The 57,671-nt window shown below is 43.0% G+C and carries 43 protein-coding genes (1 of these 43 running past the window's edge); 20 read left to right on the top strand and 23 right to left on the bottom strand.

What is annotated here, in order from left to right:
- From EDD70_RS13805 to EDD70_RS13780, 6 genes are all read left to right on the top strand, one after another.
- Positions 1–756, top strand: partial view of an NPCBM/NEW2 domain-containing protein gene (locus tag EDD70_RS13805; protein WP_092756677.1) — the end only. The gene continues 6,681 nt to the left of window position 1, outside the view; only the last 756 of its 7,437 coding nucleotides appear in the window; its start codon lies beyond the left edge, outside the window; its stop codon occupies positions 754–756.
- Positions 757–1,494: 738 nt separating this feature from the next.
- Positions 1,495–2,598 carry a hypothetical protein gene (locus tag EDD70_RS13800; RefSeq protein ID WP_092756541.1) on the top strand — a complete coding sequence of 368 codons (1,104 nt, stop codon included), beginning with the start codon at positions 1,495–1,497 and terminating at the stop codon, positions 2,596–2,598.
- A 430-nt stretch (positions 2,599–3,028) separates the two neighbouring features.
- Entirely contained in the window at positions 3,029–3,490 is a 462-nt protein-coding gene (locus EDD70_RS13795) for a hypothetical protein (protein ID WP_123811061.1), read from the top strand.
- Positions 3,491–3,698: 208 nt separating this feature from the next.
- A complete protein-coding gene (locus EDD70_RS13790) occupies positions 3,699–5,882 on the top strand; it encodes a hypothetical protein (protein ID WP_092756545.1) in 2,184 nt (727 codons plus the stop codon).
- Positions 5,882–6,505 (top strand): ATP-binding cassette domain-containing protein, encoded by a 624-nt coding sequence (locus EDD70_RS13785; RefSeq protein WP_092756547.1) that lies wholly within the window; start codon positions 5,882–5,884, stop codon positions 6,503–6,505. The genes EDD70_RS13790 and EDD70_RS13785 overlap by 1 nt, the downstream gene beginning before the upstream one ends.
- A gap of 454 nt (positions 6,506–6,959) precedes the next feature.
- Complete coding sequence (locus tag EDD70_RS13780) at positions 6,960–8,408, top strand: ATP-binding protein (RefSeq protein WP_092756549.1); 1,449 nt, start codon at positions 6,960–6,962, stop codon at positions 8,406–8,408.
- Positions 8,409–8,495: 87 nt separating this feature from the next.
- On the opposite strand, the gene EDD70_RS13775 is transcribed toward EDD70_RS13780, so the two are convergent.
- The 3 genes from EDD70_RS13775 to EDD70_RS13765 all read right to left on the bottom strand — a co-directional run bounded on the left by EDD70_RS13775 (position 8,496) and on the right by EDD70_RS13765 (position 11,288).
- Entirely contained in the window at positions 8,496–9,431 is a 936-nt protein-coding gene (locus EDD70_RS13775) for a TDT family transporter (protein WP_092756551.1), read from the bottom strand.
- A gap of 13 nt (positions 9,432–9,444) precedes the next feature.
- Positions 9,445–9,921, bottom strand: a complete 477-nt coding sequence (locus EDD70_RS13770) for a C-GCAxxG-C-C family protein (protein ID WP_092756553.1) — start codon at positions 9,919–9,921, stop codon at positions 9,445–9,447.
- A 239-nt stretch (positions 9,922–10,160) separates the two neighbouring features.
- Entirely contained in the window at positions 10,161–11,288 is a 1,128-nt protein-coding gene (locus tag EDD70_RS13765; protein ID WP_092756555.1) for an ROK family transcriptional regulator, read from the bottom strand.
- 384 nt (positions 11,289–11,672) lie between these two features.
- On the opposite strand from EDD70_RS13765, the gene EDD70_RS13760 reads away from it, so the two are divergent.
- The 5 genes from EDD70_RS13760 (at position 11,673) to EDD70_RS13740 (ending at position 19,325) form a co-directional block, all read left to right on the top strand.
- Positions 11,673–12,977 (top strand): hypothetical protein, encoded by a 1,305-nt coding sequence (locus EDD70_RS13760; protein WP_092756557.1) that lies wholly within the window; start codon positions 11,673–11,675, stop codon positions 12,975–12,977.
- A 154-nt stretch (positions 12,978–13,131) separates the two neighbouring features.
- Entirely contained in the window at positions 13,132–15,207 is a 2,076-nt protein-coding gene (locus EDD70_RS13755; protein WP_092756559.1) for a hydantoinase/oxoprolinase family protein, read from the top strand.
- 83 nt (positions 15,208–15,290) lie between these two features.
- Positions 15,291–16,673 carry an FAD-dependent oxidoreductase gene (locus EDD70_RS13750; RefSeq protein ID WP_092756561.1) on the top strand — a complete coding sequence of 461 codons (1,383 nt, stop codon included), beginning with the start codon at positions 15,291–15,293 and terminating at the stop codon, positions 16,671–16,673.
- Positions 16,674–16,712: 39 nt separating this feature from the next.
- The gene (locus tag EDD70_RS13745) at positions 16,713–17,786 is read left to right on the top strand and encodes an alcohol dehydrogenase catalytic domain-containing protein (RefSeq protein WP_092756563.1); all 1,074 of its coding nucleotides are present in this window, start codon (positions 16,713–16,715) and stop codon (positions 17,784–17,786) included.
- Between the two features lie 15 nt (positions 17,787–17,801).
- Entirely contained in the window at positions 17,802–19,325 is a 1,524-nt protein-coding gene (locus EDD70_RS13740; protein ID WP_092756565.1) for an FGGY-family carbohydrate kinase, read from the top strand.
- 88 nt (positions 19,326–19,413) lie between these two features.
- Here the strand turns inward: EDD70_RS13740 and EDD70_RS13735 are convergent, their stop codons facing one another.
- The 6 genes from EDD70_RS13735 to EDD70_RS13710 all read right to left on the bottom strand — a co-directional run bounded on the left by EDD70_RS13735 (position 19,414) and on the right by EDD70_RS13710 (position 25,430).
- Complete coding sequence (locus EDD70_RS13735; RefSeq protein WP_092756567.1) at positions 19,414–20,193, bottom strand: GntR family transcriptional regulator; 780 nt, start codon at positions 20,191–20,193, stop codon at positions 19,414–19,416.
- 98 nt (positions 20,194–20,291) lie between these two features.
- A complete protein-coding gene (locus tag EDD70_RS13730; protein WP_092756569.1) occupies positions 20,292–21,113 on the bottom strand; it encodes a PfkB family carbohydrate kinase in 822 nt (273 codons plus the stop codon).
- Between the two features lie 27 nt (positions 21,114–21,140).
- Entirely contained in the window at positions 21,141–21,995 is an 855-nt protein-coding gene (locus EDD70_RS13725; protein ID WP_092756571.1) for a carbohydrate ABC transporter permease, read from the bottom strand.
- Entirely contained in the window at positions 21,992–22,912 is a 921-nt protein-coding gene (locus EDD70_RS13720) for a carbohydrate ABC transporter permease (RefSeq protein WP_242943195.1), read from the bottom strand. Before EDD70_RS13720 ends, EDD70_RS13725 begins: the two co-directional genes overlap by 4 nt.
- Positions 22,913–23,006: 94 nt before the next feature.
- Positions 23,007–24,338 carry an ABC transporter substrate-binding protein gene (locus EDD70_RS13715; RefSeq protein WP_162840948.1) on the bottom strand — a complete coding sequence of 444 codons (1,332 nt, stop codon included), beginning with the start codon at positions 24,336–24,338 and terminating at the stop codon, positions 23,007–23,009.
- 117 nt (positions 24,339–24,455) lie between these two features.
- Positions 24,456–25,430, bottom strand: a complete 975-nt coding sequence (locus EDD70_RS13710; RefSeq protein ID WP_092756573.1) for an SIS domain-containing protein — start codon at positions 25,428–25,430, stop codon at positions 24,456–24,458.
- A gap of 606 nt (positions 25,431–26,036) precedes the next feature.
- Between EDD70_RS13710 and EDD70_RS13705 the strand changes: the two genes are divergently transcribed.
- The 7 genes from EDD70_RS13705 (at position 26,037) to EDD70_RS13675 (ending at position 33,757) form a co-directional block, all read left to right on the top strand.
- The gene (locus EDD70_RS13705; protein WP_162840949.1) at positions 26,037–26,942 is read left to right on the top strand and encodes a PfkB family carbohydrate kinase; all 906 of its coding nucleotides are present in this window, start codon (positions 26,037–26,039) and stop codon (positions 26,940–26,942) included.
- Between the two features lie 62 nt (positions 26,943–27,004).
- Positions 27,005–28,495 carry a sugar ABC transporter ATP-binding protein gene (locus EDD70_RS13700; RefSeq protein ID WP_092756577.1) on the top strand — a complete coding sequence of 497 codons (1,491 nt, stop codon included), beginning with the start codon at positions 27,005–27,007 and terminating at the stop codon, positions 28,493–28,495.
- Positions 28,492–29,481 (top strand): ABC transporter permease, encoded by a 990-nt coding sequence (locus tag EDD70_RS13695; protein WP_092756579.1) that lies wholly within the window; start codon positions 28,492–28,494, stop codon positions 29,479–29,481. Before EDD70_RS13700 ends, EDD70_RS13695 begins: the two co-directional genes overlap by 4 nt.
- A 58-nt stretch (positions 29,482–29,539) precedes the next feature.
- The gene (locus EDD70_RS13690; RefSeq protein ID WP_162840950.1) at positions 29,540–30,529 is read left to right on the top strand and encodes a sugar ABC transporter substrate-binding protein; all 990 of its coding nucleotides are present in this window, start codon (positions 29,540–29,542) and stop codon (positions 30,527–30,529) included.
- Between the two features lie 72 nt (positions 30,530–30,601).
- Positions 30,602–31,450: a TIM barrel protein gene (locus EDD70_RS13685; RefSeq protein ID WP_092756583.1), complete on the top strand. Its 849-nt coding sequence runs from the start codon at positions 30,602–30,604 to the stop codon at positions 31,448–31,450.
- Between the two features lie 298 nt (positions 31,451–31,748).
- Positions 31,749–32,513, top strand: coding sequence for a DeoR/GlpR family DNA-binding transcription regulator (locus EDD70_RS13680; RefSeq protein WP_092756585.1), 765 nt, complete (start codon positions 31,749–31,751; stop codon positions 32,511–32,513).
- A 233-nt stretch (positions 32,514–32,746) separates the two neighbouring features.
- Positions 32,747–33,757, top strand: a complete 1,011-nt coding sequence (locus tag EDD70_RS13675; RefSeq protein WP_092756587.1) for an SIS domain-containing protein — start codon at positions 32,747–32,749, stop codon at positions 33,755–33,757.
- Between the two features lie 91 nt (positions 33,758–33,848).
- On the opposite strand, the gene EDD70_RS13670 is transcribed toward EDD70_RS13675, so the two are convergent.
- The 5 genes from EDD70_RS13670 to EDD70_RS13650 form a co-directional block, all read right to left on the bottom strand.
- Positions 33,849–34,946 (bottom strand): acyltransferase domain-containing protein, encoded by a 1,098-nt coding sequence (locus tag EDD70_RS13670; protein WP_092756589.1) that lies wholly within the window; start codon positions 34,944–34,946, stop codon positions 33,849–33,851.
- Positions 34,947–35,103: 157 nt separating this feature from the next.
- The gene (locus EDD70_RS13665) at positions 35,104–35,586 is read right to left on the bottom strand and encodes a GNAT family N-acetyltransferase (RefSeq protein ID WP_092756591.1); all 483 of its coding nucleotides are present in this window, start codon (positions 35,584–35,586) and stop codon (positions 35,104–35,106) included.
- Positions 35,579–36,508: a BadF/BadG/BcrA/BcrD ATPase family protein gene (locus EDD70_RS13660; RefSeq protein WP_092756593.1), complete on the bottom strand. Its 930-nt coding sequence runs from the start codon at positions 36,506–36,508 to the stop codon at positions 35,579–35,581. The genes EDD70_RS13665 and EDD70_RS13660 overlap by 8 nt, the downstream gene beginning before the upstream one ends.
- Positions 36,509–36,521: 13 nt before the next feature.
- Positions 36,522–38,066 carry a beta-N-acetylhexosaminidase gene (gene nagZ / locus EDD70_RS13655; protein WP_092756595.1) on the bottom strand — a complete coding sequence of 515 codons (1,545 nt, stop codon included), beginning with the start codon at positions 38,064–38,066 and terminating at the stop codon, positions 36,522–36,524.
- A gap of 14 nt (positions 38,067–38,080) precedes the next feature.
- Entirely contained in the window at positions 38,081–39,223 is a 1,143-nt protein-coding gene (locus tag EDD70_RS13650) for a DUF1343 domain-containing protein (RefSeq protein WP_092756597.1), read from the bottom strand.
- A 196-nt stretch (positions 39,224–39,419) separates the two neighbouring features.
- On the opposite strand from EDD70_RS13650, the gene EDD70_RS13645 reads away from it, so the two are divergent.
- Complete coding sequence (locus tag EDD70_RS13645) at positions 39,420–40,292, top strand: MurR/RpiR family transcriptional regulator (RefSeq protein WP_092756599.1); 873 nt, start codon at positions 39,420–39,422, stop codon at positions 40,290–40,292.
- A 19-nt stretch (positions 40,293–40,311) separates the two neighbouring features.
- Here the strand turns inward: EDD70_RS13645 and EDD70_RS13640 are convergent, their stop codons facing one another.
- The 5 genes from EDD70_RS13640 to EDD70_RS13620 form a co-directional block, all read right to left on the bottom strand.
- Positions 40,312–41,064 (bottom strand): alpha/beta hydrolase, encoded by a 753-nt coding sequence (locus tag EDD70_RS13640; RefSeq protein WP_092756601.1) that lies wholly within the window; start codon positions 41,062–41,064, stop codon positions 40,312–40,314.
- The gene (gene murQ, locus EDD70_RS13635) at positions 41,064–41,981 is read right to left on the bottom strand and encodes an N-acetylmuramic acid 6-phosphate etherase (protein WP_092756603.1); all 918 of its coding nucleotides are present in this window, start codon (positions 41,979–41,981) and stop codon (positions 41,064–41,066) included. The genes EDD70_RS13640 and murQ overlap by 1 nt, the downstream gene beginning before the upstream one ends.
- Before the next feature lie 65 nt (positions 41,982–42,046).
- The gene (locus EDD70_RS13630) at positions 42,047–42,919 is read right to left on the bottom strand and encodes a carbohydrate ABC transporter permease (RefSeq protein ID WP_092756605.1); all 873 of its coding nucleotides are present in this window, start codon (positions 42,917–42,919) and stop codon (positions 42,047–42,049) included.
- A 12-nt stretch (positions 42,920–42,931) separates the two neighbouring features.
- A complete protein-coding gene (locus tag EDD70_RS13625) occupies positions 42,932–43,921 on the bottom strand; it encodes an ABC transporter permease (RefSeq protein ID WP_092756607.1) in 990 nt (329 codons plus the stop codon).
- Between the two features lie 112 nt (positions 43,922–44,033).
- The gene (locus tag EDD70_RS13620; protein WP_092756609.1) at positions 44,034–45,626 is read right to left on the bottom strand and encodes an extracellular solute-binding protein; all 1,593 of its coding nucleotides are present in this window, start codon (positions 45,624–45,626) and stop codon (positions 44,034–44,036) included.
- Between the two features lie 431 nt (positions 45,627–46,057).
- Here EDD70_RS13620 and EDD70_RS13615 point away from each other — a divergent pair, with 431 nt between their 5' ends.
- Complete coding sequence (locus EDD70_RS13615; RefSeq protein ID WP_092756611.1) at positions 46,058–46,393, top strand: hypothetical protein; 336 nt, start codon at positions 46,058–46,060, stop codon at positions 46,391–46,393.
- Positions 46,394–46,958: 565 nt separating this feature from the next.
- Here the strand turns inward: EDD70_RS13615 and EDD70_RS13610 are convergent.
- The 4 genes from EDD70_RS13610 to EDD70_RS13590 form a co-directional block, all read right to left on the bottom strand.
- Positions 46,959–47,288, bottom strand: a complete 330-nt coding sequence (locus EDD70_RS13610; RefSeq protein ID WP_092756613.1) for a hypothetical protein — start codon at positions 47,286–47,288, stop codon at positions 46,959–46,961.
- A 660-nt stretch (positions 47,289–47,948) separates the two neighbouring features.
- Complete coding sequence (locus EDD70_RS13600) at positions 47,949–48,152, bottom strand: hypothetical protein (RefSeq protein ID WP_092756615.1); 204 nt, start codon at positions 48,150–48,152, stop codon at positions 47,949–47,951.
- Between the two features lie 282 nt (positions 48,153–48,434).
- Positions 48,435–54,410, bottom strand: a complete 5,976-nt coding sequence (locus EDD70_RS13595) for a beta-galactosidase small subunit-related protein (protein WP_092756617.1) — start codon at positions 54,408–54,410, stop codon at positions 48,435–48,437.
- Complete coding sequence (locus EDD70_RS13590) at positions 54,356–56,971, bottom strand: glycoside hydrolase family 2 TIM barrel-domain containing protein (RefSeq protein WP_092756619.1); 2,616 nt, start codon at positions 56,969–56,971, stop codon at positions 54,356–54,358. Before EDD70_RS13590 ends, EDD70_RS13595 begins: the two co-directional genes overlap by 55 nt.
- Positions 56,972–57,671 lie beyond the last annotated feature (700 nt).

Raw genomic sequence — 57,671 nt, 5'->3', positions numbered from 1 at the left:
AAATCGGTCACCCTCAACGGCGATTGGTACAGCTGGACGTTTGACGGCAAGAACGTAGAGAACAACATGCCGGGTGTTATCTGGTTCGATACCAGAATCAGCACCGATTCACCAAATGAAGATGCAATTGCCAAGCTGACAGGCGAGGCAGACACCACCAACCTCTACTTCAGCTACGAGGGCAACCTCCCAGGCGAAACGGTTATTCGTGTACAGCTGGAGAAATACGCAGGCAAACCCGTGTATGTTTACTACCACAACCCTGAAAAGGGCAGATTGGAACTCATCCAAGCAGACGTAAAAGCAGATAATGACGGTTGGATTGAATTCAGCATTACCCATTGCTCGGATTACGTGGTAAGCGCAAGCGCAATCAAAGGTGCGGTAAAGGTAACCAAGCCCGCACCTGCACCAAAAGCTGAACCCGCGGATGAGCCGCAAAAAGAGCAAACCACGGCGGTAAACCCCGAAACGGGCGGAAAAGATAACACCTTAGCAGCAGTAGCAGTTGAAACCGCAGAAAAAACAGAACAGCCTGCTGTAACCGAACAAGCCAAGGTCGCAGTTGCTGAAAATGTGGAAGCAACAGCACCGAAAGCTGAAAAAATAATTGCCCAAGCGGATAATCTTGAGGAGATGAACAGCAGTATTCCTGCAGTTAAAAAAGATTTTTCGTACCCCATCGTTATTGGTGGATGTGTTCTTTTGATAGCAATAGCATTTCAACTTATCAAACGTAAATCCATCCATAAATAAGTCTGTATCTAGCTAAACACAAAACACGCAGTACAAAAGTACTGCGTGTTTGCTTTGTAAAATAATAATGGTTTTACCGTACAGCGTGCATAAAAAAGCAACCGCTTTTCTTTCAAAATTGCGGTTGCTTTATCCATTTTATAAAATTTACTACAAAAATCATGATAAGGCTTGCTTTTTTACAATAATCGCCATATAATGGGTTTAGAGGCACATTAAGTGCAAAGCAGGCACAGGATGGTGGAACATCCTGTACCCTGTATACGGAGCAGTAACCTCCATACACAACGGCATATAAGCCGCACGTTTGCATATCTATTATACGTCGAACAAACCCGTTTTGTAAAGCGTATTTGCAAATTTGCACTTGATTACTGGTGTTGTATGGGTAAACTCCATACAGCACTTTTTTGTTGCCTCGCGGATAAGCGATGGGGGGGCTACAACTCCCAACCAAACCACACTCCAAGTAGTTCCGTCACCCCTCCATCCTGCTTACTCCGTCGAGGAACGATTAAACCCCGCTGTACGTTGTTGTACGGCGGGGTTTTTGTTTTATCATAAAACGCATCGAAACGGTAAATCATCGTACATACTATAGCAGGCGTTTATCATTACTGAATCTTAAGCTTCACCTGTCCAGTAAAAATAAATACGAAAGTATCGGCAAAATAAACATAAAATCCGTTCACAAATTATATAATAAGATTAAATAATTTTTGTAAAAGGAGATATTGCATGGCAAATTGTAACGACGCTGCCCGAGAAGGATTAAGAAAGATAGTAGAGATTTTTTATGTAGGCCCCGCATGCGCACCTTTAAAAGTATTGCTCAACGATTCGGCGCTAAGGCATGTTGAAAGGCAAGAGCTGATGACGGCACTGATGAGCAATGATTTTTACCAGCATGCAGTGGGCAATGATTATGGAACCTACGATATGTTTTATGACTTTCATGATGGAACAATACCAATGAAAATAACCTTTAACATAGAGTACCTGCAAGAAGAGGGGCTACATAAGCAAACATTTGTTTTCCATGCCGACAGAGGATATGACCTGCTTGAACTAAATAATGATATCGTCGAAAATTATAAAGATATCATTACTAGAATTAATTTTATTCGAGATTTGGAGTTGGATGACTACATAGAGTGTCCCGTAAATCGGTTTGCAGCCATAGATTGCAGTGATGAGCAAGGCAGTGCTGCGGTTGATGGCGGGAGTTTAACTTCATTTGCCGCCGATTTGGATACTCAAGGTCAAGAAGATGTGCTGAACTCTACTCTGCTGGCACAGTTGGCAGCAAATAAAAAATTTGACCGTGAAAAGCAGACAAAAGAATGGTACGATTTTTATAAAACCGTGTTAGAAAAAGTGGGATGGGTTGTAGAGAGTTTTGAATTTACAAAATATAACTCTTCGTCAGCGTCGTTTGAAACAAGCAAAGTGGTTTTGGATATTTTGGCATCTATATGCTCCGGGCAAGAAATGCTGGTTGTAGCCTCTGCTGTAAAAGCTTTAAATGATTTATCCAACGATGATAAGAGAGTAAAGATTTTTGAAAGCCAGTCGCACTCTTTAGAACAAGGTAACTTCCAAGTTTCACATTGTGTGCAGAGCAATGACTTAATCAGTATGAAGCTAGGTACTTTCTACTTCACCACAACAGAAAAAGTAGTTCGGGTTCTATGGCATAAGTTTGAAAGTGCAGGCTGCCAATTTTATCGGGGCGCGCAAAAAATAACACTCAGCGATAAAATCTATTCAAAAGTTCGTGAAGAGGTGATTACCAAACTGGGCGATAATGCAAAGAAATTCATTGCTGATTTAGAGATTTAACGCATCTTACGGCGAAGCCGAGCAGATACCAAAACAGACTACCCCAATAAAAACAACCCTTTTCAGGTGAGTATGCTTGAAAAGGGTTGTTTTTTGTGAACATTTCACAACTCGACAATTAAAATTACTGTCTTTCAGCGTGACTTGTTTTAATTTGCCTGCAGAATTACATATAACAACTGCATAGCTTTTGCACGGTATCAAGTCTTTTTTAAATAAAAGTTTATGATGCCTTAGTTTTTTGAATTTAAAGATTGGAATTATACAGTGGCAGACAAATAAGGAGCAACTAAAGCAACAACAAAATTGTACTATAAATAGCAATATTTGACAAATAAGTCTTTGGGTTCTATATTTGTTAGTAAGTTCAATTAACATTTGTTATTTATTGTGCACAAATAAATATAAAAATTATTTGACTGGAGGAAATATGATGTTAAAAAAATTGTTGTCGATAGGATTAGTCTGTGCGATGCTGATGACAATGGGAATAACTTGTTTTGCAGCTGAAGCATCTTCCTACAAAAATATTCCCAATGATGAAGTATTTGAATTAGACCCAAGTTCTTTAGGACATGGGGAAGTTGAGGTACCAATTACTAATCCCCGTATAAACCGTGGAATCAATGTAGGTGAGCACTCAGAATGGGTTGGAGATAAAGATAAAGGTGGTGAATGGGAATGGGGAATTATAAAAAAATCTAAACTTGTATATTCAGTATTTTCTTATTTGTGTTGTAGCGGCTATGAAAGTAAGACTTTGGTAAAAGGTGGGACATTTTCTAAATGGGTAAATAGCGGATGGGTAGCTGTAGGAGAACAAGCTTCTGTTGCAGATGTTGCCGATGATGTTACAGGTGGAAACAAAGCGGCATATGATTATAGATTATAGAGAAGAACAATGATAATGAAAAAATAAAGTATATTTATACATCAGGATTTGTTGGTATTGGTAAACTTGCTAATATCTCAAAATCCAAGGCACTGTTAGGAGGCAATCGTGCCTACTATAATTTATAAGTGAAACATAAAATTAAACAAACTAAAACATTCAGCACCATGCATTTAGCATGGTGCTGAAACTTAAGAGGGGGTATATAATGAAAAGAGCATTTACCTGTGCTCTTTTACTATTTTGGGCACTTTCAACTTATGTGGTGTTTGATTATTTTTCTCAAATGGATTTTGCTGTTAAGGCAGGAAATGAAAATCCAATAATTACAATAGATAAAGCAGAGCTAAGTGACGATGATTTCCTATCTCTTATTTATAAAAAATGTGCACAATATAATGTAAATCTTACCACCTCTTACTATCCAAACAGCAGTAGTGTTCAACCAAACGAACTGTTTACAGTAGTACAATACACTACTGATTTTTCTAAGTATAAGAAATGGCTTACTCACGGGCATCTCCCTGTAAGCACAAATGAATTCATAACTACAACAAAACTAAATGATAAAAATGTAACAGGTTTAATTTCATTTTTCAATAAAAATTATTCAATAGATATATTCTACTTGAATAATCAATTTCCTTTTTTATTAAGCAGAGATTATCAAATTGATGCTAATAATTCAAGAGATATTAATCTGTTTATAGAAAGTTTGAAACAGAATGGCATTTCATGTACAGAGCCGGTTAAATTTACCACTACAACAGTTCTAATTGGGAACATGATTTTTAAAATAATACTACTACTTATGATTTTTTGTGTGATAATCATTTGGGGTATATATATAATTGTTGATGAGTATAAAACAATTGGAGTTTATCGAATGTGTGGATATAGTCCTGCACAAATAGCTGCTTCGATTTTAAACAAACATTTTTTGTTTTCTTATATAATGAGCTTATCAGTGGCATTAATTTTCAATTTAATTATTATAGCAACATATAATCATCTTACAGAGTATTTTAAATATATTACAATATGCCTTGCTTTAATTGTAGTATTCTCTATTACTTTTTTTGTGGTTACGTACATTATAGCTATTTTAATTTCTATTTATGTCCGCATTCCAAATGCAATTAAAGGCAAAAAACCATATAAAATAGTAATAGGTATAAATACGGCATTTAAAATAGTAATAGGGGTTGCCTTATTATATTTGTTAAGTCATCTTATATTTTTAGATTCTTGCCATAAGGATATCAAATTAAATTTTTTTAATTGGAACATTTTGCAAAGCTATGGAGAGTTTCCAATATATACTAATCCATCTATTAAAAATGATTATGAGTTAGGAGTGAAATGTAAAAAACTATATGAGATTGAAAGTAAAAGAGGAGCAATACTCATCCGACCTGATGGTTTACTTTCGTTACCTAGAGAACTATATAGTCCAAATGATTATGATCTAAAAACTAATCCGAATAACCCATATTTTTGGAGAAATAACAATGTAATGATTAATAACAACTATTTAAAATTGAATCCAATTTATGGCGAAAATGGTACTCGAATAGATTTATCTAAGTTTGAATATGAGGATGGTTTGTTCATACTTGTACCTGAGAAATACAAGGAATATGAGGATATACTAAAACAAGATTTTATTGAAACCTATACTTGGTCTTTTTATATTGATAAAGATGCATATGATAAGGAAATAGGAGTTCCTGCTAAGCATCATGAGCCTAAGACTGTGAAAATTATATATACCCAAAATGACTCAAGTTACTTTTCTTTTAATCCTGCATTTGAAGGTGATAAAAACTACTTCTATGTTGACCCGATTGGAATTGTCGTGAACAGTGTCAATTATGGTGGTGATACCTATTATTCTGCAATATCAAAAGGCGAATTCAAAGTAAAGCTCCCCTCATCCTTAACAAAATTTGATTATTTTGTTGAATCTATTCGAGAATGTGGATTAGAAAAAAATATAGTTTCTGTAAAAAACTCTTATGATGAAGTTGACAAATTACTATACATCATTAAGCAGGAGGCAGTTAACGATATATTTTCGTTGATACTCATAATAGCCGTTATTATTGGAATCTCCATCTTTTCGACAATAATGATTGTATATGTGTATAGGCAAAAAATGAGTGTCCAATGCATGTTTGGCTACTCCTTATTTAGAAGGTGTACAGGCCAGATTGCATTCACGGGAACAACATGGTTAGCGATTTTTATTTTGCAATTTGTACTGTTTCATAATTTTTCATTATTTGCTACCTTATTTGGATTTTTACTGATTATGGTAGAAATATTAATTGTACTGGTTTTAAAACATAAATTAAGTAAAAAAGTTTTACAAAGGGGTGATATATTTTAATGGTTATTCAATTGAACAAAGTTAATAAATCATTTGGGCAAAAAAAAATATTTACTAATTTTGATTTAAAGATAGAAACTGGCGAATTGGTTGCAATAACAGGAGAAAGCGGCAAAGGTAAAACTACTTTATTGAATATCATAGGTTTAATAGAATCTATTGATTCAGGAGAAGTACAGTATTCAAATTACATAAATCCAAAAGGAAGGCTTGTAACAAATCTTCGTCGTTATTCAATTGGATACCTGTTTCAAAATTATGCTCTCATTGAAAATCAAACAGTACTGCAAAACCTAAATATTGCTTTAGCTTATAACAAGGTTAAAGCAAAAAAAGATTTAATTTTAAATGCAATTTGCGCTGTTTCGTTACCAGAGAAAATTTTGGGCGAAAAGGTGTGTAACTTAAGTGGCGGTGAGCAGCAGCGAATTGCAATTGCAAGGTTGTTCTTAAAGCCATCCAACGTTATTCTGGCAGATGAACCCACAGGATCTCTTGATGATAAAAACAAAAAATTGGTCATTGATTTTCTAAAAAAGATGAATGACAGTGGTAAAACAGTTATCATTGTGACTCATGATAAAGAAGTTGCGGCTGCCTGTAATCGTATTGTTGAGTTATAACAAAGATAGATAGTATTGTGGATCCAAGCTTAATGTTAGCTTGCTTGCTTTTGTTTTTCTCTACCATTAATATGTATTTTGTGATGATTATATGGATAATAATAACAAGGTAAATGATGACATCGAAGAAGTTTTTCAGAGTCTAATTCTTCAATAACCAAACAGGAAACACAGGAGTTAAAAGAAGTGGGACTTTAACACCGTTTCTCTTTGTGGTTTAACAGGTGCTGTTGCCTCCGATAGTATCTAAAATGAATATTTATTCTATTTATGATTTATGGCCTACCCGCTGTATGTTTTTTACAGCGGGTTTTTGCTATTAAGCGCTGCTATTTTGGCACACTTATAATATGTAGTTATTTTTAAAAACTATATCAAAAATTATAAGTATACTTTAAAAAATATTTGACAATAATGCAAATAAGAGCTATATTATTGATATAGAGGTGATATCATGGCAATTACTACAAAAGAGGGAATTTTAAAAGTTCTGTCCGCGTTTAACCCGTGGTGGAAGACAGGGGCAGTGCATCCATCGTTTATTAAAGACTATAAACGCTTTGCCTATTACGAAGCGATGAAACGGCTTGACCAAACAGATATCCGCAGAATTGTTGTGCTGACGGGGACAAGGCGGGTAGGCAAAACCACCATACAATATCAGATGATCGAAAACCTGCTGAAACGGGGTATTTCGCCGCGGAAAATTATCTTTGTATCGCTCGACCACCCGATGCTCAAACTGGCGGGGATGAACGACATTTTGGAATGTTACCACGAAAATATCTATGCCGAGCAGGATGTCTACTATTTTTTTGATGAAATTCAGTATGCCTCCGACTGGGACGCGTGGCTGAAAACCATTTACGATACCCAACCCGATACACAGGTAGTTGCAACAGGTTCTGCCAGCCCCGCGCTCATCAAGGGCAGTACTGAAAGCGGCGCAGGCAGATGGACGATTATCCAAGTGCCGACACTTTCTTTTTACGAATACTGCGCGCTCATTGGCATTGCAGATGTACCACTCGACCCCAAACTGCGCCCCACACAGTTGTTGGCAATGCCGCAGATTGAGCGCAACCAAATTATGATTAAGCTTTCTGCGGTGCAAAACCACTTTAACCGCTATTTGCAGATTGGCGGGTTCCCCGAATTGGCTTTAGCCGATAACGATTTACTGGCACAGCAGGTGATGCGCGAAGATGTGGTTGATAAGGTGCTCAAGCGCGATTTGCCCTCGCTTTATAACATCCGCAACGCAACCGAACTGGAGCGCATCTTTTTGTACCTTTGCAATGTCTCGTCCGAAATTGTCGCCATCGATGCCATTGCAAAAGAGCTCAACGGTGTCAGCCGCCCCACCGTAGAAAACTACATCCAATACCTTGAAAGTGCAAACCTGATTTATCTAAGCTACCCTGTAGAGCTCGGTGGGCGCAAGGTGCTCAAAGCAAGCCCCAAAATCTACATTGCCGATGCCGCCATCCGCAATGCCGTTTTGATGGACAGCGAAATTCTCACCAACCCCGTTGAGATGGGCAAGATGGTAGAAACCGCGGTTTATAAGCATGTCGCGGCGTTTTACTACCAAAAAGCAACCCGTGTGGGCTACTACCGCGGCGGCAAAAAAGGCAACGAAATTGACATTGTTGTGGATTACCCCAACATCAAAAATATCCTCATTGAGGTAAAGTACCGCGAGCAGGCACCCATTGCCAACGATGATGCCATTATTGAACTATGCGGTGAATCCAGTGCTTCGATTATCATCACCAAACGCGCAGATGATTTTGGCGAACACACCGCCCCCGACGGCAATAAGCTGTTGAGAATCCCTGCTTTTGCGTTTTTATATCTGCTCGGCCATGCCGAAAAAAACGGGTATAAAGGCAAAGAATAACTGGTAAAATATAAAAACAGCCCTTGTTCTAAGCGAGAAATCGCCTACAACAAGGGCTTATTTTTGTTTATAACAATATTTCACCAGTTATTTTACAGCAGGTTGGGAGGTGCAGCTATAAGCGGCAGATAAGAAACGTACCAGTGTGTAAACAACCAGAATAACCGCTATAACCGTTTGAAATAGTACGACGTATTTGAGAGCAGATACAGGCTGCCCGATTTTAGCAAGATAGCCTGCTGTTTGTTTTAGCGCGATGGCTGAAACAACAAACGGGAATGTAAACGCAGCATAACTCGGGTAAAACGGAAGGCGCAGCAAGCGCGGCAACATAGCCAGAGCCATGAGGTACAGTGCAAAAGAAAGCACCGCCATTACCGCAACCAACCAAAGCTGTTTTTCTGCGGCAGATTGGAGATACCCTGCCAAACACAGGCTTGCAGGTGCTGCAAAAATACAGAACAGGGGTTGAGCAGGTTCCGGTATCTGCGGGTATTTTATGTATCGGTAGCCGATAAACCCCAACAGAAAAAGCAACGAAACAAAGGCGAACCAAAACAGTCCGTATCCGAGCACCTGCATATTATAGGCGGGTGCTGTAATGCTTGCGGCGGCAATGCCTACATAAACAATAAAATAACTTGCAAACACCTTTGGCATCTGCGGTTTTAACATAAATCGGATGGTGAAAAACACAATCAGCACCGCGTGCAGTGCGATGGATAAAACCCAAATCCAAAAAGCAGCTGTGCCTATCATCGGTTTTACATAGACGCTGAGCAACATCAGCGCCATAGGGAAGGTACCGGCTACACTTGCCAAAATAGGGTTTTTCATATCTTCTGAAACCGAGGATGGAGACAATATCAGCTTTAAAACCAACAGTAACAGGGCAGCTGCGGCAACCAAGCCAAACAAAATGCGTACCGTTTCAGAATAACTCTGTAGCAGGTTACCGAGGGCGGCGCAGCCGAGCATCACGCCCGATAGGGGGAGGGGGATTGCTTTGATGCGTTGTTTCATCTTTATCCCTCACTTATTCATCATCGATGTTGGTAAGCCCAAGCTCCCGAATTACGATTTGCGCAACCTTTGCGGCAACAAGCCCGGTGTAATAAATGCATTGCTCTTTGTGCTCGCCTTTGCCCATATCAAATTCTTTGGTTAAAGTACGGCAGCAAATTGCATTTTTACCGTTAGCCACTTTAAAATAGTCGTGCAGTTCTTTGGCAACCTCTAAGTTCTTTTCAACTTTCGGGTCTTTTGGCACAGTACGTCCAAAAAAGATACCCAGTGCTAATACACCGCCCGAAACCGCACCGCACAAACATTTAGAGCGCCCAATGCCGACTGGAAATCCGGATGCCATTGCAATCACTTGCTCGGGGATGTCCAACTCGAAGTTGGAGCGGATGGAACTGACCACTGCTTCGGAGCAGAAAAATCCTCCGCGAAACAATTCTTCCGCGTCCTTGCGGATTTTTTCTACACTGACTACTTGTTTTATGTGCATTGCTCATCCTCCTGTTAGTGGTTTTTACATTGATGCTTATTGATTTTATATTCGTTATTCTTGTTTGAGAATAACGCCGTTTCAGTATAACAAGATTGCTTATAATTTGCAATCATTATCGAAATTATTGATATTAGAGCCGCTGTTATTTATAAAATCAATATAGTGCAAAATACAGGCAAACACAGCAAAGCTCATCCAACTAACAGGTAGGATGAGCTCTATTTATAAAAACATCATTAGATCGTATTGATAAAACTTGCAATAAAGTTGAGCGCAGCACCGGCTGCAATTGCTTCGGTTTTATAACAGCACACCTCAAGATAGCCGGCATCATGCGTAAATGGGTTGCGGCTTTTAACGCGTTGCACTAAATCATCCAAATATTCATCCAGGTATTCGCCCACATAACCGCCGAGGATGATTTTGCAGTCAAACAGCATATGCAGGTTATTTACGGCAACCGCCAAATGGTCGAGATACTCGTTCCACAGCACGATTGCTTCGGGTGACTTCTTTTTGAGCAGCAGAAAGAAATCTTCAAGGTTGCCGTTTGTCAGCGACGAAAGCACCGTCGCCGCACAGTAGGGGTCCACACATCCTTTTTGACCGCAATAGCATTCTTTTCCGTTTTGCACAATGGTGATGTGCCCAACCTCTCCGCTGCGCAAATGGTCGCCCGAATAAATTTGCCCGTTGATAACGACCGAACCGCCAATGTTGTTGCTAAGCATCACATAAAAAGCATTGATTGTCTCTTCGTTCGCCCAAATCTCTGCATAACCGGCGGCATTCGCATCGTTGTAAAGTGCAGTTTGAAACGGGATGTACTTAGAAAATTCACTGCAGGTGGTACCGGTAAAATCTAAAATTTCACCATAAAAAACAGTCTGATTATCCGCTGTAATCAAGCCCGGTACGCCTATCCCAACGCCCAGAATGTGCTCTCTTTTCAGTTTTGCTTTTTCAATCACCGTTTCAACGAGTACCGAAAGCTGCTTATAGTAAGCATCGCTCTTTTCAAATTTGCACCGAATGCGCTCACAAGCAATCACAGCGCCGGTAAGGTCTACGGCAACTGCGGTAATGTGGTTTTTTGTGATGTCAATCCCAATCGCCGTGCGTGCATCGCGTACAATGTCGTACACCTTTGCGCGGCGCCCTCCGGTATTGCCGACGGAGCCTGCTTCTTCAATCAGTCCTTCCTCCTGCAATTCCATAATATTTTGCGTAACAGTAGGCAGGCATAGCTGCAGCTTATTTACCACATCGCGCCTTGAAAGCGAACTGTTTTTACGCAAAAGCTGATAAATATTGGTGCGGTTTATCTTTTTAATCTCCATATTGGCAGTTCTTTTTTCTTTCATTACCATCACGTTCCGTATCATATAGTTTAGATTTGCTATTGTGTTTAATAAATCTAATTTATAAAACAAATCATAACATAAAAGTATTTTTAGTGCAAGCAGCTTGCATTTAAAACAAGACAAATTTCTAAAGCGCAAGATTATATCACAAAAATAGAAGTAGTTTTTTGTCGATATGCATAAAAATTTGTAAAATATTAAAATATTATTGACTTTATTTTGCCTTGTTACTATAATTTAAAACATAAATTCATTTTGTAAAGTCAATTAATAAAACAAAGTGAAAAATATATCAATTCAATGTTTATAAGGTGGTGTAATTTGGGGTAGGGGGTTCATCGTATAAAAGAAAATGAAAATGTGCGAAATGAAAGGAGAATACAAATGGTAGTAGGTATTATAATTGTTGCAATCTTTTTGGTTATGGCAGTACTGATGATGCTGAAAAAAATCCCTGCAGTGCTCGCGCTGCCTTTAATGGCGGTGCTGATTGGGGTGGCGGCAGGTTTGCCCATGACGGGTGAGGAGGGTATCTTAACACATGTTTTGTCCAAAGGTGCGTTAAAACTATCGGGTACTTATGTTGCAATTTTGTTCAGCTGCTGGCTGTCTCAAATTTTGTACCGCACGGGTGTAACAGATACCATCATTAAAAAAGCCGCGGAATTGGGCGGAGACAAACCATTTATTATTTCGCTTGCACTGTGCGGCGTATCGGTATTTTTGTTTACCGTTTTGTACGGAACAGGCGCTGCCGCCATGGTGGGCGCGGTGGTACTGCCGATTATGCTTTCGGTAGGTGTTCCGCCTATCGTTGCAAGCAATGCGTTTCTCGCGTCGCTGTCTGCGGGATATTCTTTGAACCCTGCCAATATTGCCGCAATCACCAGCATTACCGGTGTAGCACCGGAGGATATTAACCTTTGTGCTGTGATTTTGGCGGTTGCCGGTATTTTATTTACAGTGGTGTACTTGGCATGGGGCTTTAAAAAGAACGGCATTAAATTTGCTTTTGCCGCACCCGTAGAACATGCCGCAGAAAGCGATGCCGATACCCGCCCCGCACAGGTTACAGGCTTTCGCGGGTTGCTGGCTTGCTTAACCCCGGTTGTAGTTGTGGCAATTATGCTGTTATTAAAGCTGGAAGCCATTACCGTATTTATCATTGGTATTGTGTGGGCAATCGTATTCACTTACAGAGGCAAATGGTCGAAGTTTTCCAACATCATTGTGCAAAGCTGCTATGAGGGCTTTAAAGAAGGTGCACCCACTGCCGCTTTGATGTTCGGTATCGGTATGATCATCAACGCGATGACAACTCCTACCACGCAAGCGGTTATCAACCCCTTTATGATTGCAATTACCCCCACCACCGCATTGGGCCTGATTGCATTTGTGTGCATTCTTTGCCCGTTGGGCTTGTATCGCGGGCCGTTTAACATTTTGGGCCTCGGTGCAGGTTTGGCAGCCAGTATGCTGGCGGTAGATGTTCTGCCCGTCGCCGCATTGTCCGCGGTGTTTTATGCTGCGTTCCGTTGGCCTACACAGTCTTGCCCCACCTCCACACAGGTGGTTTGGGCATCCAACTTTGTGGGATATGACCCGATTACCGTCACCAACAAGGTGCAGCTGCCCAATTGGATTTTGACCGCGATTACCGTAGTGATACTAACAATTATTTATTTCTAGCCTATAGGCACTATAAAAACAGGTCGAACGGCGCGGAGCATCACGTCTTGATTCCGCGCCGTTAACATATCCTGTAATTTGAATAATGTAGAAAACGCTCTTGTTTTACAATATAAAAACAAAATTAAAAAGATAGTAGAATCGGGGAATGGGAATGAAAGTTAGAATTGGAATTGATGTTGGCGGTACTTTTACAGATGCCGTCGCGCTTGATAACGAAACATATGAATTGATAGGAAGCGTGAAACTGCCTACCACCCACGATGCCGAAGAAGGTGTTGCCGCGGGTATCGTTGCGGTTTTAGAAAAAATATTAAAAGAATACAACATCCGCCCTGAGGATGTCATGTTTATTGCGCACGGCACTACACAGGCAACCAACGCCCTTTTGGAAGGTGACGTCGCTCAGGTAGGAATTATTACACTGGGCAGCGGTATGCAGGGGATGAAATCTAAAAGCGATACGAATATTGGTGATATTGAACTGGCTGCGGGCAAATGGCTCCATACATACAACGCCTATGTCAATACTTCAGATAAAAATGCGTTTGATGAAAATATTAACCATGCGATTGATGAGCTGAAAGGGCAAAAAGCAGATTCTATCGTAGTATCCGAGGCGTTCAGCGTAGATAACCCCGAAAACGAGAATGCTGTTTTGGATATCTGCAAAGGCCGCGATATTCCGGCCACTGCGGGGAACGATGTTTCCAAATTGTATGGGCTTAAAGTTCGTACCAGAACCGCCGTCATCAATGCCAGTATCCTGCCCAAAATGTTGGATGCGGCAAACATGACCGAGCGCAGCATTAAAAACGCCGATATCGAATCGCCTTTAATGGTAATGCGATGCGACGGCGGCGTTATGACCGTAGACGAGGTGCGCAGCAGGCCGATTCTTACCATCCTATCCGGCCCTGCGGCGGGTGTTGCGGGTGCTTTGATGTATGAAAAGCTGACCGACGGCATCTTCTTTGAAGTGGGCGGCACCAGCACCGATATCTCTTGTGTTAAGGACGGAAACGTCGTTATCAAATATGCCGAGGTAGGCGGGCACAAAACCTATGTAAGCTCGCTGGATGTGCGCACCGTAGGCATCGGCGGCGGCAGTATGATTGAGCTTTCGGGCGGAATAGCCGTTGATGTAGGCCCGCGCAGCGCACACATCGCCAACCTGGAATACGAGTGTTTTGCCAAAACCGAAGATATTAAAAACCCTATTTTAAAAACAGTGAAACCCAAAGACGGCGACCCGGAGTATGCTTATATTGAATGCGACGGAGGGAAAGCGTTTGCACTCACCCTTTCCGGTGCGGCAAATATTGCTGGCTATGTGCAGCCCGACAGTTACGCTTACGGTAATGTGGAGGCAGCCGTCAAAGCGTGGGAACCTCTGGCAAAGAGCATGGGGCTTACCGTAAAAGAGACAGCCAAAAAGGTACTCGACCTTTCCGCAATCAAAAACGGCAAAGTTGTAACCAGTATGATACAGGATTACGGATTGGACAAGAGTACAATAACCTTTGTCGGTGGCGGCGGGGGATGCGCATCGGTTGTGCCGCATATTGCCGAGACGTTTGGCTGCAAACATAAAATCGCACGTAATGCGGCAGTCATCTCTCCCATCGGTGTTGCTCTTGCTATGGTGCGCGACATGATTGAGCGTACCATCTCAAACCCCACAGAAGAAGATATTCTTGCAATTCGCCGCGAGGCAGTGCGCAAAGCGATACAATCCGGCGCCAATCCCGATACAATTGAAGTGAAGATTGAAGTAGATACACAGCACCAAAAAGTACGTGCCATCGCCATAGGCACCACCGAAATGCGCACCAAGGAGCTTTCGAGCGAACCAAAAAGCGATGATGAGTTGAAAAAGATTGTTGCCGCAAACCTGAAAGCAGAAGCGTCCGACGTTCATCTCGAGGCAGATAACGGTGCTATCTGTGCAATCACGCGCGAGCAAATGAAAAGACATTTTATTTTCTTCAAAAAGAAAACAAAGGCACTGCGCCTGATTGACCGCGACGGCGTAATCCGCCTGCAAAAGAAAAATGCGAGTGTTTGCTCCTGCGAATCCAAAGATGAAATGGGGCAAATCGGGTATTCGTGCGCTGTCAGAAATCGGGGCACATGGGTTTTCAAGAACGTATTACGAGCAAAAACGCCGCATGCCAAAGCAGATGGAAGAGGGATATGCCTTACAGCTGCAAAATCATGCGGTAAATGATATTGCATTCAGAGGGCAGAAAACAGCACAAAAAATCTATTCCATCAATCCAATCCTTAAATTTTTAACCGGAGGATAACAGAATGAGAAACGATATGAAAAAAGAAATTATAAAAGCCGATGTGGCGGTAATCGGTGCAGGCCCGGGCGGTATGGCAGCCGCAATCGCAGCGGCACAGCAAGGCGTAAAAGTGGTACTTGTTGAGCGTTTGGGTTATCTGGGCGGTCAGTTGGGTTCGGGGTTGCCGTTCCTTGCATTTATGGATATGCACCAACGACAGATTGTAGGCGGCCTTGCACAGGAGATGGTGGATCGCTTAACTAAGCTGGACGGCACTGCGGGGCACAGGTACTGCCCGTTCCACCTATCTTCTACAACCGTAAACCCTTTTTATACGCGCATTGTTTGCTTCCAGATGGTGCAAGAATATGGCATTGACCTGCTGATGCACTGTGAGCTGTCAGGGGTAAACGTAGTGGATAACAAAGTGCGCTCGGTTACCGTAACGGGTAAAGGCAGTGAAATAGAGATTCAGGCAAAAGTATTTATTGACGGAACCGGTGACGGAGATGTTGCTTACATGGCGGGCGCCGAGTATGAAAAAGGGCAGGATAAAACAGGAGTATTGCAGCCGCCCACGCTGATGTTTAATTTGGGCGGTGTGGATTTTGACCGCTTCTGCGATTACCTTGCCGAACATCCGGAGGAGTTGCCCTATAACTCGGGGCTTACCCACATTCGCCCCGGATATGACGAAAAGTTTTTCCGTAACAACCCCGGGCATATTTTCTTCGGTCTCAATGCGCTCATCAAAAAACTGCGTGCAGAGGGCAAGTGCCCCGTCAACCGCGACACTGTTATTTACATCCGCCTGCCGATACCCGGTCATGTGGCGGTTAACACCATCCGCATCCTCAACTGCGACGGCAGTAATGTACACGACCTAAGCCGCGGCGAAATGGAATCTCACTTGCAGATTTTACCGCTGATAAAGATGCTTCAGGAGCATGTACCCGGGTTTGAAGATTGTTACCTCACCTCGGTCAACGCGTCCATCGGTGTGCGCGAAAGCAGACGCATCATGGGTATCAAAAAGCTCACCAAAGATGACGCTGTCTCGGGTATCATCCCAGAGGATTCCATCGGCATTTACTCGTACTTCATCGACATCCACAGCGGGGACGGGGACGAAACCTATACCAAAACCATTGAAGAACCGTACGGTGTACCTTACGGCTGCACGGTTGCAAAAGACATCGACGGTTTGATGATGACAGGGCGCTGCATCAGCGTGGATGCGGTTGCGTTTGGTTCTACCCGAATTATGACCTTGTGTATGGCGGTGGGTGAGGGTGCCGGTATCGGTGCTGCACTGGCTGTAAAACAAAACATCGAGCCCAAAGCCGTAAACCCTGCCGATGTTCGTGAAATACTTTTGCAAAACGGCGCGATTCTAAGCATCTAACCTATTACATAAAAATATGTATCAAACAGGAGGTATCCCATGTCCATTCCAAAAACAATGAAAGCACTGGTGGCATACAGTGCAACCGAATATAAATACGAGCCCGATTACCCAACCCCGCAGTGCGGCCCCGATGACATTATTATTAAAACAGAGGGGTGCGGTGTGTGTGCGGGTGACCTAAAATGCCAGCATGGTGCTGCTATGTTTTGGGGCGATGAAACACAGCCGTCTTGGGTTGAACCGCCGTTCATCCCGGGGCACGAGTTTGTAGGGATTATTGCAGAAATCGGCGAAAATGTAACAGGTTACAAAATCGGCGAGCGCGTAGCTGCAGACCAGATTGTACCGTGCGGCGAATGCCGTTTCTGCAAAGACGGGCATTACTGGATGTGCCAACCGCACCAGATTTTTGGGTTCTTTAGCGGCCTCAACGGCGGTATGGCAGAATACGTAAGGCTACCTAAAAAAGCCGTCATTCACAAAGTCCCTCTGGAAATGCCGCTGAATGATGGACTTTTAATCGAGCCGTATGCCTGCTCGAAACACTGTGTAGACCGCGCAAAAATCGAGGTGGAGGACATTGTTGTCATCTCTGGTGCTGGCACTTTGGGCCTTGGCATGGTTACCTATGCAAAATTGCGCAGCCCCAAAAAGCTGATTGTACTGGACATGATGGATGAACGCTTAGAAAAGGCAAAAGAATTCGGCGCCGATTTGGTGTGGAACCCCTCAAAGGTAAACGTAACAGAAGAAATTATGAAACTGACGGACGGCTACGGCTGCGATGTTTACATTGAAGCAACAGGGCATCCATCTTCGGTAGTGCAAGGTATGCAGATGATTCGCAAACTCGGACGTTTTGTAGAGTTCTCTGTATTTGGCGAACCTACTACTCTTGACTGGTCAATTATCGGCGACCGCAAAGAACTGGATGTGCTGGGCTCTCACCTAAGCCCCTACTGCTACCCGTTTGTGATAGAAAACATTGCAAACAAAACCCTCAAAACCAACGGGATAGTATCTAAAAGTTTTGCGATTGAAGATTGGGAAAGCGCGTTTGATGCTGCAACCGGCAAATACCGCGACTTTAAAGTAGCCATTAAATTTTAACTGAAGGAGGATTCTATGGAATATTTAATAGGTACTGACATCGGTACATCCGGAACAAAGTCAATCCTAATGGATACCAAGGGCAACCTCATCGCCCAAGACCTGCAGCAATATGATGTATTAACCCCCAAACCGCTGTGGGCGGAGCAATGGCCGGATGTATGGCTGGATGCCACCAAAAAATCCATTCGAAATACGGTAGAGAAATCCGGTGTATCGCCCGACCAAATCAAGGGCATCTGCATCAGCGGGCTTTACGGAGGCTCGGGTATTCCTTTGGATGAAAACATGGAACCTATACGCCCTTGCCTTATTTGGATGGACAGACGAGCAGGGGAACAGGGGAAATGGGTGCTTGATAACATCGGTGCCGAAAAGCTGAAAAAAATCACCCATAATGGCGTGGACCCGTATTACGGCTACCTAAAAATGTTGTGGATTCGCGACAACGAACCGCAAAACTGGGCAAAAATCAAATTATTTTTGCCTCCCAACGCCTATGCCATTTACAAACTGACCGATGAGGTTGGCATAGACTATTCCTCCGCAGGTAACATCGGCGGAATATTTGATATGAACACACGGACATGGTCGTATGAGCTGATGGACGAGATGGGAATTCCACGCAGCATGATGCCCACCCGTTTAATGGATTCGAGCGAAATTGTAGGCGGGCTGAATAAACAAAGTGCTCAAGAACTGGGGCTTGTTGAAGGCACACCTGTTTGTGCAGGCGGTGTTGACTGCGGAGTTGCTACTTTTGGTTTGGGCGTGCTCGACCCGGGGGAATATGCCGCAGCAATCGGCACATCCATGTGCGCCGCGCTCATTCACGAACAACCCATCAAAGCAAAAGATTTAATCCAGTGGCCTTACGTTTACCGCTCAAAAGAACTGTCATACTCGTTTGGCGGCGGTGCAACCGCAGGTGCGGTGGTAAAATGGTTCCGCGACCAGTTTGCACAGCTTGAAAAAACCGAGGAGGAAAACGGAGGAGAAAACGCCTATGCCGTTTTGGACAGACAAGCGGCTCAAATCCCTTGCGGCTCCGAAGGGCTGGTGGTTTTGCCTTACTTTATGGGTGAGCGCAGCCCGCTGTGGGATACCCATGCCAAAGGCGTCATCTTCGGGCTTTCTTTGGCACACACCAAAGCACATGTTTACCGTGCGTTTCTCGAAGCTGTGGCGTACTCTCTGCGCCATACAATGGAATCAACAGGGCAGGACCTCGGTGAAACAATCCTATTGGCAGGGGGAGTGAGCAAATCAAAACTTTGGAAGCAGATTTTCGCCGATGTCACAGGCTACAGCATCGTTTGCCCCATCCATGATGTAGAAGCAAACCTTGGCGATGTGATGCTGGCAGGGCTGGGCACAGGTACGCTTACACTCGATGAAATCAGAACCTGGCGTGTGTTGGATGAAAAAATTCTTCCCAATCAACAGGCACACGAACAATATAACCAGTATTACCAAATGTACCACAGCATTTATCGCAGCCTTAAAAAAGATATGGAGCATATGTCCTCTATACAATAAAATTGGATTTTGCATCTGCTGACAGAATATCTTTTCGATAAAACCACCCTCTGCATCCTATACGATGCAGAGGGTGTTTCATTGTTCATTACTTATTGTAATTTGTATCTCTTGTTTTCAAATGTAGTGCCGATGACTTTTTGCGTTCATCAACATCCAAAACATACGTTGCCCTGCTTGCAAGAACCAAACTCTTCGAGATTTGAACCGGAATATCTTTATCATCAAAAGTGAGTTTGAGGATAGAAAACAGCGGGTCACCGGGGGAACAATTTAAATAGTTGCAAATAGTCACATCGGCTATTTCTACGTTAAACCTTTTTTGGGCACGGGGCAGGGGCACACCGTAAACTTCTTTCATCAAATGGTAAGTGGAAACATCTTCTTTTATTTTATCGAGCATTCCCGGAAAACGCTCACACGGATAATAGCATTCATCATATAAAACAGGCTGGTTTTCGTCGTACATGGTGCGCTTCAGCTCTATAATGGGCGAACCTAATTTAATCTGCAGCAAATTTGCAATCCATTCTTCGGCGGGAACAATCTTTTTCGAGTGTATCACTCTGCCTGCTTTTCGCCCCATACGGGTTAATGTATCGGTAAATCCCAAAATCGAATCCATTTTATTTTCAATTTTACTGTGTTTTATAAAAGTTCCTTTTCCTTGCTTGCGCTCCAGCATACCCTCTTTTTCCAGTTCTTCCACAGCACGGCGAACGGTAATGCGGCTTACACCGTAGTGTTCGCCCAGTTCGGTTTCGTTTGGCATTTTTTCACCAAGAGTATACACTCCGCTTAGGATATCATTTCTGATAGCAATCATTAATTGTTCGTAAAGAGGAGTTGCATGGTTTGGCTTTAACATGAAAGGATCTCCTTAAATCTATTGGTGTATTGGTAATTAATTCTATTTCTAGCTTAACATAATCTCCTGTTTTGTCAATTAAATTAACGCTTTTTCCTTCAAATTTTCATGGGATGAGGATACCCGAAACCGCCGTAAAATGTACAGGTTTTTGCTGCACATTCTGCTGCAAAATCCAGTGCTTCGTCCATATTGCCGCTTTGAACAAATCTGGTAAGAAAACCCGCAATAAAGCTGTCGCCTGCACCCATAGTGTCCACCACATGGGTGTTTTTAATGCCCTGAAAAAAGCGTTTACCGTTACAAGAGAATATTGCCCCTTTTTTGCCCTGAGTAATTCCCACAATTTCAGTGCCCAATCTGTGGCAAGTATCCATTAATTCGTATGCCTGCTCGTTGCTCATATGAGAGCCCGAAAAGAACGCAAAACGAATAAAAGGGCAGACCGTATTCAAATATTCATGCTTCGTATTTTCAGAAAAATCAAATGATATTTGGCAATGTTGGTTCATTTTTGAAAGTTCCGGCTCGATACTGGAAAAGCAGCTTGTATGGCAGATGTCAAACCCTTGTATATAAGCAAGGTCATCCGGGGTTAGCCGCAGGCGAACAATGTGCTGTGCCGTATTTTTTTCGCCTGCAATAAAAACACGGTCGCCTTCTGCATTCAACTGAACTCCCGGTTTGCCGCTGGGTGCCAATACTGTTCTGCACCGCGTATAACTCACATGCTCTTGGTCAAGAGCCCATTTTATATGCAAGGCGTTTTCATCATTGCCAAACACGCCGATGTAAGCAACTTCGTCAAACCCGTTGCGTTTGCAGTTTACTGCAACATTCACTGCGTTGCCGCCAGGATAATACCTATTTTGGTCAATATAGCAATCTGTTACGTTGTCTCCAACCGCAATCATTTTCATAACGATTTTCTCCTTATTTTACAGCTTTTAACCCTTAACCGAACCCGCAGTCATCCCACGGATAAAATGCTTCTGCATTAAAATAAACATCATAATAATTGGCAGCGCAGCAATCACCATGCCCGCCAAAAGCACCCCCCAGTTGGTTTGCAGCGCATCACGAAAATTCATTAACCCCGAGGGGATTGTTTTAAGCTTGTCGCTGTCGATAAAAATAATCGAAAATAAAAATTCGTTCCAAGAATAGTAAGTGGTAAGCACGGTGCAGGTCAGCAGAATGGGTTTAGACATCGGCATAAAAATGCGCGAATAAATCCCCAGTGCCGAACAGCCTTCCAGTGTTGCCGATTCTTCCAATTCTTTGGGGATGGAGAGGAAGAAAGAACGTATCAGCAACACCGTGATGGGCAGGCGGAACGCGATGTAAGGCAATATCATTGCAAAATAGGTGTTATGGATGCCCAAAAGCTGAAGTAATTTGTATAAGGGGATAAGGCAAACCTGCGGGGATAACATCATACCGCCCATACAAACCATTAAAAAGAACTTGCTGCCCTTAAAATGATAGCGACTTAAACCATATGCGCAAAGCGAGCCGATGAGCAAAACCCCGCAAACCGTACTTACCGTAACAAGCAGGCTGTTTTTAAAATACCCTGAGATGCCCTTTTGCCAAGCAGTAATGTAATTTTCCCAGTGTAATTTAGTGGGCAGGCTCCAAACTGAGCCGTAAATCTCATCGTAAGATTTTAATGAGGACATCACCGTCCAAAACATAGGGTATGCGATAATTATAAAGCCAAATATTAAAATTATCAGCCAAATTAATTCGCCAACACCAAAGCGGTTTCGTTTAAACGAGCCGATTGCTGCGACTTTCATGTCTTATCCTCCTTTTTTACAGAAGTTTGGGTGATGGTATTGTCATTGCCAAAAGCAAAAATTTGTATCAGAGCCATACCCGCACAGATTAAGAAGATAAGAACCGCAATGGCAGAAGCATACCCCATTTTGTCGCGTACAAAAGCAGACTGATACATATGTACTGCAAGCGTTATAGAACTGGTACCCGGCCCTCCGCCTTTTGCCAAGATATAAGGCTCGTTGAATACGGTAAAAGCACCTATCGTTGTAATCACCATCGTAACAAAAAACATCTGCCGCACTTGCGGAAAGGTGACATGCAAAAAACGCTCGATTTTATTGGCGCCGTCAATTTCTGCTGCCTCGTACAGGTCTTCGGGGATTTTCTGAATAGCAACAATAAACAGCATCATAATATAACCCGTGCTTTGCCACTGCGACATGGCAATTACCGCAAAAATAGCTGTTTTACTGGAACCCAGCCATTGCCTTGTAAGCGACTGCAAACCAATCGACTCCAAAAAATTGTTGAGAAGCCCGATTTGAGGATGATAGATAAAGCCAAACAGCAAGCAGATAACCGTCATAGATATTAAAACAGGCAGGAAAAAGGTTGTGCGAAACAACGGTGATATTTTGCGAAATGCTGCATCCTCCAGTACCGATGCAAGAACCAGTCCTCCGCCCACCTGAATTGCTATCGAAATGACTGCGTAAAGAATATTGTTTTTTAACGCTGTTAATATTACCTTGTCTTCAAACAATGTTTTATAATTATCCAACCCAACAAAGGTTTTGCTCTGCGAAAATGCAGAGAATTGTTCAAAGCTGAAAAGAAAGTTTTGAACAAGTGGTACATAAATAAAAATAAGCAGCATGAAAATGCAGGGAGCAATAAACAAAAAGGGAGCTAAGCGAAACCTTTTCTTAACCAACCATCTTCACTCCAATCGTTGTAAAATTGTTATTATTCCAGTCTTTTATAAAATTGACCTGTTGATGTACCAACAGGTCAATTTAAAGGGTTCCTTACTTATTTGCTGCTCTTACTTCGGTTGCAACGTTTTGAACATTTTTCATAACTTGTTCGGCGGTCATATCGCCGATTGCCAAAGATTGCCCGCCGCGCATAAATGCATCACCAATGCTTGCTTCTACTGCGTTGTCGTACCATGGTACAGAAGATGTCGCACCCATAATCATATCAACCGCCTCTATTTGCTGGTCGGTAGCGGTTTGGGGGTTTACAGCACCTTTTATACAGCTTAATTCTCCGGCTTCCTTGGTCATTTTTTCGCCGGCCTTTTTCGACAGTATAAATTTTATGAACAGTTCTGCTTCTGCGGGATTTTTTGCTTTATTGCTGAGCATAAACCCTTCAGGTGCACCAGTAAGGCCTGTTTGGTCACCTTTGCCGCCCTCAATACTGGGGAAGTTGAAGAAGCCGTACTCAAAATTGGCACCCGAACCCGCGGCAGTGTCACCGTTAATCAAGCGGATTTCGGCAAGCTGACCGTAAATCATGGGCGCCTCACCGCTGATAAACAAATTGCGCGCTGCCTCGTGGTCCATTGCAGGGGCAGCCTCGCCCATATAAGACGTAAGCTTTTTAAAAATGCTCAGCGCATCAATATAGCTTGGGTCTGTAAATTCTCCGGTCGCTTTATTAATGTCTTTTTTCATAACGGCGGGGTCCAATAACCGCTGAATAATTGTACCCTCGTAATGAGAAACCGCCCATGCATCGGCTAACCCTTCCGTCAGCGGGGCTTTGTATCCTGCATTTTGCAGTTTGTCCAAAGCAGCGTAAAGTTCATCCAGTGTTTTGGGTACCACTATGCCTTCCTTTTTAAAGATTTCTTTGTTATAAAAAAATGCTTTTCCGTCCATCGACATCGGCAGCCCGTAAAGCTTGCCGTCAAATGTGAATTGCTCTAATTGGGAGGAGATAATGCTGTCTGCAAACTCTTTATCGTTTGCCATCAAGTCGTTAAGCGGTTTGACATTGCCCGACTTCACCAAGTTCTCAGCAAATGAACCCGACCAAGAGCTAAAAACATCCGGCACCGAATCTCCCGACACCAAAACCCTTACCTTTTCTTTATACGAATCGTTTAGCACACAATCCATTTGTATATCAATATCGGGGTGTAGCTGTTCAAATTCTTCTACATATGCTTTAAAAATAGAGTTTTTGGGCTCGTTGGGCCAACGATGGAAAAAGGTAACTACCTTTTTCCCCGAACCATCCGGAGATTCTTCATTTTGCCCCTCCGCAGGCTTAGAGCACGCAGATGAAGACATCAGCATAACCATTGACAGGATGATTGATATTCCTTTTTTCAACGCTTTTATACGCATTATTTTCTCTCCTCCTTTGTTTTTTACATATTATTGTACATCTGCTTAAGTTTTTTCTAGCATAGTATGTATCCAAATGAAATTCAATTAAATTTATTTGTTGAATAGGGGAGCTGCTCAGTATTCCATTCTCCACATATAGCGGCGTACCGACAGCGGATGCCCGCGATGGTCGGCAATTTCATCTGCATATTTGCGAAGTACCGCACCCGTTGCCAAAGGCGCAAAATAGCCCTTCAGGTCATCATCAATATCACTCATATCAAAATTAGCGGTATCAATTAAAACAATTTTATTGCTGTATTTTTTGCAAAATGCGTGTGCTCTCTCATCCAACGGGCGGCACTCGTCAAGCCCTTTAATAATAATAAACGGCACATCAAAATCAGTTACTTCGAATGGCCCATGGAAGTATTCACCTGAATGGATTGCATGAGAGTGAATCCATTGCATCTCCATCAGCAGGCAGATTGCAAAGGAATAAGCTACGCCGTAATTTGCACCGCTTGCCATTGTATAAATCATATTTTCTCTTTTATAATCACTGCCAAATTGTTTGGCTGCATCGGCATGTGCATCTACGTTTTTCTGAAGCAAAACAGGGATTTTTTCAATACAAGAAATTGCTCTATCGTATTTTTCGCAGGGCTGCATTGCATTTAAAATGTGAAAAATCAAAGAATACAGGGCTGCATTGTTGTAGTCGCTTGCATCACTCTCATCCGCCCAATTGTAATGGATGGGGTACTCGGCGGCTTTCCAAAGCGGAGAATCGGTCAAATGTGAAAATGCAATGGTGGTTGCACCTTTTGCCCTTGCAACTTCTGTTGCCTTTACCGTTTCGGGAGTATTGCCTGAATGCGAGCAAGTGATGACCACCGAATTTTCATTTAAAGCTTTTGGGGCACGATGTACGAATTCGTTTGATGAATAAACCGTTGCCGCCATATCGCATTCTCTATCCATAATATACTGTGCCGGCTCAAATAACGCCTTTGAACCTCCGCAGGCAACAAAGTAAAAATGATTTACCTTTTTTGCCTTTACGGCAGCTGCTGCTTTTTGAATCTGATCCATATGTTCTTGTTTCATCGGTTTTTCCTCCTAGTATTTTATATAACATTATATAACGTTATAATGTTATTTTTATAATATACCTAAAAAAACAAGAACGCAACCAGTTTTTATATTTATTTTATCTAAATCCACTTTATTCTACTAAACGGATAAATTTTACATCGATGTTTTGTGCAAAAAACAAGCTCCTACAAAAAAGTAAAGCAGCACAATTGATTATCCGTTGGCAATAGAGGGAATTCTAATAACTGATACTGGAATAAAAAATGGCACAAAATTATGATAGATAAGATTTTTCGGTAAAATATCTAGTTTTGGGCGATATGTATTGTATTTGTGTACAATATATAATTTTTTTATTCAAGTTTATTGACATGAATTATTCGGACTGTTATACTAAAGGTGCAAAACGAATCATTATGAATCAAAATGGTTCATAATGAAGCTAAAATGAGCATATACCAGAGTTAAAGTTTAAGGAGGTATCCGAATTGTTCAGTTTTATACACACCTGTTTCAAAAACATAGTAGGCGGATCACCAACCCCAAAAAGCACATCATTTGTTTACACATTTTTATAAGATATAAGCGATTACCACAACGGAACGGAAGGTGATGAATTTGATTCGAATTGTGGGCGTAGGCGACAATGTTGTAGACCGCTACATTCATCAAGGAAAAATGTACCCGGGAGGAAATTCACTTAACTTTGCTGTATACGGAAAACAGCTTGGGCACGATTCGGCATACATAGGTGTTTTAGCGAACGACCAAGAGGCAAAAATGATTATTACCACTTTGAAAAAAGTGGGAGTGGACATATCAAAGTGCCAACATGTGCATGGCGAAACGGGGCGGTGCTCCACACTGCTTGTCAATGGCGACCGTATTATTTCTGATGACAACGACTTTGGAGCTGTAAAAACAACACCCTTGCAGCTAACACCGGAACGATTGGAATATATCGGGCAATTTGATGTCGCCCATACCAGTTGTTATAGTTTCATTGATGACCAGCTGCCAAAAATCAAACGCACCGGCATCCCGTTGGTTTATGATTTTTCTGATATATGGGAAGAAAAAGACTTTGAAAAAATCTGCCCCTATATTGATATCGCATTTTTTTCGGGCAAAAAATTACCCGATGAAAAGCTCCAACTGCTTATGAAAAAAACGGTTGATTTGGGGTGCAGCCTTGCAATTTGCACCATTGGAAAACGCGGATCAATGATATATAACGGCAACCGCTATTTTACTAAATGCCCTTACAATGTGGATGGACAAGTTGTGGACACCCTTGGCGCAGGAGATTCTTTTTTAACCGGGTTTATTACAGCTTACATCGAAGGGGTAAAAAGATATAACGCACTGATTGCACAAAACCCTGACCAATACACCACGCAAAATGACCGAGATGATTACATGGATAATTTGATTGAATACAGCATGAGCGTCGGTAATTTACTGGCTATTAAAAATTGTATGATATACGGCGCATTTGGCTATAGTGCAGATTTACCAATCTGAATTCAATTAGAAAGGGGGGACTATGTTACACGTCATAAGGTTTATACGATGTGTAACCGTTTATGTCAGAAATATTACTAGAGATGAAGGGTATTACCAAAAACTACGGCGGTATAAAAGCATTGGATAATGTTGATTTCGAGCTTAAAAAGGGAGAGCTGCTGTGCTTACTGGGAGAAAACGGTGCAGGCAAATCAACGTTGATGAAAATACTATCCGGTGTAGTGCAGCCCACAGAAGGCGAGATTTTTTTTGAGGGAGAAAAGGTAAACATAACAAACCCCAGCGCGGCACATCAAATCGGAATCAGCACAGTCTATCAGGAACTCGTTCAATTCCCGAATATGACCATTGCAGAAAATGTTTTTATGGGCAGATATCCAAAGAAAAACGGGCTGGTTGATTTTAAGCAGCTCCGCAGCCAAACTTTATCCTTAATGGATGAGTTGCATATTCATTTTTCTCCCGATGACCATATTCTTTCGCTCAGCGTCGCTCAACGCCAATTGGTAGAGATTATGAAGGCTGTTTCGTTCGATTCCAAAATAATCATCTTTGACGAACCAACCTCCTCACTAACTAATGAAGAAACCCAAATTTTGTTCCGTATTATCGGCGATTTGAAAAATAAAGGCGTTTCGCTTATTTACATATCCCATCGGCTTGAAGATATTTTTGCTATCGGTGACCGTATTACCGTACTCCGCGATGGTAAAAACTCAGGCGGCGGTATGGTTAAAGATTTGGATGTTGACGGTGTTATTGCAATGATGGTGGGGCGCTCGCTAAAGTCTCAGTTCCCAAAAATCCATGTTGATATCGGCGAAGAGATTCTGCGTGTAGAGCACATCAATAATGCACATGTAAAAGATACTTCCTTTTCGCTTAAGCGCGGAGAAATTCTTGGGTTCGGCGGATTAATTGGGGCAGGAAGAACCGAATTAATGCGTGCCATTTTGGGCTTGGATGATTGTACAGGGGATATTTATAAGGACGGGAAAAAAATTACGAATAAAAACCCCACACAAGCCATAAAAAACAGCTTTGCACTTGTGCCCGAAGACCGTAAAGACCAAGGTTTGGTGCTGATTCGCAGTATTCTTCACAATATGGAGATGAGCTCTTTAAAGCAGCTGAGCCAAGCAGGGTTTATGAAAACGGATATGGAAAAGATGAAAACCGCAGCGTATATCAAAAAGCTTCACATTAAAACAGCAGGTCCGCATCAGCTGGCGGGAGACTTGAGCGGCGGTAACCAGCAAAAGGTAGTTTTAGCTAAATGCCTGATTACCATGCCGGATATCTTAATATTGGATGAACCCACAAGAGGCATAGACGTCGGTTCAAAAGCAGAAATATATGAAATCATGAGTGACTTGGTAAAGCAAGGGGTTTCTATTATTATGATTTCATCAGAACTCCCTGAATTAATTAATATGAGTGACCGCATTATTGTAATGCGCGAAGGTGCCATAACAGGCGAACTGCCGGCTAGCGAAGCCACAGAAGAAGCTGTTATGAAACTGGCTACCAAGGAGGCAATCAGAACATGAACATAGTTGAAGCAAAAGAAAAATTATCGAACAAGGCAGTTGTTAAAAAACTGAATAGTACTGATTTTAGGTCGTACTCAGGTCTAATATTAGTAATTCTCGTTGTAGGTACGTTTTTAAGTTTTCGCAGCCCCAACTTTTTAACACAGCAGAATATTTTGAATGTTCTTCGCCAAATTTCTGTTTACGGTATTCTTGCATGCGGGCAGGCTTTTGCTATGATGACAGGCGGCATTGATCTTCAGGTTGGTTCGGTTGCAGGGCTATGCGGTGCAATTGTAACTAAAATAGTGGTAGGAAATACGATAGGGCTTGTACCGGCAATGATTGTTGGTATGGTGATTGGCGGCATCTTGGGGCTATTTGCAGGATTTATGATTGCGAAAACAGGCATTCCGGCATTTATTATGACACTGGGCCTGCAAATCTCTTTAAGAGGTGTGGCATATTTAATCTGCGATGGCAAACCAATCGGCAATCTGCCTGAAAATATGCTTCATCTGGGGGTTGGTTCAGTAGCAGGGATTCCCGTACCGATTTTATTTATGCTTGCTTCATTTGTAATCATCGGCATCATTCTATCCAAAACATCTTTTGGGCGGTCTGTCTATGCGGTAGGCGGTAACTATCAGGCAGCCTTTCATTCGGGTATCAATGCAAAACGCGTGATTATGCTTTCTTATATGATCAGCGGTATCTTAGCGGCACTGGCAGGCGTTATTCTATCGGCACGAAATGCATCGGCTCAGCCAACTGCGGGCAATGCATTCGAAACCGAAGCAATCGCAGCATGCGCTATGGGCGGTGTATCTTTCAGCGGCGGCAAAGGCGCGGTAACAGGTATTTTCTTAGGTGCACTGCTAATGGGCATTATAAACAACGGCATGAACTTAATGTATATCAGCTCTTACTGGCAGTTGGTGGTAAAAGGCGCAATTATAGTAGCATCGGTGTTATACTCTATTTTCTCTTCTAAAACAAAATAAGCTCTGCCCTTGTACCATAATGCGGCTTAACCATAAACAAATGAAAAGGAGAACAAATATGAAAAGCATAAAGAAGTTAATGGCTCTGGTTTTGGCACTCTGTTTGGTATTGGCGCTAACCGCCTGTGGATCCAAATCAACCGGCGAATCTGCATCTCCTTCCGGTGAAAAGGCAAATCCTGTAAAAAACGGTGAAAAATTTGATGTAGCGTTTTTAACTTGGTCTCTCGCAGAGGAATTTCATGTTGACGTTTTAGAAGGTGCAAAAAAGAAAGCCGAAGAACTGGGGATTAATATTGTATCTCCCGACCCTGCAGGCGACATGCAAAAAGAAATTGCTATTATTGAAGATTTGATTCAGCAAAAAGTAGATGCCATTGTAATCGCTCCTGTTGATGCGGATGCCATTGTTCCTTATATTAAAAAGGCAAGAGATGCAGGAATTATAGTAGTGGATTACGATATTGACACACAGGCAGAGGTAAACGCAAAAGTGCTTGCCGATAACGTTGCGGGCGGTAAAATTGCAGCGGAATATCTGATTGAACAGATGGGTACAAAAGGAAAAGTACTCATTCTTGAAGAAGTTCCCGGTGTAACAACCGCAGAAGAAAGAATCAAAGGTTTTTCAGACGTGATGGCGCAATATCCCGATATAGAAATTGTCCGTCAGCTTTCTACCGGTACACGCGATACTCACCGCGCAACTACAGAGAATATGCTTACCGCACATCCCGATATCAAAGGCATCTTCTGTTTTATGGGCGACAACACATTGGGCGCTTATGCAGCATGTCAGGCAATGAACCGTAAAGATATTAAGATCGCTGGATATGATGCCACTCCCGAACAGCTTGAAATTATGAAAAAAGACGGGCCCGAGTGCCAGATTATCTCTTCGGTTGCAATGTACCCTAAAGCAATCGGCCGCGTATGTATCGAAACGGTTTCGAAATTATTGCAGGGCGAGCAGATTAACGGTGTGGTACATACCGAACAAGGCTTGCTAAAGGCAAAAGAAGTAGATACTTTTGTAGAAAAAGACTAAATTACAATCTTTAAAATCCTGCTGGCAATCTGTCGGCAGGATTTTTTAAAGGATTAAAAGAATTGAGGTGTCATGATGAAGTTTGCGTTTTTAACCTATTTATTCTGTAGGTTCCCATTAGAATATTCTTTTAAAATGGCACAGGAATACGGTTTTAAAGGTGTTGAAATATGGGGTGCCCGTCCGCATGCTTATGCGTATGATATGGGGCAGGAAGAGATTGCACAAATCATCAAATGGAAGCGCCTATACGGTATTGAAGTTTCGATGTTTACTCCCGAAATTCTTTCTTACCCTTATAATCTCGCATCTTTCAGCCCAAAAGAGCGGATGCAAACCCTAGATTACCTTATCAAAAGCGTAGAAACCGCGGCAGAAATCGGTACAGATAAAATGCAGATAACCGTACCCCATGCGGGATACAGAACAAACCGCCAAACGACTTGGAACGCTTTGGTTGACGGTGTAGGGCAACTGTGCAAACGGGCAGAAACGCTTGGCGTAGATATTATTATGGAATCACTCTCCCCATCGGAGGGGAACCTTATTACAACGGCAGATGATTTACTGAAATTGTTCGAAGACGTAAAAAGCCCTGCTTTAAAAGGTATGATGGATACAGTCCCACCCTTGATAACCTGTGAACCGTTTACAGAGTATTTCGATAAATTGAAGGACAAAATGGCATATATTCATCTTTGCAATACCGACGGCGCAACTGAATTCCATATGCAGCTGGACGACCGCCGCGGGTTGATTCCTATAACCGCACTATTCCGTATCTTTCAACGTTACGAATACAAAGGCTGGTGCTCGGTAGAACTTCTATCGCCTTACTTTAGCAGCCCAGAGCTTTATTTGGCGCAATCGGCAATTGTTATAAATCAAATCTGCAGCGAATTGGATATTAAACGTGGTTAATTCAGTTATCAAAGGCAAAAATGAACTATCACTATATCCGCAGTTAGCGGCTCACTTTCAAAATGCCTTGTACCGCAAAAACAAACTCAGTCACAAAAGGGTTCGGTTCATCTTTATACATAATTGTAATACCTTGACAATTGAAAAAATACAAGATATACTTAAACCGTGAGTTGAATTGGTTCAAAATGATTTATTTAGATTTATTTTCAGCAAATTCGCTCGTAATAATTTCATCTGTAAATAAGCCGAGCAGATGAAATTTTATACGCCATAACGGCAATGGCGGGGTGATTTTTTGATTAGGGATGAACGTCTGGCAAGAATAACAGAATATGTTCAAAACAGACATTTTGCCAGTGTTGATGAGCTGATGAATGTACTAGGGGTATCCAAAGCAACCATTCGGCGGGACCTTACCGCGCTAAACGAGACAGGGGCAATCACCTTAACACGAGGTGGTGCCGTGTGCAACGAAGAAGATAGAGTTCCCGAGCCTGCTTACAATGAAAAAAGATCAACGAATGCGATTGAAAAAATACGCTTGGGCGAGGTTGCGAGTAAGTTAATTAAAAACGACCAGGCCGTCATTTTAGATGCAGGAACAAGCACACGCGCTATGGTGCCTTTTATGAAAGATTTGACGGGAATTAACCTCGTCACCAACGATATTGCGATTGCAGCCGATTTAACGTCTTACCCGGGAATTAACGTTACCGTTACAGGCGGCCAATTGCGCCCCGATTTTTTTACGCTGCGCGGTTACGGCGCAGAAGAGCAAATACAAAATATGCGTGCGGATATCGCATTTATCGGGTTTGATGCCATTGATATCAATTCCGGATGTTACATAACCAATATTGATGAAGTTGCTTTGAAAAAACGTATCATTAGTGTAGCCGATAAGGTTGTTGCTTTATGCGACCATACTAAATTTCACAGCACTGCGTTTGTATTGGTTTGCCAAATGTCCGAAATCCATGTGGTTGTAACAGATAAAGAGGTAGACCCCTTGATTGTTGAAGCTTTAAAACAGCAAGATATCGAAGTTATAATTGCATAAAATTTAAGTGATGAAAAGGTGTATGCCGTTAATGGCATGCACCTTTTTTATTTTTAATTGAGCCTATTAGATTCAATTTGATGTTATTAAATTTTTTTGCCGTAAATATTGACATGATTAAATCAATTTGCTATAATAAAGATGCAAAACGAATCAATATGAATCATTTCGATTCATTAAGTAGTTGTAAATTCACATGCAACTATGGATTCTGCACATAAGGAGGAAAACAAATGTTTAATTTTGATGTTCCGAGATACGAAAAAGTAGTAAACGATGCATTGGCACTCAGACCACAGATTGAAGCAGCAGCAGATGAAATTTGCAAAGCAGGGTACAGCAATATTTTCTTTATAGGCTGCGGCGGTACATACGCGCACTCTCTTCCGTTAAAGTATATGCTGGATACTCAGTCTAACATCGAGTCTTACTCTATGATCGCTTCGGAATTTATGGTAATGGGGCATAAAAAATTTACAAAAAACTCTATTTGTGTATTCTCCACAAGATCAGGCAATACCAAAGAAATCATACAAGCGGCTAAATTCTGCAAAGACACAGGTGCAAGAGTGGTCATGTATGTATCCAACGCCGGTACGCCTGCCTGCCAATATGCAGATTACCTCTTCCATAGCTTTGCAGAGGATGACTGCCTTGCAGAGGCAATTTATTTGACTAATATACCTTTTGTTGCAAGAATGATGTACAATGCAGGAGCTTTTGAAAAGTACAGCAACTTTGCAGACCAACTTGCACAAATTACACCTTACCTGATTAAAGCAAAAGAAAGCTACGAAGACAAAAGTAAAGCTATGGCAGAAAAGCATAAAGATACAGATTACCACATGGTTATCGGCAGCGGTTACTTGTGGGGCGAAGCATACGACTATGCAATGTGTATTTTAGAAGAAATGCAGTGGATTAAAACAAAGTCCATTCACGCAGCAGAATTCTTCCACGGAACACTGGAATTGGTTGAAGAAGATACCAGCCTAATTCTTTTCTACGGTGAAGATGAAACCAGACCTTTGATGGACCGCGTACTCAATTTTGCAAAGAAAATAACCAAAGAAATCAATATCTTCGATACAAAAGACATTGAACTTCCGCTGGATCAGGAATTCCGCAAATTTGTATCTCCGTTGATTGTCTACACAATTACAGAGCGTTTAAGCTGCCATCTTGAGCATGTGAGAAACCACCCCTTAACAACCAGAAGATACTACCGCCAGATGGAATATTAATAGAAGTACCCAATAGCAGCAAAGCTCATCAAGCCAAATGGTTTGATGAGCTTTGTTTCGTTCAGAAGAAATACTATTTTGTAAGCGTATTCTATTTTAATAAGCAGATTCCGCCCACATCGAAAATCTCTCCGCCTTGCAGCAGGTAGGCTTTCAGTGCCTTTTGCATGCCGGTTTCTTCAGGGGCATCCTGTAACTGTTTCATGTCAAAATTAAAGCCAAAAATACGTTTTGCCGCAGAGGGCTGCGGTACGCACACAGGGAATTTTGCAAACCTCTTCATAAACTGTACGCTATTGCTGTTGTCTTTTAAAAAATGAAGTAGGGAAGGGTCAAGCAGCCAGCTTTCACACATGGCTGTTTCGCACGGGAACCCTCGTTTTTCAAAAAATCCGATTGCCTGTTCCATCGAACGGTTGACGGCATCGGGTGTCAGCGGTCCCTCCTGCGGTATGTGCATATTCAGTATCGGCATTCCCGGTGAAAGCAAAATGCGGTGTTCTGCTAACCGTATGGTATGTGGTTGCGGCAAAATTACGGCATCATTTATATCAACACGGTTGCCTGTAAGCTGTCCGTGCCCAAAAACAAGGCTTGTGGTAAAAACCGCGGCCTCCGGTTTGCTGTTGGTGTGCTCCACCAACCCTTGTGCCGTTACCCGTATGCCCTCCGCCGCCAAAATTGTAATATCTCCGTTTGCATTACTTTTCAATATATAATAAGGAAAGGGAAAAAAGACGGTTTCATACATCAGCCTGCCCAACTTTAAAATGCGCTGTGCATAGGGGAACAGCACCCACGGCAATTCACCGATACCAGGCACACCATGTTGCTGCTGATAAGTCTCTGCCCAACGCGAAAAATCGCGGAATGTATCTTTCAGTACATCATCCGGCACACCTTGCAAAGAAAGCTGCTGCAGCGCCGCAGGCAGACAAGCACCGAGCAGGGCAGCCAACGCCATGTCGGCATGTTGGGGCAAAAACGCCCTAGCATATTGGGTTAAATTTCGGCATAGCAGTTCTGCTTCACTAACGTTCTTTTCGGTACACAGCAGCCTTTTGGAGTTTTTCGCAACGGTTCGCGCTGTGTCGTCACTTTTGATTGCATCAAGTGCCTTTTGTGCCTGCTGCCAATATTCCTCGTTCATCCCCAAATATTCCATACAAAGCATCGTGTCTATTATCATATAAGCTCCTCCGCAGTGACAAGGTTGTTCTCACCTGACAATACCCCGTATTTTTAAAATGTCAGCTAATATAGGACTACCACAAAAATGCAAAAAACACAAGAGGGCTTATGCCGTAATAATTGTACGTCACAGGTAGGTTACTGAAATAACAACATCATTCCATCTCTTTGCCCAATAAGTCGCGGTAAATGCCGGGGGTTGAGCCTTCAATCAAGGTTGCACCAACGCATTTTTCGTAAAATTCAGCGGGGCCCACACCGCCGATGATTGCATACACATAGCCTTCGTCCTGCATGGCGCGCAGGCTGCGCAGCAGCAATGCCTTGCCGATGCCCTTGCCTCTTTCACTGTCCAACACTCGTGTAGGGCCAAAAAAATCCAAAGCTGTTGCATTGTAACAAGCATAGCCAAGCAGCTTTTTTCCTCTGGTGGCAATAAAACACGAAACCGGCACGCGGCTAAAGCTGACGTCACATTCGCCCGCGGCGCTTTCGCTTGAATTTTTGCGCACCCAATCCACAATTCTCAGTTTATCGGGTGCCAAAGCCCTGCGGATGACAATTTCCTCCTGCTCGAATTTCTCTAAAATCTCCCTTTCATCGGGCAGATGGAGCAGGTTTACTAACATATCAGGCATTTTTGTTCCTCCCCTTGATATAAGCGTCTTTTGCCATCAGCGCTGCGCCCATAGACGGAGTGTACCTTTCTTTGATGCAGCGCAGCGTTGGAAAGCGCTTGTATAATCGTTTTTCAACACCCTTGCGGATACGTTCGTTTTGATTAAGGATACTGCCGATGAGTGCCATTTCATCATTTTCAAGTTGGAGCTTTTCAACCACGGTTTCTGCCAGCAGCGCCAGTTCATCGCACGCTTTGCGTACAATCTGCACCGCCGCCGCATCTTCTTGCTGCAGCGCTGTGGCAACCAATGGTGCAAGCTGGGCGATTTCTTTTTTCTGCGTGGCTTCGTCATAGGTAAAACGAATCAGCTCTGGAATGTTGCCGATGTCCAATTGCTGAAATACCAATTCTGTCAGCACGGTTTTCGGGGCGCGCCCGTCATGCGCACGCACAATCGCGGTGAGTGCATCCCGCCCCAAAGCATAGCCGCTGCCCTCGTCATCAATCTTGTTGCCCCAGCCACCGCAGCGTGCAGTACGCCCGTCTTCGGTGCGGCCGTAGCAGATCGAACCTGTTCCTGCAATAAGTACCGCCCCTGCGGGTTTGCCCAACGCACCGTACAGTGCGGCTTCTTGGTCGCCTACCAGCATCAACTTGCCGCTGTAACCTCCTGCAACAAATACATTTCGAATCAGCGCCTCTGTTTTGGGGTTACTGATACCCGCAGTGCCAATGCAAATCATATCGCAGTTGGATAATCCTCGATTTGGTTTATCCAGCCAGGCAAGAACCTCTTGCAGGGTGTTTTTTACCTGTTCTTCCGAGCCTCCGTTGCTGTTGAGCGGACCAAACACGCGGTCGCCCTGCGGCGTTCCGCTCAAAGACATCACCTGTACAGCAGTTTTTGTACCGCCTCCGTCAATTCCCACTACAAACACAAGTCTATCCTCCTTACAGGCTGATGCTCAGTTTTCCCGTAGGTGTCAGCTCACCACGCAGAAAACGCACCACCGCATCCAAACCGAGGGGGGTATACTCAAATGCGGCAAGGCGGCAAACACTTTGCGGCATGCTAGCCAAATCGTAGGGGTTGCGCAGCGCTACGGCTGTTACGGGAATGCCGCTTTCTGCCAATGCTTTTACCAGTTGCAGTTGCCCGCGGTGCAGATGGCCGTTGTATGTACCAACCACAGCACTGCTGTATTTACCTGCCTGCTGTACAAGCTGTGCAATCTCTTCGTTTGTGGGGTTGGGCGAAAGATTCGTCCCATCACCGCCCAAGTGCTGTACCATATACTCCGCAAACGAAAGACTTTTGTCCTCCACGTTCGATGCCAACGTAACGCGGAACGCATAGGGTGCCAAAAACCATGGCTTATCGCCCAGCGGCACACGCTCTCCACCAACCAGTGTCAGTGTTTTATCCATCATTTCCTGCACTGCATGTTTATGCTCGGTGCATCCTACTATTTCTAGCGGCAACGGCTCGGTATGTACATATTTTTCTTTGCAGTCAAGAATGCGCTGTATCGATGCATCCATTTCGGCTGTGTCCATACTGCCGTTTTCCAACTCTTGCAGTACCGCTTTTACCGCTTCTACCGCAACCGACGGGGTGTGCGAAACAAATACCATATCCACCCCTGCCTTCATCGCGCTGACAATGCCGTTTACCGTGCCGTAATACTGTTTGATGGCACTCATTTCCATACAATCGCTGATGACCAAACCTTGAAAGCCCATGCGCTGTCTTAACAGCTCGGTTACGATTTTACGCGACATGGTGGCAGGGATTTCTTTCGGCTCCAACTGGGGGAACAGGATATGTGTTGTCATAATCGACGGGATACTCGCCTTGATTGCCTCTGCAAACGGACGAAGTTCGTTTTGTTCGAGTTCCTGCAACGGCTTATCCACTTTGGGTAAACTCAAGTGCGAATCCACATTGGTATCGCCATGCCCCGGGAAGTGTTTTGCCGAGGATGCCACACCCGCATCGGCAAGGCCGCGAATCATTTCTAAACCGTAGCGGCAAACCGTTTCGGGGGTGTCGCCATAACTGCGCACACCGATGACGGGGTTGTCGGCATGGGAGTTGATGTCCATATTGGGGGCAAGGTTAAAGTTAACCCCCATCGCCCGCAGTTCCTGCCCCGTAATGTACCCCGCACGATAGGCATTTTCTGGGTTGCCGGTGGATGCGATTGCCATCGCTCCGGGGATATTGCTCGCATCCTGCGAAAGGCGAGTTACCATGCCTCCCTCTTGGTCAATTGTAATAAAGGCGGGGATGCCCGTTTCTGCCTGCACTAATTTTTGTATTTCGTCACACAGTGTTTTTAGCTGTTGTGCACTTTCGATATTGTGCCTAAAAAGGATGATATTGCCCACTTTATATTCGCGCACCAACGCGATGATTTCATCATTCAGCTGTGTGCCGCCGAACCCTGCAATCAACCTTTGACCGACTTTTTGTTTTGCTGTTAAGTTATTCACTTGCCACACTCCTTTTAATCATAAAGATGAAACTGTTTTTTATATTCTGCAAATGCTTTGCATTCTGTTTCAAAATCAGCCAATATCTGTTTTTCATCCCAACCAGGTTGTTCAAACAGGCTGTCGCCCGTAAGCAGGCTGATAAAGGGGCGCCCGCCTTCTTTGCTCGGCGGCAGAATTTGAAAATCTTTGGGGTACATCTGCGCAATCTTGCTCAGCAGTTCCACACCCGTTCTCACAGGCTCAACGGCAGCGTAATCGGTGATGTGAAGGTGTACACCTTGACAGGCTTTGTCCGCATGTTTTGAGGCGGTCGGCTTAAAATACACCGGAGTAAATAGCAGCCCGGGCAATGCTTTTGCGTTCATCTCGCGTGACAGTGCAGGCGCGCTGATATACGGTGCACCGATGATCTCAAACGGGCAAGCCGTGCCCCGCCCCTCTGAAACATTGGTTCCTTCAAAAAGGCAGGTGCCGGGGTAGAGCAATGCGGTATCAAAACGCGGCATCCCCAAGCTGGGCATCATCCAAAGGTTGCCCGTTTGTGGGAACAGCATCTGCCGCTGCCAACTCGCGCAGGGTACAACGGTCAGTTTACAGCCCATCTTTTTCTCGCTGTTTGCCATCGTTGCAAACTCGCCCGCAGTAAGCCCGTAACGCATACACAGGGGGTACGCTCCCACAAAGCTTGTGTATTCCGTTTTTAGCAGGTTGCCCTCCACACGGTCGCCAAGCGGGTTGAGCCGATCTAATACAATCAGCTCTTTGCCGCATTTTGCGCAATCCTCCATCGCAAGCAGCAGGGTAGAGATAAATGTATAGTATCGCACCCCCACATCCTGTATATCGTACACCACGGCATCCACGCGCGCGAGCATTTCTTCAGTCAGCCGTTTGGAATCTTTTCTGTAAAGGCTGTAAACAAGCAGTCCCGTTTCTGCATCGGTATAGGTGTCCACCGTTTCGCCTGCATCGCGGTCGCCCCGCACCCCGTGCTCTGGCGCAAATAGGGCAGTTAACCCGTAACTTTTGTGCAGTATTTCTATGGTAGATTGCAGCGCAAGGTTAACGCCCGAAACCGATGTTATCAGCCCGAGTGCTTTCTTTTTAAAAAGGTGAGGAAAAGAGTCTATTCGGTCGATGCCATTGCAAACCATAAATTCGCCCCCTTTGGTAAATTGTATCTTGCGATTTTATAAGCCCTATTGACTTTTTTACCCGATTTGTGTTAAATAAGGGTAGGAATGTGAAACTTTATTTCGGGTTTTATTTTTATAGTTTCATCTTACAACCGAAACGCCCCGATTCAAAATCACTTATTGTTCACCATTGATAGGGAAGGGATTGAGACAATTGACAAAAACTGAATTACGCGTTCAAGGGATATACGACAGCTTGAGCAACTCGGGCAAAAAAGTGGCAGATTACTTTTTAAATAATGTTGAAAATGTATTTCATATGCCAATCTCGCAGCTTGCGGCAGAATCGGGTGCCAGCCAGGTTGCGTGGGTAAGGTTTTGCAAAACCATTGGTTTTGAAGGCTTAAAAGATTTAAAAAGAAGCCTGTTTACCGAACTAAACGAAAATTCTGCCGAACAGCAGCCGCACGACAGCGAACTGCTTTATGCCGATATCCGCGGCTGCGATACAATAGACAAAATGATCCAGACGGTGCGCAGCAGCAGTATACAGGCGATTGACGATACTTTGACGCTGCTTGACAGCGACACGATCGAGCGTGTTTCGCAGCTGATTATAAAAGGAGATTCGGTTAAAATCTTCGGCGTAGGTGCATCTGCACTTGTGGCAGAAGATTTGTTTAATAAACTTTTGCGCATCGGCAAAAACGCTTGTTTCTGCCGCGATGTACACATCCAGTTTACCTATGCCACCAACCTTACCCCCAACGATGTTGCGGTGTTTATTTCGCATTCTGGCGCCACGCAGGAGGTTATTGAGTGCCTGCATCTTGTAAAAGATTCGGGCTGTTCCACCGTAGCCATCACTAAATTCTGCAAAAGCGTGCTGGCAAACGAGGCAGACTACCTGCTTTTTACATCGTCACCCGAAGTGTACCGCCGAAGTGGTGCCATGAGCAGCCGCATTGCACAGCTCACGTTAGTAGATGTGCTGTTTACCGCCATCGCCAATCAAGATTACCACCGTGTAGAAACTTTACTGGATAACAGCTATAAAATATGCCACGCACATAAAATCATCGGATAATATTCGGAGAAAAGAGCTGTTAAGGCTCTTTTTTTATTCCAAAGAAGTAGTGGAATGCCTTTTGCACAGAGCTGTCCCAAAATGCCCAATCGTGCGCCCCGGGCGCCCACTCAAACCGCAGCAGATAACCAAGCCGATTTAAATGAGCCTCAAGGCGTTTGTTCATCTCCGCCAAAGCATCCTGTTCACCGCAAGTTAGAAAAAACGGAGGCAAGTCACTTCTGCCTGCACATTTTTCCGCAAGAGAGAATAAATCTTCCTGCTCGTTGGGCTGTAAATCAGAACCAAACAACGCGGCAAATTCGTGCTCCAATGCAGAGTTGTCTTTGCTGCTTTGCACATACTCTGCAAGGTCTGCCACTGATGAAAAAGCTGCAACACCTGCATATCGGGCAGGGGAGCGCAATGCGCATTTCAGCGCACCGTAACCGCCCATCGAAAGCCCCATAACATAGGTTTTGCCCCGTAAACCGAACATGCGCGCGCAGATTTGGGGCAACTCGCTGCTGATGTAGGTAAAATAGGGCAGCCCCTGCCGCATATCGGTGTAAAAGCTGCGCTGTACCTCGGGCATCACCACCGCCACACCATATTGGCGGGCGTAACGCTCCACTGCGGTATAGCGTTGCCAGCCTGTGCAGTTGTCCGATAGACCATGCAGTAGATACACCACCGGAGCTTCGGCAAGGTTGCCTTCATCCGGTAAAATTATCTGTGCGGACGTAGCCATCTGCAAGGTTTTGGAGGAAAAATCGCAACGGAGAAATGCCATTATTCTGCCTCCTGTCCTTGCTTTGTTTTGACGGCATCGGCAATTCTGCCGCCATTGCCGTCCAGCAGAATTTTTGCCTGTTCTGCATCCACACCGCAAAGCAACATCAGTATCGCGTTTTTCGCCGAGAATCCGCACTGCGACAATGCCCTGCGGGCAGTAATGTTATCTGTGCCTGTAGCGGTGCGCACAATCGAAACAGCGCGCTCCACCAGTTTTTCGTTGGTTGCCTTTACATCAACCATCAAGTTGCCGTAAACCTTGCCCAATTTAATCATCACACCGGTAGAGAGCATATTCAGCACCATTTTTTGTGCCGTTCCGCTTTTCATACGGGTGGAGCCGGTAATTGCCTCCGGACCCGGCATAGGGCTGATGCCGATGTCTGCCAGTTCATCTATTTGGGAGGCAGGGCAACATGTCAAGCCGATGACCTTTGCACCCAGTTTTTTCGCGTATTCCATCGCACCAATCACGTAGGGGGTGCGTCCGCTCGCGGCAATGCCCACAAGCACGTCTGCGGCGGTAAAACCTGCTTTTTTTAAATCTTCGCCGCCCATGACGTAGTCATCTTCGGCGCCCTCAATCGCTTTGGTAAAAGCTGCCGTGCCGCCCGCCATCAGTGCCTGCACCAGTTCGGGGTCGGTGCCAAAGGTAGGGGGGCACTCCGCCGCATCCAAAACGCCCAACCTGCCCGAGGTGCCGCAGCCGCAATAAAACAGCCGCCCGCCCGCCGCCAGCTTCTCGTAAATCACATCCACTGCACGGGCAATTTGGGGCAGAACCAGTTCTACCGCATCGGCAACAACTTTATCTTCTTTATTAATCATACGCACCATCTCTAGAGTAGACACCTGATCGATTTTTGCGGTGCGCTCGTTTCTTTGTTCGGTTTGTATATTGGTTAATTCCAGCATGTTATCCTCCTGCCATATCTATCCGCCCCAAGTTAGGCGCGGCGGTATTTTTTATACTTATCCCGTTAACCCTTCACTGCACCAACCGTAAGCCCTTTGACAAAGTACTTCTGCAAAAACGGGTACAGAATGATAATGGGCAGGGTTGAGGTGATGATAACCGCCGACTTAATGGAAATACCAATGGTTGTTTTGTCGGCAGAGCCCGCACCGTCGCCCATAACAGCCGTACCGTTTACGATGTTGCGTAGAAACAGCATAACAGGGTATTGGTCTGTGTTAAGATAAATAAGACCATTGAACCAGTCGTTCCAAAAGAACACGGCGGTATAAAGCCCAATAGTGGCAAGCGCCGCAGTGGATAGCGGCAGAACAATCTTCCATAATATGCCGAAATAATTCAGCCCATCGATGAGTGCCGCTTCTTCAATCTCCTCCGGCATCGACTTAAAAAAGTTGATGAGAATGATGAGGTTAAACTGGTTGATGGCAAACGGCAGCAGCATTGCCCAAATGGTGCCTGTCAAACCAAGTTTGGACACAATAAGGTAATTGGGGATAAGCCCCGCTGCAAAATACATCGAGAAAATAACCATCTTCATTAAAAAATTGTGCCCGATGAGGTACGGCTTAGAAAGAGGGTAGGCAAACAGTATCGTCATTGCCAGTGAGATAACTGTGCCCCCCACGGTGTAAAAAATGGTGTTGCCGTACGCTTTAAAAAAGTTGGGATAGGTAAAGATTTGCTCGTAAGCGCTTAACGTAAAGTTTACCGGCCAAAAAGACACCTGGTTGTTGATGATCGCCTTTGGGTCGGACAGAGAGAGCGCCAACATATAGATAAACGGTACGAGACAGCACAGCAGCACAAAAATCATCAGCGAATACACAATGATATCGAACGCACGGCTGCCCCGCGATTTGTAAATTTTACTCATAATGCCACCCCTTTAGTAAATACTCTCGCCGGTAATTTTTTTGCTGAGCTTGTTTGAAAAGCTCACCAGCACTACGCCGATAACACCGCTGAACAAGCCGATTGCCGTGGCGTACGAATAGTTCTGTGTAAGAATACCAAGGCGATACACCAGTGTATTGATGACGTCGCTGACTCCGGCATTGTTGGGTGTGTACATCAGCAATACCTTTTCAAAGCCCACGTTGAGCAGCCTGCCCACATCGAGGATCAGCATGACCATAATGGTGGGCAGAATGGAGGGGATGGTAACATAAATAATGCGCTGAAAACGGTTTGCACCATCAATTTCGGCGGCCTCAAACAGGTCGCTGTTTACACCGGTGATGGCAGCCAGATAAATGATTGCCGTCCAGCCCATAAACTGCCACGTGTCGGTGAGTATGTAAAGTGTGCGGAAGTACTGCGGTTCGTTCATAAAATAAATGGGTTCCATCCCAAACACTTTATTTAAAAAGATGTTGAGCAAGCCCGAACTCGGGGATAATATCTCGCCCAAGATGGCGATAACCACCACGGTAGAAATAAACCGCGGCATATACGATACCGTCTGCACCAGTTTTTTAAACCGCGGGTGCCGTACTTCGTTTAGCAAAATGGCAAAAATAATCGGCAGCGGAAAATTTACAAGCAGGTTGGTAAACGAAATGGTCAATGTATTGCGGAACGCACTCCAAAAGGCAGGGTCTTTAAAGAACATCTTAAAATAACGGAAGTTTACCCAGTCTGTTCCGAATGCACTCATGCCGGGGCGATACCTGCGAAACGCCAAAATGTTGCCGAACATGGGGGCATATTTAAAGATTACAAAATACAAAATAGGCAGTATCATCATAACGTAAAGCTGCCAGTACCGCTTTAAGTGCAGCTTTAAATTTTCTTTTTTGGGTTGTTGTCTTGTTTTCGTGTCTTTTTTTATTGTACTTGTGTCGATTTCTATTACATTTATGTCTGTTTTTGTCATACTCTGCACCTCCTTGATTAAAACAAAGGGGCTGCTGCAAAACACGGCACCCAGCTTATCGAGTGGTTCTGCGACAGCCCCAAATAAAACCCTTTAAATTTTTAACTCTGTTTTACAGATTGCTGTTGTAAATTTCGCAGTACTTTTCAATCTGCAAATTTTTCATTTCTTGTACATAGGTGTCCCAATCTTTCTCTACGCTCTTGGCACCTGTGGTAAAGTCGTTCATCCAGCGGTCAAATGCATCTGCAAGCGGTGTTCTTAAAACGCCTGCTTCTTCTGCCTGCAAGTCGTCAAACTTGGGGGTAGGCGGCAGGGGACGGATGGAATCTTTCATCGCTGCCACTTCTTTGTTGATGCGGGCATAGTTTTCATCGTATTTTGTCATCTCTTGCTCGTTTACCCATACTTTCTGGAATGGGTCGGACCCGCAGCCGTATTTTACCTGCATGGTTTTGTAAATACCGTCGGGCGAGTTTAGAATTTCATCGCTGTAAACAATCTTGTCGCCCTCGCGGGTATAGGTTTTGCCCTCAACGCCCAGGCACCAAATATCCGCGCACTCGTCCGAGTAGAACATCTTATCAACTGTGCGCACAACCTGCTCAAAATCGGGGCGCTCGGCAGTTTTTTTCGGGAACAGAATCCCCGATGCGGTGCGGTTTTTCTCTTGATGGTGTGCACCTGCAGGGCCTGCAAGCGGGGGATACATCTGAAGCTTGATGCCCTCAACCTTGGAGCTGCCCACAACACCGCCGATTTGGTCGTAGTAAGCGTACGTTGCCATCGAGACACCCGTTGCCATCTTCTGTGCCCATTTATCGCCGTCAATTGGGTCTGCCATTTCAGGGTCGAGCAAACCTTCAGCGTACAGTTTTGCCATAAATGCGGCATATTCTTTAAATTTGTCGCTGATAGCACCGGGGAAGTACTTGCCTGTCTCATAATCCCAACTGAGTGTCCACGAGCCGGATGCAGCGTTTTTACCCAAGCTGATGCCGAACGCGGGCATCGTCATGCGGTACAGCACGCGCGGCCCAGCCAAAATGGTTAGGGGATAGGAGTTGGGGTTTTGCTCTTTATATTTTTTTAAGATATTGTATAAATCATCGTAGGTTTTTGGTGCGGGGAGGTTGTTTTTTTCAAGGAAATCTTCCCGCAGAATCAGCCCGCCGTCGTAGAACGGTTTATCGTACAAAGCAGGCAGATAATAGAATTTACCGTCTTTCAGCCGTACTTTGTCAATGTCTTCTTTCATGCCAAATTCCTCAACCTTAGCATTAAAGTTGGGGGTCCATTCGGGGTGGTCGCCAATCGGGACGATTGCACCGTTGAGCGCCAAAGATGCAATTTCACCGGTAGTCATTTTATATAAAATAACGTCAGGCGCATTGTTGCCGGTGTTGAGTGCAAGCGATACTTTGGTATCGTAGTCTGCAATTGGGATTGCCTCAATTTTCAAATCTACATTTGCTATCTTTTGAACTTCCTGAACAGACAGCCAGTCTTCTTTAAAGGGGAGCGTTGCATTGTCGGAATAATACATGGTTATTTTGATAGGGGATTCGGGCGATTGTGCACCGGAACCATCGGTCGCCGAGGTACTATCCGGGGATGCTGCATTGTTGCCGCATCCTGCGATTGCTGAACATGCGAAAGCAGTAGCGAGAATACCTGCCAAAGCTTTCTTCCATTGCATTTTCATAGTTTCTCCTCCTAATACTAAGATGGAATTTTTCATTTTCAGGGATATGAAACTGGTTCTTTTTGCAGTTGAGTGAACCATTATTTCACAAATCGATATTAGCATTAAAATAAAGTTTCGTCAACGCTGTTTCCATATTTTTGGCAGTTATAATCATGATATTTTTCTAATTTTTGGGTAATTTGTACAATGATTTATACAAAAAACAATGTTCTTGTTTATAAAATTTTATAAATAGTATTCTTTTACAATTGTTTACAATGCTCAAATAATGTGCCATACTGTATCAAGTTATTATTTGGGCGGCATGGCGAAGGTTTTTCGGCATCTTTTAAACTATATGATAATTGCGTTCACTGTATACAGAATTGCTAAAAAGCAATCGGAGCTCGTAAAAAACAATTGATAAATAGAGGGGGAGTTTCATAACTATGGGTAGTAAACCGCTGCAAAAACGCGAAGATAGTCAGCTTTTCCAATCTGTTGCGAATTTCGCTTCTTATCAACCATTCGTTGGAATGATTAATTCGGTAGTTTCTGCTTTTTTTCTTCTTCTTAGAGATAAACCATGGGGTTGGTGGATGATTGCATACACTTTTATTCCTTTTATAGGGTTTACCGCTATTTATGCCATCATTGCAATTTATGCAAAATTAAGTTACAACATAAACATTCCGTTTGTTCATAAAAAAGTTCGAAATATAATGGTTGTATTCATTTTGCTTTTTGTCGGTCTTAATATCGCACTTTGGTGGAATGCGAGCTGAAAATGAGGTAATTTTTTATGTTTTTAATAGAAGGAATTAAACTGGGAATAGTAATTTTACTATTTGTGGCTTTCACTGCTTTATTTTTCAGAGTGATTACATGGCTTTTTCTGTTTATTTCAAAAAATTTAAACCAAAGTAAAATCCGCCACCTATACGCGTATAAGTGGCGGGTTTTGGTGATTTAGAAAAGCATTTTACCTTGGTATACAAACTACCATTTATATGGTAATATATGGGTGGTGTTACCTGTACGGTAGGCGGTTCGTCCCATCCCTTTTTTTAAGAAAGGGGGGACGTTTATGGAACAACAAATATATACAGCGATTATGTTATTTATATTGTTGGAAATATTTAAAACCATAAAAAAATAACCGCCCCTAATCCCCATTAGTACGGTTATTTTTTTATAACTTTTTATTAATGGCGAACCGTCTATCGGTAACACCTTTTTTATAACTATTAAAATTATGGACAGTTTTGAAAAAACTATACCAAGCATTTTTTACATGTGTTTACTTCCATGTACATTATATTATGTTTATAATAACAAGTCAACAGTTTACTACTCTATGTTTCCTATCCTAATCTGATTTTCTAACGAAATATTAAAATCAGTAAATACTGTCTTATCCAAATTTGTACAGTACGAGCAAGTAATAACTTTAGCTTGTATAGGAATTTCATTAATTTCCATACACACTTCTTTGCCTCTTAATAAAAGAGATTCTTTGCAAACTTCTTGTTCTCGTTTACTTGCTACATCCACTGCGAAAGAGATTAGTATTTTTTCTTTAATCAATCCAAGGTTTCCCGAAAAAACACAGCCTTTGTATTTTAACTTTATTTTTTTAAAACGCGGGCAACCTACTTCTATATTTCTATCTACTTCCATTTTTCCATTACTTTCTTTCTATATATTAACATTAGTATTATTGTAACATATATTACCATTTTGTCTAATTTACTTCTTTTTAAGGTGTATCTTTCAGCATTTGAAGTGATGGTGTTCCTTAACTAGCGAATTAATTATCGCTCAAATCCCATTGTGTTTAACTGTATTGAATGAACCACTATTTTTTAAACAAACGTTTAATAGTACGATATATAACGTAATAAAAACCGATAACAAGCATCCATGTTACTAGACCATAATATATATCGCTAAGCCATTCCATTTAATAAGCACCTGCCTTCTGAGTTAATAAAGTAAATATTATCTGAAAAGTGTAGGGTGTTAAACAATTCATAATTTAGTTGTTTCATTATAATTTTCATTTAAACGACATCGTTAAGTCATATTTTTTATATCTCGTGTAAGCAAACATTCATACTACCAGTACCAGTAGGCGGTGAAAATGACGCTGAAAAACCCACATTAATGAAAGTGCTTCCAGGTGTTTATCGGGCAGATGAGGGGAAAATCTACATCAATGGAGAAAAAGCAACTTAAGGCTTGCTTTTTTCCAACATTAGCCATATAATATGAATTAGAGGCACAATTAGTGCAAAGCAGGCACAAGGTGTGAGCGCACCCTGTACCCTGTATACGGAGTCAGTCCTCCATAAACAACGGCATAAAAGCCGCACTTTGCATACTTATTATACGCCAAACAAACCCGTTTTGTAAAGCGTAATATGCAAATTGCACTTGAATTCTGGTGTTGTATGGGTTAACTCCATACAGCACTTTTTTGTTGCCTCGCGGATAAGCGATGGGGGATACTACACCCCCGAATCCTCCAAGTAGTTCCGTCAACCCCCATCCCGCTTACTCCGTCGAGGGAGAACAAACCCCGTTTTACCATTACAGGTAAAGCGGGGTTTTCGTCATGATACAGCATAATTAGTGCTACTCTATAAGCGAATGTATTCGTTAATATATTCGTTAATTTTTAATCAGCCGTACTGCAAAGCAGGGGAAGGGGGCGCAAAAGCGGTTGGTTTTGTAAACGGCAATAAAAAGAAGCGGTACAAATGTACCGCTTCTTTTTACGCTTAGGGGCTTATAAGAAAAAATTAGGAGAAGCAATTGTTAAAACTATTTGCCTGCCTTTTTACGTTTAGCCAAATAGGTGATTGCCATACCTGCCACAGCCAGAACACCTACGGTTACCCAAACAATCGTACTGCTGCTATGAGTGTTACTCATACTTGCATTTTCAGGTTGAATGAGTTTCGGCGCTGTAGAGTTCATCAAACCCGATGTTTCGGGTGCAAAACTCTCAGCAATTTTTTCTCCGCCTGTTTCAGGGTTTGTCAGGTTTGCGTTGGAATTATTGTTCTTCACGGATACTGTATCAGCTACAGCACCTGTAATTGGTTTTTCGCTGATGACATAATCGGAGCAATGGGTAATGATAAACTGCAACCAACCTTTTTCATCTGCTTTTACGTTTGAGGCAATCAGTTCCAGTCTGTTTTTAGCAGGGTTGTGGTAATACACATATACCGTTTTATTTGCGTATTTTTCCTGCTGTACTCGAATGATGGTTTTACCGGGTAAATCACCCTCATAGTTAAAGTGTAAGGTGGTAGTATCAACGCCATTGGTCAGTTTCGCAATTTCGGCATTGTTCTCATCCACAGCAATGCGTGTGTCAAAGTAAACGATGCCCGGCATGTCATTCTGCACATTTTCCGCCTTGAAGATCCACTGATACCATCCACCGTTTAATGTTACAGACTTATCTGCCTGATCCATCAGTTTTGTTAAGAAGGATGTACCAACTTGATAATTATTGCTTGTATTCAGTGTTACTTCTTTGCTGCTTGTTAGTTTATCACCGATATTGCTACCTTCGGTGAAGTTGGAAATTTCATTTTTCCCACTCTTTCCGGAACCGGAACTTGATTCCTTGATACGAAGTTTATTGATTGCATCATTCAGCATGGCAACCGCTTTTGCAACATCTTTTTCGGTTGCTTTTGCGTCTGCTAAAACTTTCTCTGCATCTTTCACTGCATTTTCAAGGTTTTTCAGGGTAGCTTGGGTGTAGTTGCCCGTCAGCTTGTCCTTTGCTTCGGAAAGTTTACTTTGCAGTTTGCTCTTGTCTACAGGCTCTGGCTGCACAGTTGCCAACGCTTTGATTGCATTATCAAGGTTTGTAACCGCTGTTGCTACTTCTTGTGCGGTTGCATCCTCATCCGCCAAAACAGCCTCTGCTTGTTTCATGCTGTCTGCAAGGTTTTTCAGAGAAGCCTCCGTGTAGTTGCCCGTCAGCTTGCCTTTAGCTTCAGCGAGTTTGCTCTGCAGCGCACTCTTGTCCACAGGCTCTGGCTGTACAGGAACCAACGCTTTGATTGCGTTATCAAGGTTTGTAACCGCGGTTGCTACTTCTTCTGCAGTTGCATCCTCATCTGCCATAACAGCCTGTGCTTGTTTAATGCTGTCTGCAAGGTTTTTCAGAGAAGCCTCGGTGTAGTTGCCCGTCAACTTGCCTTTTGCCTCGGCGAGTTTGCTTTGCAGCGCACTCTTGTCTACAGACTCTGGCTGTACAGGAACCAACGCTTTGATTGCGTTATCAAGGTTTGTAACCGCTGTTGATACTTCTTCTGCGGTTGCATCCTCATCCGCCAAAACAGCCTCTGCTTGCTTGATTCTGTCTGCAAGGTTTTTCAGCGAAGCTTCGGTATAGTTGCCCGTCAACTTGCCTTTTGCCTCGGCGAGTTTGCTTTGCAGTTCGCTCTTGTCTACAGGCTGTGGCTGTGCGGGTACCAAACCATCTAAAGCAGATTTTAATTGGGGAATAATTTCTTGATGAATCTTATTAATAGTCTCTTTTGTGTATATAGGTTTAAATTCGTCACCTATGTTTGGTTCATACCTTAAAGCGAAAATCTCTTCCGCTTTGTGCATCGCTGCCTCAACCGCATTCCAGCTATCCGATGTATAATCATCCTTGTTTTTTGCTTTACATTCACCGTAGATGGCAGGAAGTGTTTTTAAAGAAATAGTAATGTCGTACTGCGGCATCCATGTAGAAACCGCGAAGTTTCTTGCTTTAAATTCAATTTTATCTTCAAAAACATTTACATGATAACCACAACCTACGGGCAAATCTCCAAAGCTGTTATACGAAACACTTGGAACATCGATTAATGTACCATACTCCCTATGCAAAACAGAGGACGTATCAAAAGAATTATGGATATGTCCGCTGATAAAGATTACATTGGGGTATTTTTTGAGGATAGCTTTTACTGCATCGCTCTGTTCACCAAATCCACCATACTCATCGCTGTTTTTGTGGGTATCGTTGAGCGCCTGATGGTTAAAGATGAAAACAGGTTTGCCAGTGGATGCATTTTCTTTTAACTTATTTTCAAGCCAAGTAAGCTGCTTTTCAGAAATATAGGTTTTATCTTTTAATGAATTTTCTGTATTCATTACAATGAACTGATAACCATTTATTTCTTTAGAAAAATAAGTTGTATCGGCATTATCTCGATACGGGGCATTGTACTGCATATACAGCGGACGGATTGTATTCCAATATGCACCATCTGCCCAGTTGTTTCCTCTTGCATCGTGATTGCCTAAAGCGATTAAATAGTTGTTATTTGCTACTTCGGGGTTTTCTTTTAACATTTGGTAAAACGCCTTTACTTGCTCCGCTTTACCGTCTGACGTGAAGTCACCGAGAACCGTAAGCCCGCTTGAGTTTTCATCATACAGCTTGATATCATCTAATACTTTCTTAAACAAAACTGCTTTGCTATCGTCAAGATATTTGTTGTTAATATAATCTTTATTATTGTCATCATAGCTGCTGTTTTGCACGTGCGTATCTGAAATTACCTGGAAACTTAGAACTGGTTTGATGGCAGGCTCTGCTATAGGTGCCAACAAATTCATTTCTGCAGCCGAAGCATAGTCGCCTATTCCATCAGTTACAACAAAACGTACACTTTTAACCACCTGTTTTGGGAAGTTAATTACTTTCAGCTGCTTATTATTGTACCAATTGCCGTCTGCTACTTTGGTATACTCCGTTTGACCCTCTGCTTTTACATACAATTCATACGAAGTAACCGTACCGTTATGGTCCCAATAATTAGACCATTGCCGCGGCAAATAAGCAAAGCCATTTACCTCGGTTGCTTGATTCAGCTCAATGTCCACTTCTTTAGGGTCGTTCGAAACTGGGATTTTATTATTCCAGTTTGTATGCCAATAGGTCTCCTCATTGCCATCAAATGCAAAAGCGATGGGACCTTCGTTGCCGTTTTGCGGGTGAGAGTCGTCTGTATCAAACGTGTATTTCCAACGAGGGATATACCGCTCGACGTTATTGTCCGAGCCTCCGCTATGGGCAAAACGGTTCATATCAAGCCACATAACCACACTGTCGTTATCTTTTTCAACAGCATAGGAGGTTCCGCTCGTTTGTGCATCATATTGCTTTTGAATTTGCTCTTTTGTCAGCGCCGTTTTGTAAACACGTACAGCACTAAATTGGTTCTCATTGTCACGTCCGGTTTCAGAATCGTAACCAATACTGAAAAGGGTGCTCGTAGAGTTAACCAAGCCATTGCCTGTTTTATCGATACTTAACAAATGCTTGCCATCCAGATAGATGGACAGCTGACTGCCGTTGTAAGTACCAGCAACCTGATGCCAACTGCCCTCAAGCACAGTACCTGCCGGTATTGACGATGAAACGGTTGACCATTTACCGTCTGTTCCTTTAATAAAGAGTTCCAGGCTTTGTCCCTCTTTAAAATTGCCAATGCGCAAGCCCAGGCTGTTGTCGCCTTTGCTCATAAGCATATTATACGTTTTATGGTTGCTCAGCGGTTTCACCCAGGCTTCCAATGTAAATGGCTTGCTTCCATTTATTACATCCTTGAAAATATCTTTGCCATTTGCGCCCTTATCGTTGGGTATGTCCAAGTAACCTTCAAGCACTGCATTAAACTTTGTATCGCCTTTTTTCAGAACAGCTGTTTCGGGAATTTTGGGGTTAAGCTGATTCTTACTTTGATCCACAAAATAGGGTATTCTACCTTCCAAAGCCTCGGCATCACTTAAAGCAGTTGTCAAAGTGTTTTGAAGTGATGCATATTTATCGCCCAGCAAGCCCTTTTGCACTTCGGTTAGGTTGCTAAGTCTTGCTTCTAAGGCTTTGAGCTGGCTCATTTGGCTGTAGGAATAAACAAAAATATCATTGATGTCTTTTTCCAACTGATCAACCAACTGCTTATCTTTGCCTTCTTGCTCTTGTGTAGTGGATACTCTCCAAGGTTTGCTTACTTCCATTGGGTCATCGGAGTTTTTGTTATAAGGCAGCAGGGTGTACTCATAAGAGTATTCTTTGTCGTTATAAATCAGATATGGCCATAGGGTATCGGGGCCGCAGCTCGCATTACCGTTACCGCTCGATTTGTAATCTACATTCACGTAGGTTTCTTCATTTGGGGCGCCCATTTCAAACGGGTGGTTTGCGTCATCCAATTCGTCTACGGTAAAGTGCAGAGCCCCTGCCTCAACCACGCCTTTTGTTGCTATTAAAACAGCAGCGTCATGGGTTTCGTTTTCTAAAGCCATCCATTTAACGCCTGTCATGGTACCGCAGCTTTGTGTTTTTAAGAACGGATAGAATAAATCGTTCACCGTTTGTTCGAAAACACCGTTTACAGCAAAGGAGTTTCTGTCTGAGAACGACTCTACAGGGCCGTTACCGTACCACTTGACAGTCTCAAAACCTTTGGGCAAGGTCATCTTTGAGCCTATCTTCATAAACCGTCCGAACCCATTACCTTTTGCATCAACGGTCATTTTCACCGTCACCGCACCGGAACCATCAACCGTGTAAACAACCGTTTCTTTCACATTGTTGGCATTGCCAAGGTTGAGAACCGTTGTGATTTCTTTTCTGCCGTCGGACAAAGTTTTTACGTCATACCTATCTGCAGTGATATTTTTATCTGCATGCCGCCAATCCCACCCGACATTGGCATTATCATTATCAAGCTTTGCTCTCCAGAACTGCGGAACAGGACCAGAGGAAATAATGGTTTTAGCCGATGCACCTGTACCAACTGTGTAATCGTACATAGCACCTGTGGTTTTGTTTAGTTTAAAGCTGAAGTTGCTGCCTGTTACTAAAACATAATCCGCGTTTGTTTCATCCACTGTTACCGCTTTGTTTGGCGTAAATGGAACCGCTGCCACATTTGCAGGTACCGCAAATTGCTCGTGTGCAATCGAATGGCCTGCCTCTGCCCACCATGTGCCTTCCTTTAAGCTTACATTCAGGTTCAGGTAGTATTCTGCACCGGCTTTTAATTTAGCGGGCATTTCATATGGAATGTGGAATATCCTTGTTTCTTTTGCTTCCAGATCAGCGTCGTCAACTGTCCCGTTGTCGATTACTTTGCCGTCTTCAAGCAGCTCCCACTCAAAATTATATTCATTGAGGTTTGCAAAGTTGTTTTCGTTAAAAACGTAAACTCGTCTGTTTCGAATATCGTCTTCGGTTGCCGTCATCCAAAAGTTTTGGTACTGGTATTTTACCTCATATAATTCCGGCTGCGGGTCGCGGTCGGGTGAAACCAACCCGTTCACACAGAAGTTATTGTCGTTATTGGCGTCACCCCAGTCTCCGCCGTAGCCAAAGTATTTACCAGCCATCTCTTTGTTTTTGTACATTCCCGATTTTGCGTAGTCCTCAGCATAATAATCCCATACATTTTCTGAGCTGACCTGCATTTCATCGGAATAATCGAGCCACAGCAAAACATTTTGGTCGTTGGCTGTAATAGCAGGGGATGGTTTGTTTTGTGCTTGGATTTCTGCTTGGGTTAATGCTTTGGTATAAACACGCGCAATCGAAATTTCGCCGTCGAGCTTTCGGTTGTTGCTCACATCATAGCCCACGGCAAGTTGGTCATCCTGGGCTTTGATGTTGCAGTTTTCGACTGTTTTCTGGCTCAGAAGCACTCCGTCACAGTACAGCTTTAGAACCGATTTATCATATGTGTGCCAACCACTTGGTGCCAATTGTTCAGCCAATCATCTGGGAAAGATGCACTCACGCTTTTCCAGTTTCCGTCATAGATAAAGAACTCCAACCCATCGCCGGAGCTTTGCGTTTTAAGTGCCATCTGCCAATCGCCCTTTGCCAAGAACACACTGTTTTTTGCATTTGAGTTTGGTTTAACAAGTACTTCAAATGTAAACGCTTTATTGTATCCGGAAAGTGCTTGATTGTATCTGTCATTTTCTTTTCTGTCCATTATGGTGTATCCGCTGTACGATTTTGAACCCAATGCCTTCGGGTCATTGACATTTTGCAGCGAACCGCCCTGTGTAATTCCTTCGACATTTTTGCTTTTTTCGGTAATACTATATTGTGTAGGCAGATCGATATAGCGGGATTGGTCAACCCAATCCCAAACAAATGCGCCCATCATATTGGGCGATTTGCGGATAATATCCCAATATTCTTTTAAGTTCCCTACGGCATTGCCCATAGCATGAGAATATTCGCAAAGGACATAAGGCATTCTGCCGTTGCCTGTTTTTTCATTGGTTCTATTGAGGTCGGGGTACATATTGCTGTCCATATCCGTTCCGCCTTTCCAATAAAGGCCCTCTGAATGGACAGGACGGGTTAAATCGCGGTCTTTATAATACCATACCATCCGCGGGAAAATATCATATCCTTTATGTACGTCATACGACATTTCATTGCCGATGGACCACGATACCACAGAAGTTTGATTTTTTAATGTGTGGTAAGAAGTAGCAGAACGGTCTTCTATTAATAATTTGCCAAAATGATCATTAATTGTATCGTTTTGGCTCTGAAGAGCATGACACTCTGCATTTGCCTCCGCCATAACGTACATACCGTATTTGTCGCAAAGATAGTACAAATATTCGTCGTTAGCGTAGTGCGCGGTACGTATGGCGTTGATGTTAAACTGTTTCATCACTTTAACATCTTCATCCAACGTTTCTTTGGGCACATACTTGCCATAAAACGGGTCGGTATCGTGGCGGTTGGTACCTTTAAACAGTAATGGCTGCCCGTTAATGGTAATGGGTTTATAATCCTTATTCTGATCGCCTGGGTAGTTTACGTTGTAATCGCCGTCTACGCCTGTTCTGACAAATTCAATTTCGCGAAAGCCCAAAACCTGAGAGACACTCTCTATATGATTGTCGCCGCCATCATAAAGGCTTAATACCAATGTGTAAAGGTTTGGGTGCTCGGCACTCCAAAGTTTTGGTGATTTTATTAGTTTTTCTGCCTGAATAAATGCACCTGCAGTACCTTTTTCAATCGCATCAAAGCTGATTTCCATTGCATCATCAACTAAAATGTTTTGCTGCTTGTCATCAAACAACGAAACCTTTACCTTATAGCCAGTTGGATTACCACTGTCGTTCAGAACGGCAATATTTTTATCACCGCTGTCAGAAAAGTCTTTTGCAATTTCTTTTCCACTGTCAACAATGCATTTTGTATCATCAGCATTGCTGTCTGCTAAACCGCTTGTATTTATCGTACCGCTGTCGATAATATTTTTAAAATTCGCATCGTCCAGTTTAGCAAAACTTCTTAGGTTTAATGCTAGTTTCAAAGTTGCATCGGTATAGTTTTCATCTAAATCGGTAATCGCTGTGTAGTCGTTGATATGTACATCCGGGCGAGATGTCAGAAATACGTCGCGGAAAATTCCTCCGTCATAAATCATATCCTGATCTTCCAACCAAGTACCGTCGTTGAATTTATGCACTTTGACAGCCATTAAGTTTTCACCGTCAACCAAGTAATCGGTAATGTCAAACTCATGGGGGCGGTAACTATCTTCGCTGTATCCCACTTCTTTGCCGTTTACATACAAGTAATACGCCGATTCTACACCCTGAAACGAAATGTAAACCCTGCGCCCATCGGTTTTGAGGCCATCCTTTACCGTGAATGTTTTGCGGTAAAGCCCTACAGGGTTGTAATTTTCGGGTGCATAGGGCACGGATACGCCTTCTTCACCTTCCTGCCAAGGCATCTTTACATTTGTGTAAATACTGTAGTCAAAACCATCTCTTGTCCAGCTTTTAGGCAGCTGGACAGTTTTCCACTCCGGACCATTGGGGTTATACCCCGAATCCATAAATCCCGCATCCAAATAAGGCTGAGCCGCTTCAGCATTTTTTATTACGGTGAGTTTCCAATCATTGTTCTCGCCGGTAAGCAGCTGATAATAATCCGAAGCCTCTTTGTTGTAATCCAAAGCCCCTTTTCGAGCCGCTTCAATATTTTGATAAACTACTGTAGTATTTGCAGTATGAGCCGGTTCTCGGTTCACCTGAAATACCTCGCTGTTTTTAATTCCATTTTCTGTTTTACCTGTGTACTCTCGGTGGGTAAACTTTTTCTCATCTGGTGAAAAATTCTTGCGCTTAGAGAATGTTTCTATATCCGCAACCCCTCTTTGCGCTTCTGAACTCATTTCACTTTGCCGCATTGGTGTTTCGCCGCCCGTATCCAACCCAAACACCGGTATGTTGGATAATAACATGCTTATTGCCAAAATCAGTGCAATGAACCTCTTTTGCCTTACCATCCTTTTTCCTCCTCAATAAACCCTATTTATATAATAAAAGAGATGTAACAAATATTTTCAATTACATCTCTTTCATTTTTCAAGCAGCACTCAGCTACTCTGGATTTTAGTTCAGTAAGAAACAAATTAACGCATACAGAGACTCGGAAACATTTTATGCTAATTTTAACTAAATATCATAACTATCCTTATTAATTATAGAGAAGTTGCACTAAAACCGTTAGTTATTTTTTTCGGAAATTTAGTAGTTATTTTTGATTTTTCCCTAATTCATCAACCATAGTATTTGTAATTTTTTTGAATATTAGTAAAAATTTTTGATTCAATTAGTAAGTAATATCCAATAATCGATTAGAATATTTATTTTAATACAAAATTTGCAATCTCAATTTTTATTTTTAATTGTTTAATAAGTGCCTCTCATCATGCAGCAAAGGCTCTCTTATTCAATAAGAGAGCCTTTACATAATAATTATATGCCTAGACTGTAATTCATATTTAATATTGCTTTAAACAAAATATCAAAAAGACAACTGGGTACAATAAAAGTATCAGCCGTCTAAATTTATAAGATTTTTAACCCCCTCCTATTTCGCTAAACTTTTCTTTAGCGAAATTAAGCATACCGTACTATCTGCTATATAAGCCCCAGTTTAGTTTCTGCCCGCATCGAGGACAAAAAGCAGTCTGCATATATGCC

Origin of the sequence: Hydrogenoanaerobacterium saccharovorans (assembly GCF_003814745.1) — a bacterium.
GTDB classification, from domain to species: Bacteria; Bacillota; Clostridia; order Oscillospirales; family Ruminococcaceae; genus Hydrogenoanaerobacterium; species Hydrogenoanaerobacterium saccharovorans.
The sequence above is the reverse complement of the archived record's forward strand: the minus strand, read 5'-3'. Positions and strand labels throughout refer to the sequence as shown.

Bases quoted from the DNA above. Each gene is read 5' to 3' on its own strand.
- EDD70_RS13750 (WP_092756561.1), top strand. From the start codon at position 15,291: ATGAGAAACGATATGAAAAAAGAAATTATAAAAGCCGATGTGGCGGTA.
- EDD70_RS13640 (WP_092756601.1), bottom strand. From the start codon at position 41,064: ATGGCATTTCTCCGTTGCGATTTTTCCTCCAAAACCTTGCAGATGGCT.
- EDD70_RS13800 (WP_092756541.1), top strand. From the start codon at position 1,495: ATGGCAAATTGTAACGACGCTGCCCGAGAAGGATTAAGAAAGATAGTA.
- EDD70_RS13795 (WP_123811061.1), top strand. From the start codon at position 3,029: ATGATGTTAAAAAAATTGTTGTCGATAGGATTAGTCTGTGCGATGCTG.
- EDD70_RS13790 (WP_092756545.1), top strand. From the start codon at position 3,699: ATGAAAAGAGCATTTACCTGTGCTCTTTTACTATTTTGGGCACTTTCA.
- EDD70_RS13775 (WP_092756551.1), bottom strand. From the start codon at position 9,431: ATGAAACAACGCATCAAAGCAATCCCCCTCCCCCTATCGGGCGTGATG.
- EDD70_RS13725 (WP_092756571.1), bottom strand. From the start codon at position 21,995: ATGAAAGTCGCAGCAATCGGCTCGTTTAAACGAAACCGCTTTGGTGTT.
- EDD70_RS13615 (WP_092756611.1), top strand. From the start codon at position 46,058: ATGGGTAGTAAACCGCTGCAAAAACGCGAAGATAGTCAGCTTTTCCAA.
- EDD70_RS13690 (WP_162840950.1), top strand. From the start codon at position 29,540: ATGAAAAGCATAAAGAAGTTAATGGCTCTGGTTTTGGCACTCTGTTTG.
- EDD70_RS13630 (WP_092756605.1), bottom strand. From the start codon at position 42,919: ATGAGTAAAATTTACAAATCGCGGGGCAGCCGTGCGTTCGATATCATT.
- EDD70_RS13765 (WP_092756555.1), bottom strand. From the start codon at position 11,288: ATGAAAGAAAAAAGAACTGCCAATATGGAGATTAAAAAGATAAACCGC.
- EDD70_RS13695 (WP_092756579.1), top strand. From the start codon at position 28,492: ATGAACATAGTTGAAGCAAAAGAAAAATTATCGAACAAGGCAGTTGTT.
- EDD70_RS13785 (WP_092756547.1), top strand. From the start codon at position 5,882: ATGGTTATTCAATTGAACAAAGTTAATAAATCATTTGGGCAAAAAAAA.
- EDD70_RS13760 (WP_092756557.1), top strand. From the start codon at position 11,673: ATGGTAGTAGGTATTATAATTGTTGCAATCTTTTTGGTTATGGCAGTA.
- EDD70_RS13740 (WP_092756565.1), top strand. From the start codon at position 17,802: ATGGAATATTTAATAGGTACTGACATCGGTACATCCGGAACAAAGTCA.
- EDD70_RS13665 (WP_092756591.1), bottom strand. From the start codon at position 35,586: ATGCCTGATATGTTAGTAAACCTGCTCCATCTGCCCGATGAAAGGGAG.
- EDD70_RS13735 (WP_092756567.1), bottom strand. From the start codon at position 20,193: ATGTTAAAGCCAAACCATGCAACTCCTCTTTACGAACAATTAATGATT.
- EDD70_RS13610 (WP_092756613.1), bottom strand. From the start codon at position 47,288: ATGGAAGTAGATAGAAATATAGAAGTAGGTTGCCCGCGTTTTAAAAAA.
- EDD70_RS13590 (WP_092756619.1), bottom strand. From the start codon at position 56,971: ATGGTAAGGCAAAAGAGGTTCATTGCACTGATTTTGGCAATAAGCATG.
- EDD70_RS13675 (WP_092756587.1), top strand. From the start codon at position 32,747: ATGTTTAATTTTGATGTTCCGAGATACGAAAAAGTAGTAAACGATGCA.
- EDD70_RS13755 (WP_092756559.1), top strand. From the start codon at position 13,132: ATGAAAGTTAGAATTGGAATTGATGTTGGCGGTACTTTTACAGATGCC.
- EDD70_RS13715 (WP_162840948.1), bottom strand. From the start codon at position 24,338: ATGCGTATAAAAGCGTTGAAAAAAGGAATATCAATCATCCTGTCAATG.
- EDD70_RS13730 (WP_092756569.1), bottom strand. From the start codon at position 21,113: ATGAAAATGATTGCGGTTGGAGACAACGTAACAGATTGCTATATTGAC.
- EDD70_RS13685 (WP_092756583.1), top strand. From the start codon at position 30,602: ATGATGAAGTTTGCGTTTTTAACCTATTTATTCTGTAGGTTCCCATTA.
- EDD70_RS13780 (WP_092756549.1), top strand. From the start codon at position 6,960: ATGGCAATTACTACAAAAGAGGGAATTTTAAAAGTTCTGTCCGCGTTT.
- EDD70_RS13745 (WP_092756563.1), top strand. From the start codon at position 16,713: ATGTCCATTCCAAAAACAATGAAAGCACTGGTGGCATACAGTGCAACC.
- EDD70_RS13620 (WP_092756609.1), bottom strand. From the start codon at position 45,626: ATGAAAATGCAATGGAAGAAAGCTTTGGCAGGTATTCTCGCTACTGCT.
- EDD70_RS13710 (WP_092756573.1), bottom strand. From the start codon at position 25,430: ATGAAACAAGAACATATGGATCAGATTCAAAAAGCAGCAGCTGCCGTA.
- EDD70_RS13650 (WP_092756597.1), bottom strand. From the start codon at position 39,223: ATGGTTTGCAATGGCATCGACCGAATAGACTCTTTTCCTCACCTTTTT.
- EDD70_RS13770 (WP_092756553.1), bottom strand. From the start codon at position 9,921: ATGCACATAAAACAAGTAGTCAGTGTAGAAAAAATCCGCAAGGACGCG.
- EDD70_RS13625 (WP_092756607.1), bottom strand. From the start codon at position 43,921: ATGACAAAAACAGACATAAATGTAATAGAAATCGACACAAGTACAATA.
- EDD70_RS13670 (WP_092756589.1), bottom strand. From the start codon at position 34,946: ATGATAATAGACACGATGCTTTGTATGGAATATTTGGGGATGAACGAG.
- EDD70_RS13700 (WP_092756577.1), top strand. From the start codon at position 27,005: ATGTCAGAAATATTACTAGAGATGAAGGGTATTACCAAAAACTACGGC.
- murQ (WP_092756603.1), bottom strand. From the start codon at position 41,981: ATGCTGGAATTAACCAATATACAAACCGAACAAAGAAACGAGCGCACC.